Annotated in this window: 55 protein-coding genes (1 of these 55 running past the window's edge); 30 read left to right on the plus strand and 25 right to left on the minus strand. The window is 70.1% G+C overall.

Annotation, left to right across the window (positions count from 1 at the left end; translation table 11 throughout):
• A protein-coding gene (locus AB0H78_RS33115) for a hypothetical protein (RefSeq protein ID WP_363238434.1) crosses the window boundary here: on the plus strand, positions 1-501 show its 3' portion. 156 nt of this gene lie to the left of the window's left edge; only the last 501 of its 657 coding nucleotides appear in the window; its start codon lies off the left edge, out of view; its stop codon occupies positions 499-501.
• A gap of 85 nt (positions 502-586) precedes the next feature.
• Here the strand turns inward: AB0H78_RS33115 and AB0H78_RS33120 are convergent, their stop codons facing one another.
• From AB0H78_RS33120 to AB0H78_RS33145, 6 genes are all read right to left on the minus strand, one after another.
• The gene (locus AB0H78_RS33120) at positions 587-1,342 is read right to left on the minus strand and encodes an SDR family oxidoreductase (RefSeq protein WP_363238435.1); all 756 of its coding nucleotides are present in this window, start codon (positions 1,340-1,342) and stop codon (positions 587-589) included.
• A gap of 4 nt (positions 1,343-1,346) precedes the next feature.
• A complete protein-coding gene (locus AB0H78_RS33125) occupies positions 1,347-3,137 on the minus strand; it encodes a glycoside hydrolase family 15 protein (protein WP_363238436.1) in 1,791 nt (596 codons plus the stop codon).
• 40 nt (positions 3,138-3,177) lie between these two features.
• Positions 3,178-3,966, minus strand: coding sequence for an SURF1 family protein (locus tag AB0H78_RS33130; RefSeq protein WP_363238438.1), 789 nt, complete (start codon positions 3,964-3,966; stop codon positions 3,178-3,180).
• Between the two features lie 75 nt (positions 3,967-4,041).
• Positions 4,042-4,275, minus strand: coding sequence for a hypothetical protein (locus tag AB0H78_RS33135; RefSeq protein WP_329115261.1), 234 nt, complete (start codon positions 4,273-4,275; stop codon positions 4,042-4,044).
• A gap of 54 nt (positions 4,276-4,329) precedes the next feature.
• Positions 4,330-5,316 carry a DEDDh family exonuclease gene (locus AB0H78_RS33140; RefSeq protein WP_363238439.1) on the minus strand — a complete coding sequence of 329 codons (987 nt, stop codon included), beginning with the start codon at positions 5,314-5,316 and terminating at the stop codon, positions 4,330-4,332.
• A gap of 45 nt (positions 5,317-5,361) precedes the next feature.
• On the minus strand, positions 5,362-5,979 hold the full coding sequence (locus tag AB0H78_RS33145; protein WP_363238440.1) for a TetR/AcrR family transcriptional regulator: 618 nt from the start codon (positions 5,977-5,979) through the stop codon (positions 5,362-5,364).
• Between the two features lie 114 nt (positions 5,980-6,093).
• Here AB0H78_RS33145 and AB0H78_RS33150 point away from each other — a divergent pair, with 114 nt between their 5' ends.
• From AB0H78_RS33150 to AB0H78_RS33185, 8 genes are read left to right on the plus strand one after another with little or no spacing between them, the layout of a single operon-like run.
• A complete protein-coding gene (locus tag AB0H78_RS33150; protein WP_363238441.1) occupies positions 6,094-6,891 on the plus strand; it encodes an acetoacetate decarboxylase family protein in 798 nt (265 codons plus the stop codon).
• On the plus strand, positions 6,891-7,775 hold the full coding sequence (locus AB0H78_RS33155; protein ID WP_363238442.1) for an SDR family NAD(P)-dependent oxidoreductase: 885 nt from the start codon (positions 6,891-6,893) through the stop codon (positions 7,773-7,775). The genes AB0H78_RS33150 and AB0H78_RS33155 overlap by 1 nt, the downstream gene beginning before the upstream one ends.
• Before the next feature lie 12 nt (positions 7,776-7,787).
• Positions 7,788-9,080 (plus strand): amidohydrolase family protein, encoded by a 1,293-nt coding sequence (locus AB0H78_RS33160; protein WP_363238443.1) that lies wholly within the window; start codon positions 7,788-7,790, stop codon positions 9,078-9,080.
• Entirely contained in the window at positions 9,080-10,303 is a 1,224-nt protein-coding gene (locus AB0H78_RS33165; protein ID WP_363238445.1) for an amidohydrolase family protein, read from the plus strand. Before AB0H78_RS33160 ends, AB0H78_RS33165 begins: the two co-directional genes overlap by 1 nt.
• Before the next feature lie 24 nt (positions 10,304-10,327).
• Positions 10,328-11,038 carry a VIT family protein gene (locus AB0H78_RS33170; protein WP_363238446.1) on the plus strand — a complete coding sequence of 237 codons (711 nt, stop codon included), beginning with the start codon at positions 10,328-10,330 and terminating at the stop codon, positions 11,036-11,038.
• Between the two features lie 60 nt (positions 11,039-11,098).
• Positions 11,099-11,977: a sterol desaturase family protein gene (locus AB0H78_RS33175; protein WP_363238447.1), complete on the plus strand. Its 879-nt coding sequence runs from the start codon at positions 11,099-11,101 to the stop codon at positions 11,975-11,977.
• Positions 11,974-12,612, plus strand: a complete 639-nt coding sequence (locus AB0H78_RS33180) for a lysoplasmalogenase (RefSeq protein WP_363238448.1) — start codon at positions 11,974-11,976, stop codon at positions 12,610-12,612. Before AB0H78_RS33175 ends, AB0H78_RS33180 begins: the two co-directional genes overlap by 4 nt.
• A gap of 18 nt (positions 12,613-12,630) precedes the next feature.
• Positions 12,631-13,674 carry a zinc-dependent alcohol dehydrogenase family protein gene (locus AB0H78_RS33185; RefSeq protein ID WP_363238449.1) on the plus strand — a complete coding sequence of 348 codons (1,044 nt, stop codon included), beginning with the start codon at positions 12,631-12,633 and terminating at the stop codon, positions 13,672-13,674.
• Here AB0H78_RS33185 and AB0H78_RS33190 read toward each other — a convergent pair.
• Genes AB0H78_RS33190 through AB0H78_RS33200 form a run of 3 tightly spaced genes read right to left on the minus strand, consistent with a single transcriptional unit; the run spans position 13,664 to position 18,095 of the window.
• Complete coding sequence (locus AB0H78_RS33190) at positions 13,664-14,914, minus strand: CoA transferase (RefSeq protein WP_363238450.1); 1,251 nt, start codon at positions 14,912-14,914, stop codon at positions 13,664-13,666. The genes AB0H78_RS33185 and AB0H78_RS33190 overlap by 11 nt on opposite strands.
• A gap of 60 nt (positions 14,915-14,974) precedes the next feature.
• Complete coding sequence (locus tag AB0H78_RS33195) at positions 14,975-16,513, minus strand: S8 family serine peptidase (RefSeq protein ID WP_363238451.1); 1,539 nt, start codon at positions 16,511-16,513, stop codon at positions 14,975-14,977.
• A gap of 49 nt (positions 16,514-16,562) precedes the next feature.
• A complete protein-coding gene (locus tag AB0H78_RS33200; protein ID WP_363238452.1) occupies positions 16,563-18,095 on the minus strand; it encodes a S8 family serine peptidase in 1,533 nt (510 codons plus the stop codon).
• A 241-nt stretch (positions 18,096-18,336) separates the two neighbouring features.
• Between AB0H78_RS33200 and AB0H78_RS33205 the strand changes: the two genes are divergently transcribed.
• From AB0H78_RS33205 to moaA, 3 genes are all read left to right on the plus strand, one after another.
• Positions 18,337-18,702, plus strand: coding sequence for a DUF485 domain-containing protein (locus AB0H78_RS33205; RefSeq protein WP_363238453.1), 366 nt, complete (start codon positions 18,337-18,339; stop codon positions 18,700-18,702).
• Entirely contained in the window at positions 18,699-20,342 is a 1,644-nt protein-coding gene (locus tag AB0H78_RS33210) for a cation acetate symporter (RefSeq protein WP_363238454.1), read from the plus strand. The genes AB0H78_RS33205 and AB0H78_RS33210 overlap by 4 nt, the downstream gene beginning before the upstream one ends.
• 156 nt (positions 20,343-20,498) lie before the next feature.
• Complete coding sequence (gene moaA, locus AB0H78_RS33215; protein ID WP_363238455.1) at positions 20,499-21,488, plus strand: GTP 3',8-cyclase MoaA; 990 nt, start codon at positions 20,499-20,501, stop codon at positions 21,486-21,488.
• Position 21,489: 1 nt separating this feature from the next.
• On the opposite strand, the gene AB0H78_RS33220 is transcribed toward moaA, so the two are convergent.
• Both AB0H78_RS33220 and AB0H78_RS33225 read right to left on the minus strand, forming a co-directional pair.
• Positions 21,490-21,714 (minus strand): hypothetical protein, encoded by a 225-nt coding sequence (locus AB0H78_RS33220; protein ID WP_363238456.1) that lies wholly within the window; start codon positions 21,712-21,714, stop codon positions 21,490-21,492.
• 187 nt (positions 21,715-21,901) lie between these two features.
• Positions 21,902-22,276, minus strand: a complete 375-nt coding sequence (locus AB0H78_RS33225) for a DUF3099 domain-containing protein (protein WP_363238457.1) — start codon at positions 22,274-22,276, stop codon at positions 21,902-21,904.
• Between the two features lie 214 nt (positions 22,277-22,490).
• Between AB0H78_RS33225 and AB0H78_RS33230 the strand changes: the two genes are divergently transcribed.
• On the plus strand, positions 22,491-22,766 hold the full coding sequence (locus AB0H78_RS33230) for a GlsB/YeaQ/YmgE family stress response membrane protein (RefSeq protein ID WP_363238458.1): 276 nt from the start codon (positions 22,491-22,493) through the stop codon (positions 22,764-22,766).
• A gap of 71 nt (positions 22,767-22,837) precedes the next feature.
• On the opposite strand, the gene tyrS is transcribed toward AB0H78_RS33230, so the two are convergent.
• The 3 genes from tyrS to AB0H78_RS33245 all read right to left on the minus strand — a co-directional run bounded on the left by tyrS (position 22,838) and on the right by AB0H78_RS33245 (position 27,182).
• Entirely contained in the window at positions 22,838-24,106 is a 1,269-nt protein-coding gene (gene tyrS, locus AB0H78_RS33235; protein ID WP_363238459.1) for a tyrosine--tRNA ligase, read from the minus strand.
• Between the two features lie 45 nt (positions 24,107-24,151).
• The gene (locus AB0H78_RS33240) at positions 24,152-25,543 is read right to left on the minus strand and encodes a metallopeptidase TldD-related protein (RefSeq protein ID WP_363238460.1); all 1,392 of its coding nucleotides are present in this window, start codon (positions 25,541-25,543) and stop codon (positions 24,152-24,154) included.
• Positions 25,544-25,658: 115 nt separating this feature from the next.
• A complete protein-coding gene (locus tag AB0H78_RS33245) occupies positions 25,659-27,182 on the minus strand; it encodes a TldD/PmbA family protein (protein ID WP_363238461.1) in 1,524 nt (507 codons plus the stop codon).
• A gap of 185 nt (positions 27,183-27,367) precedes the next feature.
• On the opposite strand from AB0H78_RS33245, the gene fabG reads away from it, so the two are divergent.
• The 3 genes from fabG to AB0H78_RS33260 all read left to right on the plus strand — a co-directional run bounded on the left by fabG (position 27,368) and on the right by AB0H78_RS33260 (position 29,385).
• Positions 27,368-28,087 (plus strand): 3-oxoacyl-[acyl-carrier-protein] reductase, encoded by a 720-nt coding sequence (gene fabG / locus AB0H78_RS33250; protein WP_363238462.1) that lies wholly within the window; start codon positions 27,368-27,370, stop codon positions 28,085-28,087.
• Between the two features lie 5 nt (positions 28,088-28,092).
• Positions 28,093-28,869, plus strand: coding sequence for an enoyl-ACP reductase FabI (gene fabI / locus AB0H78_RS33255; protein ID WP_363238463.1), 777 nt, complete (start codon positions 28,093-28,095; stop codon positions 28,867-28,869).
• Between the two features lie 231 nt (positions 28,870-29,100).
• Positions 29,101-29,385: a hypothetical protein gene (locus AB0H78_RS33260; RefSeq protein WP_363238495.1), complete on the plus strand. Its 285-nt coding sequence runs from the start codon at positions 29,101-29,103 to the stop codon at positions 29,383-29,385.
• Here the strand turns inward: AB0H78_RS33260 and AB0H78_RS33265 are convergent.
• Entirely contained in the window at positions 29,366-30,034 is a 669-nt protein-coding gene (locus AB0H78_RS33265) for a FadR/GntR family transcriptional regulator (protein WP_363238464.1), read from the minus strand. The two genes, AB0H78_RS33260 and AB0H78_RS33265, sit on opposite strands and share 20 nt — an antisense overlap.
• Positions 30,035-30,101: 67 nt before the next feature.
• Here AB0H78_RS33265 and AB0H78_RS33270 point away from each other — a divergent pair, with 67 nt between their 5' ends.
• From AB0H78_RS33270 to AB0H78_RS33285, 4 genes are all read left to right on the plus strand, one after another.
• Positions 30,102-31,397, plus strand: coding sequence for an MFS transporter (locus AB0H78_RS33270; protein ID WP_363238465.1), 1,296 nt, complete (start codon positions 30,102-30,104; stop codon positions 31,395-31,397).
• 4 nt (positions 31,398-31,401) lie between these two features.
• Positions 31,402-31,518 (plus strand): SGM_5486 family transporter-associated protein, encoded by a 117-nt coding sequence (locus AB0H78_RS33275; protein WP_277990027.1) that lies wholly within the window; start codon positions 31,402-31,404, stop codon positions 31,516-31,518.
• Positions 31,519-31,679: 161 nt separating this feature from the next.
• Positions 31,680-31,886, plus strand: a complete 207-nt coding sequence (locus AB0H78_RS33280) for a hypothetical protein (protein WP_363238466.1) — start codon at positions 31,680-31,682, stop codon at positions 31,884-31,886.
• Positions 31,887-31,960: 74 nt separating this feature from the next.
• Positions 31,961-32,512, plus strand: coding sequence for a histidine phosphatase family protein (locus AB0H78_RS33285; protein WP_363238467.1), 552 nt, complete (start codon positions 31,961-31,963; stop codon positions 32,510-32,512).
• Between the two features lie 73 nt (positions 32,513-32,585).
• On the opposite strand, the gene serB is transcribed toward AB0H78_RS33285, so the two are convergent.
• Together serB and AB0H78_RS33295 are read right to left on the minus strand one after the other, a co-directional pair.
• Positions 32,586-33,800 (minus strand): phosphoserine phosphatase SerB, encoded by a 1,215-nt coding sequence (gene serB, locus AB0H78_RS33290; protein ID WP_363238469.1) that lies wholly within the window; start codon positions 33,798-33,800, stop codon positions 32,586-32,588.
• A gap of 88 nt (positions 33,801-33,888) precedes the next feature.
• On the minus strand, positions 33,889-34,317 hold the full coding sequence (locus AB0H78_RS33295) for a DUF6086 family protein (protein WP_363238471.1): 429 nt from the start codon (positions 34,315-34,317) through the stop codon (positions 33,889-33,891).
• 166 nt (positions 34,318-34,483) lie between these two features.
• Here AB0H78_RS33295 and AB0H78_RS33300 point away from each other — a divergent pair, with 166 nt between their 5' ends.
• Positions 34,484-36,265, plus strand: coding sequence for an FUSC family protein (locus tag AB0H78_RS33300; RefSeq protein ID WP_363238472.1), 1,782 nt, complete (start codon positions 34,484-34,486; stop codon positions 36,263-36,265).
• Between the two features lie 10 nt (positions 36,266-36,275).
• On the opposite strand, the gene AB0H78_RS33305 is transcribed toward AB0H78_RS33300, so the two are convergent.
• On the minus strand, positions 36,276-37,928 hold the full coding sequence (locus tag AB0H78_RS33305; protein ID WP_363238473.1) for a streptophobe family protein: 1,653 nt from the start codon (positions 37,926-37,928) through the stop codon (positions 36,276-36,278).
• Positions 37,929-38,172: 244 nt separating this feature from the next.
• On the opposite strand from AB0H78_RS33305, the gene AB0H78_RS33310 reads away from it, so the two are divergent.
• Positions 38,173-40,707 (plus strand): FHA domain-containing protein, encoded by a 2,535-nt coding sequence (locus AB0H78_RS33310; protein WP_363238474.1) that lies wholly within the window; start codon positions 38,173-38,175, stop codon positions 40,705-40,707.
• A 98-nt stretch (positions 40,708-40,805) separates the two neighbouring features.
• Here AB0H78_RS33310 and AB0H78_RS33315 read toward each other — a convergent pair whose 3' ends face one another.
• The 3 genes from AB0H78_RS33315 to AB0H78_RS33325 all read right to left on the minus strand — a co-directional run bounded on the left by AB0H78_RS33315 (position 40,806) and on the right by AB0H78_RS33325 (position 43,639).
• Positions 40,806-41,561, minus strand: a complete 756-nt coding sequence (locus AB0H78_RS33315) for a transglycosylase SLT domain-containing protein (protein ID WP_363238475.1) — start codon at positions 41,559-41,561, stop codon at positions 40,806-40,808.
• 264 nt (positions 41,562-41,825) lie between these two features.
• A complete protein-coding gene (locus AB0H78_RS33320) occupies positions 41,826-42,932 on the minus strand; it encodes an S-adenosylmethionine:tRNA ribosyltransferase-isomerase (RefSeq protein WP_363238496.1) in 1,107 nt (368 codons plus the stop codon).
• An 8-nt stretch (positions 42,933-42,940) separates the two neighbouring features.
• Positions 42,941-43,639 carry an SDR family NAD(P)-dependent oxidoreductase gene (locus AB0H78_RS33325; RefSeq protein WP_363238476.1) on the minus strand — a complete coding sequence of 233 codons (699 nt, stop codon included), beginning with the start codon at positions 43,637-43,639 and terminating at the stop codon, positions 42,941-42,943.
• 169 nt (positions 43,640-43,808) lie between these two features.
• Between AB0H78_RS33325 and AB0H78_RS33330 the strand changes: the two genes are divergently transcribed.
• The 4 genes from AB0H78_RS33330 to AB0H78_RS33345 all read left to right on the plus strand — a co-directional run bounded on the left by AB0H78_RS33330 (position 43,809) and on the right by AB0H78_RS33345 (position 46,462).
• Entirely contained in the window at positions 43,809-44,954 is a 1,146-nt protein-coding gene (locus AB0H78_RS33330; protein ID WP_363238477.1) for a GAF domain-containing sensor histidine kinase, read from the plus strand.
• Positions 44,955-44,958: 4 nt separating this feature from the next.
• Positions 44,959-45,609, plus strand: coding sequence for a response regulator transcription factor (locus AB0H78_RS33335; RefSeq protein ID WP_363238497.1), 651 nt, complete (start codon positions 44,959-44,961; stop codon positions 45,607-45,609).
• A 148-nt stretch (positions 45,610-45,757) separates the two neighbouring features.
• Entirely contained in the window at positions 45,758-46,003 is a 246-nt protein-coding gene (locus tag AB0H78_RS33340) for a chaplin (RefSeq protein ID WP_363238478.1), read from the plus strand.
• Positions 46,004-46,222: 219 nt separating this feature from the next.
• The gene (locus AB0H78_RS33345) at positions 46,223-46,462 is read left to right on the plus strand and encodes a chaplin (protein WP_363238479.1); all 240 of its coding nucleotides are present in this window, start codon (positions 46,223-46,225) and stop codon (positions 46,460-46,462) included.
• A 57-nt stretch (positions 46,463-46,519) separates the two neighbouring features.
• On the opposite strand, the gene AB0H78_RS33350 is transcribed toward AB0H78_RS33345, so the two are convergent.
• Positions 46,520-47,305 (minus strand): hypothetical protein, encoded by a 786-nt coding sequence (locus tag AB0H78_RS33350; protein ID WP_363238480.1) that lies wholly within the window; start codon positions 47,303-47,305, stop codon positions 46,520-46,522.
• A gap of 109 nt (positions 47,306-47,414) precedes the next feature.
• Between AB0H78_RS33350 and AB0H78_RS33355 the strand changes: the two genes are divergently transcribed.
• The 3 genes from AB0H78_RS33355 to AB0H78_RS33365 all read left to right on the plus strand — a co-directional run bounded on the left by AB0H78_RS33355 (position 47,415) and on the right by AB0H78_RS33365 (position 49,704).
• Entirely contained in the window at positions 47,415-48,212 is a 798-nt protein-coding gene (locus AB0H78_RS33355) for an ABC transporter ATP-binding protein (protein WP_363238481.1), read from the plus strand.
• 50 nt (positions 48,213-48,262) lie between these two features.
• On the plus strand, positions 48,263-48,691 hold the full coding sequence (locus AB0H78_RS33360; RefSeq protein WP_363238482.1) for an NfeD family protein: 429 nt from the start codon (positions 48,263-48,265) through the stop codon (positions 48,689-48,691).
• 86 nt (positions 48,692-48,777) lie between these two features.
• Positions 48,778-49,704: an SPFH domain-containing protein gene (locus AB0H78_RS33365; protein WP_363238483.1), complete on the plus strand. Its 927-nt coding sequence runs from the start codon at positions 48,778-48,780 to the stop codon at positions 49,702-49,704.
• A 64-nt stretch (positions 49,705-49,768) separates the two neighbouring features.
• On the opposite strand, the gene AB0H78_RS33370 is transcribed toward AB0H78_RS33365, so the two are convergent.
• The 3 genes from AB0H78_RS33370 to AB0H78_RS33380 form a co-directional block, all read right to left on the minus strand.
• Positions 49,769-50,272: an HNH endonuclease gene (locus AB0H78_RS33370; RefSeq protein WP_363238484.1), complete on the minus strand. Its 504-nt coding sequence runs from the start codon at positions 50,270-50,272 to the stop codon at positions 49,769-49,771.
• A gap of 145 nt (positions 50,273-50,417) precedes the next feature.
• Positions 50,418-50,954: a YbhB/YbcL family Raf kinase inhibitor-like protein gene (locus AB0H78_RS33375; RefSeq protein WP_363238485.1), complete on the minus strand. Its 537-nt coding sequence runs from the start codon at positions 50,952-50,954 to the stop codon at positions 50,418-50,420.
• Positions 50,955-50,997: 43 nt separating this feature from the next.
• Complete coding sequence (locus tag AB0H78_RS33380) at positions 50,998-51,780, minus strand: sporulation protein (RefSeq protein ID WP_363238486.1); 783 nt, start codon at positions 51,778-51,780, stop codon at positions 50,998-51,000.
• A 74-nt stretch (positions 51,781-51,854) separates the two neighbouring features.
• Between AB0H78_RS33380 and AB0H78_RS33385 the strand changes: the two genes are divergently transcribed.
• A complete protein-coding gene (locus tag AB0H78_RS33385) occupies positions 51,855-52,496 on the plus strand; it encodes a DNA-3-methyladenine glycosylase (protein WP_363238488.1) in 642 nt (213 codons plus the stop codon).
• Positions 52,497-52,903: the final 407 nt, after the last annotated feature.

A 52,903-nucleotide genomic window follows, 5' to 3' on the forward strand; every position in this document is an offset into this window, starting at 1 on the left:
GTGATGCGCCTCGCCCTCGACGCACCGGACGCGGCGGAGCCCCCGCAGGTCCCGGCGCCGCCGAGCGCGCTTCCTGTGGGGCCGCTGCGGATCGAGGCGGAGGTGTCCGTACTGGTGGGTGAAGAACTTCCGGTGCTGATGGGCCATTTGCGTGACGCGCTGCACGGGGCTGCGGCGCAGCGGCTGGGGCTCACGGTGGCCGCGGTGGATGTGCGGGTGAGCGCGCTCCTCGACGAGGCGCCCGACCCCGGGGCGGCGCCCCGGCCGCCGCGTCGCGCGGAGGGGTCGGGGACGGTGATCGAGGCGGCGGAGGCGGTGCCGGGGGTCGCGTACCTGACCGCGGTGCTGGGGGCGCCGGTGCATACGGCCGCTGATCACGTCCGGGTGGAGATCGCGGTGGGCGGTGGGCACCGGGCGCTCGACGTGGCGCGTGCCGTACGGGTCGCCGTGGGCGGCGAGCTCCCGGTGGGCGTGCTGGTCACCGCGGTGGACCTCCCCTGACCCCGGTCCTCAATCGCCGGAGCGGCTCACCTTGAGCCCGTCCGGCGATCGAGGTCTCGCGGCCGCAGGTCGCGTGCCGGGGGCATCAGAATCCGTGGCGCGCTCCGCCGTCGACCGGGAGCATCAGCCCCGTCAGGTACGACGCCGCCGGGGACAGCAGGAAGGCCGCCGTCCGGCCGAACTCCTCCGGGCGGCCGTAGCGGCGCAGCGGGATACGCGCCTCGTTCGCGGCCCGCGCGGCGTCCGCGTCGCCGCCCAGCGCGTCCAGCTGCCGCACCCGGTCCGTGTCGACCCGGGACGGGAGGAGGCCGATCACCCGGATGCCGCGCGGGCCCAGCTCGTTGGCGAGGGACTTGGCGAAGCCGGCCAGGCCGGGGCGCAGGCCGTTGGAGATGGTCAGGCCGCCGATCGGCTCGTGGACCGAGCCGGAGAGCACGAAGCCGATGACGCCGCCGTCGGAGAGCTCCGCGGCTGCCGTGCGCGCGAGGCGTACCGCACCCAGGAAGACCGACTCGAAGGCCGACTGCCACTGCTCGTCGGTGTTGTCCGCGGCGGAGCCGGCCGCCGGCCCCCCGACGCTGATGAGGATGCCGTCGAAGCGGCCGAAGTGCTCGCGGGCGAGGGCGATCAGGCGCTGCGCCGCCGCCGGGTCGGCATTGTCCGCGGCCACACCCAGCGCGTTCGGGCCGAGAGCGGCTGCGGCGTCGGCCGCCGTCTTCTCGTCGCGCCCGGTGATGATCACCTTCGCGCCGTCCGCGGCGAGTTCACGCGCCGAGGCGTGGCCCAGGCCCCGGGTCGCTCCGGTGACGACGTACACACGGTCCTTCAGTCCAAGATCCATGGGTCTATCCTGCCTCCTCGCCTTCCGCGGCCAGTGCCAGGGCCGTGTTGACCAGACCGATGTGGCTGAAGGCCTGCGGGAAGTTGCCGAGCTGGCGGCCGGCCACCGGGTCGTACTCCTCGGCGAGCAGGCCCACGTCGTTGCGCAGGGAGAGGAGGTGCTCGAAGAGTTCCCTGGCCTCCTTGTCCCGGCCGGTCAGGCGCAGCGCGTCCGCCAGCCAGAACGAGCAGACCAGGAAGGTCCCCTCGTCGCCCGGCAGTCCGTCCACCGCGGGTCCCGCCGCCGCGCTGTAGCGCCGCACCAGACCGCCGTGGCCGAGTTCGTCCCGTACGGCGTCGACCGTGCCGATCACCCGGGGGTCGTCCGGCGGGAGGAAGCCGACCTGGGGGATGAGGAGGGTGGCGGCGTCGAGTTCGGTCGAGCCGTAGGACTGGGTGAAGGTGTTGCGCTCCGGGTCGTAGCCCTTGTCGCAGACCTCCCGGTGCACCTCGTCGCGCATCCGCCGCCAGCGCTCCGCGTCGCCGCGCAGCTTCGGGTCGGCCTCCAGGGTGCGTACGGCGCGGTCGGCGGCGACCCAGGCCATCACCTTGGAGTGGACGAAGTGGCGGCGCGGGCCGCGTACTTCCCACAGGCCCTCGTCCGGCTCGCGCCAGCGCGACTCCAGGAAGCCGAGCACGCTCAGCTGCAGCGACCAGGCGTGGGCGGTGGACTGCAGACCCGAACTGCGCGCCAGATGAAGGGAGTCGATGACCTCGCCGTAGACGTCGAGCTGCAGCTGGTCGACGGCTCCGTTGCCGCTGCGGACGGGTGCGGAGGACTCGTAGCCGCTCAGCCAGGCCAGTTCCGTCTCGGGCAGGCGCCGCTCGCCGGAGAGCCCGTACATGATCTGCAGATCGGCGGGGTTCCCGGCGACCGCGCGCAGCAGCCAGTCGCGCCAGGCGGCGGCCTCCTCCTGGTACCCGCAGGCGAGGAGGGCGTTGAGGGTGAGCGTGGAGTCGCGCAGCCAGCAGTAGCGGTAGTCCCAGTTGCGTACGCCGCCGATCTCCTCGGGGAGGGACGTGGTGGGAGCGGCGACGATCCCGCCGGTCGGCCGGTAGGTGAGCGCTTTGAGGGTGATCAGGGAGCGGATCACGGCCTCGCGGTACGGACCCTCGTAACGGCAGCGGGACGACCACTCCTCCCAGTCCTCCAGGGACTGCTCCAGTGCCTCGTACGGGTCGACGAGTTTGGGCCGCGGCTCGTGCGAGGGGTGCCAGGTCAGGACGAACGCCACCCGCTCGCCCTCGGAGACGGTGAAGGAGGAGCACGTGGAGAACTGCTGGCCCCAGGTCTTGACCTCGGGGACGCTGCGCAGCCACACGGAGTCGGGGCCCGCGACCGCCACCCGGTGGCCGTCGGAGCGGCGCACCCAGGGCACCACGGAGCCGTAGTCGAAACGCAGGCGCAGGGTGCTGCTCATGGCGACCTCGCCGCTCACGCCCTCCACGATGCGGATGACGTCGGGCGCCTGGTCGCGCTGCGGCATGAAGTCGAGGACCCGCACCGTGCCCGTCCGGGTCTCCCAGAGCGACTCCAGAACGAGGGAGTCCCCGCGATAGCGGCGGGAGGTGCAGGCGGTCGCGTCGGTGGGGGCGATCCGCCAGTGGCCGTTGTCCTCGTCGCCGAGCAGGGCCGCGAAACAGGCGGCCGAGTCGAAGCGGGGCAGGCACAGCCAGTCGATCGAGCCGTTCCTGCCGACCAGGGCGGCCGTCTGCAGATCACCGATGAGGGCGTAGTCCTCGATGCGTAGCGTCACGCATTGGCCTGTTCCCGCAAGGTCGGCCGGCTAAGCCGGGCTAAGCGGTCGCGGGTGCGGGTTCCGGTGTGGTTTTCGCCTCGGTGGCGGCTTTTTCGCGCCTTTCGCGGCGTACGAGAATCACCCAGCCGATGGGTACCCCCGCGGTGAACAGCCACCACTGGACGGCGTACGCCATGTGCGGGCCGATGTCGGAGTGCTCGGGCTCGGGGATCAGCTCGGGGGTGTCGCCCTTGGAGGCGGGGGAGGTCTGCTCGATGTATCCGCCGAGCAGCGGCTCGTCCAGGACCTGCGACATCTGCTTGCTGTTGATCAGCATGACCTGGCGGTCCGGCAGGCCCTTGAGGTCCTTGATCCCGCTGGCCGCGGTCGTCTGGTCGGCCATCAGCCGCCCGGTGACGGTGATTTGGCCCTTGGGGGCGGGCGGGACCTTGGGGAACTTGATCTGGCTGCCGTTGTCGGGGATCCAGCCACGGTTGATCAGGACGGTCTTGCCGTCGTTCAGATCGAAGGGCGTCAGGACGTGATAGCCGACGGTGCCGTCGGAGGAGGTCCTGCGGCGTACGACGACCTCGTGCGCGGAGTCGTACGTCCCCTTCGCCGTCACGCTGCGCCAGTACTGGTCGTACGGGATGGTGTGCCCCGGCGAGGTCAGCCGGTCGACCGGGACCGGTGCCGCCTTGAGGTTTTCCGCGATGAGGGCGTTCTGCGCGACCTTGTGCTGGTGGCGGTGCAGCTGCCAGAAACCCAGCCGGACCATCGTCGGCATGAGCAGCAGGCCGATGAGGGTGACGATCACCCATTGCCGGGTCAGCAGGAAGCGGTACACGTCTTTGAAGGTACCTGGGCATGAAATGGCCCCCGATCGGGGGGTCCCGTCGGGGGCTTCGGGGGATGCGCGGCGTCAGACCTTGTCGACGATGCCCACCTTCCCCTCCGCGCGGGCGCAGTGCCCGCCGCAGTACCAGTGGCCCTCGACCTCGACGCCCTGGCCGATGACGCGGACCCGGCAGTGCTCACAGATGGGCGCCATGCGGTGGATGGCGCAGGAGAAGCAGTCGAAGACGTGCACAGCGCCCTGCGCGTGCACCTCGAAGGACATGCCGTAGTCGTTTCCGCAAACCTCGCAACGTGCCATGCGGCACAGCGTGCAGCTTGTCGCACCGCAGTGGTGTGCACCGCGCCAGGCGGCTCACCCGTCTGCAGGTGCGACGTCCCTCAGCAGGTGGCTGTACGCGGCCTCGTCCACGACCGGGGTGCCGTACGACTTGGCCTTGACCGTCTTGGAGGTGGCCGAGTCCGGGTCGTTGGTGACCAGGAGGCTGGTCAGCCGGGAGACGCTGGAGGCGACGTGCAGTCCGGCCTCGGTCGTGCGGTCCTCCAGGAGCTCGCGGTCGACGGAGGTGTCGCCGGAGAACGCGATCCGCATGCCCTGCTTCAGCGGCCGGTCCCGGTCGTAGCGCCCCGGGTTCGGGTGCGGGCAGGCGGGCCGCTTCTTCGACTGGCGCCAGGTCCCGCCGCCGCTGCTGCCGTACGAGGACTGATAGCCGACCCGGGGTGTGGCGGGGGAGTCCGACCACTCGGTGAGCGGCAGGCATTCGAGGAGGGGGAGGCGGGCCCCGCGCTGCGCGGCCGCGTGCAGGGACGGGCGGAACGCCTCGGCCAGGACGCGGGCGTCGTCGAGGGCGTTGTGCGCGTTTCGCTGTACGACACCGAAGTGCGCGGCGAGGGACTCCAGCTTGTGGTTGGGCAGCGGGAGCGCCAGTTCCTTGGAGAGCGCGATGGTGCACAGCCGCTGGCGCACGGGGGCGGTGACCGCGGCGCGTGCGTACTCCCGGGAGATCATCGACCAGTCGAAGATCGCGTTGTGCGCGACCAGGACCCGGCCGTCCAGGCGCGCGGAGAACTCGGCGGCGATCTCCGGGAAGAGCGGGGCGCTCCGCAGCATGTCGCTGGTGAGCCCGTGGATCCAGACGGGTCCGGGGTCACGCTCGGGGTTGATCAGCGTGTACCAGTGGTCCTCGACGTCGCCCTGGGCGTCCAGGCGGTAGACGGCGGCAGAGATTATCCGGTCGTCCCGTGCGAGTCCGGTGGTCTCCACGTCGACCACCGCGTACCCCTGCGGGTAGGCGGGCGGCCACGCTGTCGCTGCGGTCTGGCGGTCGTCGAGCATGGTCACAGAGGATACGGGCCAAGACTGACAACTCCTGAATCGTGGTGGCCCTCAGCCGGTGAGCAGGCTCTCCACCAGGGCCTTCACGGAGACGGAGAAGAGGCGTTCGGGGTCGGCGGGACGGGTGAGCGCGCGGGCCAGTGCCGGGTCGTCCTCGGTGCCGGCGGCCGTCCAGAGGTCGCCCTCGCCGGGGGACTGGACGGGGGCGCGGTCGCGGTTGCGCTCCACCAGTACGTACCCGACGACCAGGAACTGCACGGCCCGCACCGCCTCGGCGGCGCGCGCCCCGCGCAGTCCCGCCGCGTGCACCTCGTGGACCAGGGCCTGCTGGGCGGGGAGGAACATCCGCTCGGTCAGGCCGCGTTCATGGACCATCGCGATCAGATGCGGGCGCGCGCGCAGCTCGCGGCGGAGCGTGCGGGCGACCGAGACGATGCGCTCGGCGGGGGCCGGGCCGTGCGGGACGATCGCGCCCAGCTCCTCGACCGTGCGCTCGACCAGTGCGTCCAGGAGCTGCTCGCGGTTGCCCACGTGCCAGTAGATCGAGGTGACCGCCGTGCCGAGCTCGGCGGCCAGCTTGCGCATGGACAGGCCGCTCGGGCCGTGCTGCTTCACCAGGTCCGCGGCAGCGTCCAGGACTTCCTCGCGGGTCAGTGATGTGCGGGGCATGGGTCCGTCCTCAACTCCTCAACTTCCGTCCGTGCACGGCTCTTTACCCTTCATCGCGCTCGGTGTAACCCTGTTACAGACCCCCGGACATCCGTAAACGAAGGGCGGTACGACATGGCACGCGTACGGTACGGAGCGCGCACCGAGGCCGAGATCGCGGCGACGCGCACAGCAGGCTCCAAGCTCCCCGACATCTGGTCCACCGGAGTGGTGGCCGTCTGGGAGAGCGACCCCGATGCGGTCGCGGCCGTTCTGCCGCCGCCGCTGAAGCCCGCGGAGCGGCCCCTGGTGCGGGCCAACATCAGCAAGGTCGACCTGCCTGGATATCCGCTCGGCGCCGGGTCGGTGGCCGTCGCCGCCGTCCACGACGGGCAGGAGGGCTGGTATCCGCTCGTCATGCCGATGACGCACGAGCGGGCGCTGATCGGCGGGCGCGAGGTCTTCGGGGAGCCGAAGAAGCTGGGCGAGGTGACGGTCGAGCGCGACGGTCTGGTCGTACGGGCGGCGCTCGCCCGGCACGGCATCGCCTTCGTGGAGGTGCGCGGGGCCGTCGAGGGGCCGCTGCCGCTGCCCGAGCCGAAGCAGAAGATCGACTTCTACTTCAAGTTCCTTCCCGCGGTGGACGGTTCGGGTTTCGACGCCGATCCGGTCCTGGTGTACTGCACCCGCAACGAGAAGGTCAGGAAGCTGGAGAAGATCACGGGCGACGTGGTGCTGCGCGAGTCGATGTACGACCCGGTGGCCGACCTTCCCGTACGCAGGATCGTCGACATCACCATCGGCGAGAAGACCACCGACCAGCAGGGCAAGGTCGTCGAGCGGGTCAGCGCGCAGGCCCTGCTGCCGTACATCCACCAGCGCTACGACGACCCGCAGCAGATCCTCGACGGACCGCCCGAGGGGAGCGTCTGATGCGGCTCGAGGCAGGGCAGGTCGCCGTCGTCACGGGTGCGGCGAGCGGGATCGGGCTCGCGATGGCCCGGAACTTCGCGGCGCAGGGGCTGAAGGTCGTCCTCGCCGACGTCGAGGAGGGCGCGCTGGAGAAGGCCGCGGCAGGGCTGCGGGAGGACGGCGCGCAGGTGCTCGCGCAGGTCGTCGACGTCAGCGAGCGCGACTCCGTGGTGGGCCTCGCGGATGCCGCGTACGACGCCTTCGGCGCGGTCCACGTCCTGTGCAACAACGCGGGCGTCGGCTCCGGAGCCGAGGGCCGGATGTGGGAGCACGAGCCCAACGACTGGAAGTGGGCCTTCGCGGTCAATGTGTGGGGGGTCTTCCACGGGATCCAGGCCTTCGTCCCGCGCATGATCGCGGGCGGCGAGCCCGGCCATGTCGTCAACACCTCGTCGGGGGACGGCGGGATCGCACCGCTGCCGACCGCATCCGTGTACGCGGTGACCAAGGCGGCCGTCGTCACGATGACCGAGTCGCTGTACGCGCACCTGAAGGCGGAGGGCGTCCAGGTGGGCGCGTCCGTGCTCTTCCCCGGGCCGCACATGCTCCGTACCGGACTGTGGGAGTCGCACAGGAACCGTCCCGAGCGGTACGCGAAGGAACGCCCGCGCAAGACCCCGTACCGCAGCCTCGACAAGTGGGAGGCGGCGATGAAGGCGGCAGGGAACGAAGTCGAGTTCACACCCGTCGAGCAGGTCGCCGAGCTGGTCTCCGAGGGGATCGGGGCGGACCGCTTCTGGCTGCTGCCCGAGAGCGAGCGCAGCGACGGGCAGATCAGGGCGAGGTCGCAGTCGATGCTGGACCGCGCCAACCCGTCGTACCTCGAGAACTTCATCCTGGACTGAGGGGACGCAGCGATGACGAACGGCAGGACCCCGACCGACCCGTACCTGATCATCTCCTCCGACTGCCACGCCGGTCTGCCGACCGAGCAGTACCGGCCCTATCTGGACGCCAGGTTCCACCGGGACTTCGACGAATTCCTCGCGGGGCGCGAGCGCCGGCGCGAGGAGATGACCCGGCTCGGCGTACGCAACGAAGCCTTCGCCAGCAAGTGGTTCGCGGACAACGAGGAAGGCCTGAAGGGTGGTTGGGACGCCGCCCAGCGCCTCAAGGAGCTCGACGGCGACGGCGTGGCGGCCGAGGTCGTCTTCCCCGACGCGGACGCCGTCGACAGCCAGACCGCCGCACCCTTCGGGGTCGGCCTCGGGCTCTCCGGGGACCAGGACCCGGACCTCGGCATGGCGGGCGCGCAGGCGCACAACCGCTGGCTCGCCGAGTTCGTGGGCCAGAACCCCGAACGGCACTGCGGTGTCGCCCTGTTGCCCATCACCGGCGAGGTGGACCGTGTCGTCGCCGAGGTCCACCGGGCCAAGGAGTCCGGGCTCGGCGCGCTGATGATCCCCTCGATGTGGGTGGACAAGGCCCCGTACCACGACCGGCGTTACGACCCGGTGTGGGCGGCAGCCGCCGAGACCGGGATGCCGGTCGTGACGCACTCGGGCGCGGCCCCGCGCCACGAATACGGCGACCACCTGGGCATCTACGTCAGCGAGGTCACCTGGTGGCCGGCCCGCCCCCTCTGGTTCCTGCTCTGGTCCGGAGTCTTCGAGCGCCACCCCGGCCTGAAGTTCGGCGTCGCCGAGTCCGGCTGCTGGTGGCTCCCGAACCAGCTGTGGTTCATGGACCGGCTCTATCTGGGCGCGCACGGCGGAAAGAAACTCTCGCCGTTCGCCGAGCTGAAGCGCCCGCCGAGCGAGTACCTCGACCGGCAGGTCTTCATCTGCGCCACCAACACCAAGCGCCGCGAGCTCGCCCAGCGCTACGAGATCGGCGTCGACAACATCCTCTGGGGCAGCGACTTCCCGCACCCCGAGGGCACCTGGCCCAAGACCAGGGAGTGGCTGAAGAACACCTTCCACGACATCCCGGTCGACGAGACCCGCCGCATGCTCGGCCTGGCGGCCGCCGACGTCTTCGGCTTCGACACGGCCGCGCTCGCCCCCATCGCCCAACGCATCGGTCCGACGCCCGCCGATCTGGGCCAGCCGGACGACCAGGCGGCGGTGACGGCTTCCTGGGCCAAGTCCCGCGAGGTGGGCCGCCATTGGCTGACCGACCACGACTTCCCGCAGATGGGAGTCCTGTGATGGACCGCTATACGGTCATCTCCGCCGACTGTCACGCCGGCGCCGATCTCCTCGACTACAAGCCCTATCTGGAGAAGCGCCACCACGACGACTTCGACGCGTGGGCGGCCACCTACGTCAACCCGTACGCGGACCTCCTCGCCGACACCGCCGACCGCAACTGGAACTCCGAGCGCCGCATCGCCGAACTCGAAGAGGACGGCATCGTCGCCGAGGTCGTCTTCCCCAACACCATCCCGCCGTTCTTCCCCACTGCGTCCCTGATGGCCCCGGCACCCTCGCCGCAGGAGTACGAGCAGCGCTGGGCCGGCCTGCGCGCCCACAACCGCTGGCTCGCGGACTTCTGCGCCCGGGCCCCCGGCCGTCGCGCGGGCGTCGCGCAGATCCTGCTCAACGACGTGGAGGAGGCGGTACGGGAAGTACGCCGCGTCCACGCCGCAGGGCTCACCGGGGGCATCCTGCTGCCGGGCGCGCCGCCCGGCTCAGGAATCCCCGAGCTCTACTCGGCGGCGTACGACCCCCTCTGGGCGGTCTGCGCCGAGCTCGGCGTCCCGGTCAACCACCACGGCGGCTCCGCATCCCCGCCGCTCGGCGACGAACCGGCGGCCCGCGCGGTCTTCATGGTCGAGACGACGTGGTTCTCCCACCGGGCGCTGTGGCACCTCATCTTCGGCGGGGCCTTCCGCCGGAATCCGGAGCTGAAACTGGTCCTCACCGAGCAGGGTTCGGGCTGGATCCCGCGAGTCCTGGACATGCTGGACTACTACCACGGACGCCTGGTCGCGGCGGCCACCCGGGCGTCCACGGCGGAGTCCAAGTTCGGTGCGGGGCTTGCCGATTCGATGGGGAAGGGCCCGAGCGAGGTCTGGCGCGACAACTGCTACGTGGGCGCCAGCTTCATGCGCCCGCACGAGGTGCCGCTCCGTGAGGCGATCGGCCTCGACAAGATCATGTGGGGCAGCGACTACCCGCACGACGAGGGCACGCACCCGTACACCCGCGAGGGCCTGCGCATCGCGTACGCCGGACTCCCGCGCGAGGAGGTCGCCGCGATGGTCGGGGGCAACACGGCCCGGGTGTACGGATTCGACCTTGATCTCCTCGACCCGATCGCGGCGAAGGTCGGACCCACCGTCGAGGAGATCGCCGAGCCGCTGACGGAGATCCCGGCGGACGCGACCAGCCCCGCCTTCGCCCGCGGAGGGTCGGTGCGCGTCTGGTGAGCGGGCGGGTGAGACCCTCCCGGGGTGACTGAATCCACCCACGACGAAGCCCACAACGGCGGCCTCGGAGCCCGGCTCAACTGGCTCCGGGCAGCCGTGCTCGGCGCCAACGACGGCATCGTCTCCACGGCGGGCCTCGTCGTGGGCGTCGCCGGAGCCACCGACTCGCGCGGCGCGCTGCTGACGGCCGGGCTCTCCGGACTGCTGGCCGGATCGATGTCGATGGCGGCGGGGGAGTACGTCTCGGTCTCCACCCAGCGCGACTCCGAGAAGGCCGCCCTGGCCCAGGAACGGCGCGAGCTGCGCGAGACCCCGGACGCCGAACTCGACGAGCTGACCGGCCTGTTGGAGGGCAAGGGGCTGAGCGCGGACCTCGCCCGCGAGGCGGCGGTGCAGCTCACCGAACGCGACGCGCTGCGCGCTCACGCGGAGGTCGAGCTGGGCATCGACCCCGACGACCTCACCAACCCCTGGCACGCCGCGGGCGCCAGCTTCCTCGCCTTCACGGTGGGCGCGCTGCTGCCGCTCCTGGCGATCGTGCTGCCGCCCGCTTCCGTACGCCTGTATGTGACGGTCCTGTCCGTGCTCGTGGCGCTGGCCCTCGCGGGATGGGGGAGTGCGCGGATGGGGGCGGCCCCGGTGCGGCCCGCGATCCTGCGCAACGTGTGCGGCGGGGCGCTGGCCATGGCGGTCACGTACGCGGCGGGCGCACTGCTCGGAGCGGCAGGCGTCTGACGAATACTAGTCGGTAACAACATCTAGCCCTGGCGGCTGACCTGGCCCTACGGTGCTCGCATGGAGCCGAACCTGCCCGATGTCGTGCTGTGGTCGATCCCCGCCTTCGTCCTGCTCACCGTGGTGGAAATGGTGAGCGTCCGCTTCCACCCGGACGAGGACGCGGCGGGGTACGAGAAGAAAGACGCCGCCACGAGCGTCGGCATGGGACTGGGCAGCCTGGTCTTCGACTTCGTATGGAAGATCCCGATCGTCGCGATCTACACCGCGGTGTACGAGCTGACGCCCCTGCGCATACCCGTGCTGTGGTGGACGGTCCCGCTGATGCTGCTCGGCCAGGACTTCTTCTACTACTGGTCGCACCGCGGCCACCACGTGATCCGGATCCTGTGGGCCTGCCACGTGGTGCACCACTCCAGCCGCAGCTTCAACCTGACGACAGCACTGCGCCAGCCGTGGACGTCGCTCACGGTCTGGCCCTTCTACGTCCCGCTGATCGCCCTGGGAGTGCACCCGGCGGCGCTGGCCTTCTGCTCGTCGGCCAACCTCGTCTACCAGTTCTGGGTGCACACGGAGCGCATCGACAAACTGCCCCGCCCCTTCGAGTACGTACTGAACACGCCGTCCCACCACCGGGTCCACCACGCCTCCCAAGGGGGCTATCTGGACCGGAACTTCGGCGGGATCCTGATCCTCTGGGACCGGCTCTTCCGGTCCTGGGTGGGCGAGACCGAGCGGCCCGTCTTCGGGCTCACCAAGAACATCGCGACCTTCAACCCGCTGCGGGTCGCGACCCATGAGTACGCCGCGATCGCCCGTGACGTACGGGCCGCACAGAGCTGGAGCGAGCGGCTGGGGCGGGTGTTCCGCGGACCCGGCTGGCAGCCGGCGGTACGCCGCCCGGAGCCCGCGGCCCCCGTCGCCGAGCCCGCCGCATGAGCCTTCCCGGCGCCCGGCCGCTGCTCATCGCCTTCGGGGCGGCTGCGACGGTCGATCTGGTCTCTCTCCTCGCCGGGTGGCACACCGGGCATCTCGTCGCCAAGCCGCTGCTGATGCCGCTGCTCGCCGCGTACACCCATCGGCGGGGCGGTCCGCCCCTGCTCGTCGCCGCGCTGCTCCTCGGGTGGGGCGGCGACGTCCTGCTGCTGTCCGGGGCCGACGCGGCGTTTCTCGCCGGGATGGGGTGCTTCGCCGCCGGGCACGTCTGCTATCTGGTGCTGTCCGGGCGCGGGAGTGCGGCCCGGGGCCGCCGGGCCGCGTACGGCATCGGGGTCCTGTACGGCGTCGCGCTCCTGGGGACCGTCGCCGCGCTCTGGGGTGATCTGCCGGCCGATATGCGCGTTCCCGTCGCCGCCTACTCCCTGCTGCTCACCGCGATGGCCTGGCGGTCAGGACGCCGGGGTCTGTGCGCCGGGCTCGGCGGGGCGCTGTTCCTGCTCTCGGACACGCTCATCGCCACCGGTGTCGCCGACTGGCCGCAGCTGCCCAGGCCCGACTTCTGGATCATGCTGACCTATCTCGGCGCGCAGACACTGCTGGCGCGGGCGTACCGTGAGAGCCGTACATCCGTCTGACCAGCAAGGACTCGCACCATGCGCGCCACCACCATCCACGCCCCCCTCGACATGCGGATCGAGGAGGTGCCGGACCCCGTCGTCCAGCAGCCCACCGACGCCGTCGTCCGCGTCCTGCGCGCCTGCATCTGCGGCAGCGACCTGTGGGCGTACCGGGGCGTGGCCGCCCGGCAGCCCGGCCAGCGGATCGGGCACGAGTTCCTGGGCATCGTCGAGGAGGCGGGCTCCGGCGTGAGCGGCTTCGCCGCCGGTGACCTCGTCGTCGCGCCGTTCGTCTGGTCCGACGGCACCTGCGACTTCTGTACGGAAGGCCTCACCACGTCCTGCCCGCAGGGCGGGTTCTGGGGCTCGCCCGGTTCCGACGGCGGTCAGGGCGAAGCGGTCCGCATCCCCTTCGCCGACGGCACGCTCGTCAAACTGCCCGCCGACGCCGCGTCCGACGACCACATGCTCACCGCGCTGCTCGCGCTCTCCGACGTCATGGGCACCGGCCACCATGCCGCGCTCGGCGCGGGCGTCGTCAAGGGCGCCACGGTCGCGGTCGTCGGCGACGGCGCGGTCGGGCTCTGCGGCGTGCTGGCCGCCAAGCGGCTCGGCGCCGAGCGCATCATCGCGATGGGCCGGCACACGGACCGCACGGACATCGCCAAGCTCTTCGGCGCCACCGATGTCGTCGCGGCGCGCGGAGACGAAGCGGTCGCCGCCGTACGGGAGTTGACCCGCGGCCAGGGCGCCCACTCCGTCATCGAGGCCGTCGGCACCGAGCAGTCGATGCGCACCGCGGTCGCGATCACCCGCGACGGCGGCGCCGTCGGCTATGTCGGCGTCCCGCACGGCAGCGGCACCGGCCTGGACCTGAGCGACATGTTCAACCGCAACGTCGCCCTGCGCGGCGGGGTCGCACCCGTCCGTACGTACATCCCCGAGCTGCTCCCCGACGTGCTCGACGGCACGATCGATCCCTCGCCGGTCTTCGACCTCACGGTCGGGCTCAACGGGGTCCCCGAGGGCTACAAGGCGATGGACGAGCGCACGGCGCTGAAGGTCCTCGTCAAGCCGTGAGCCACTGAGGGGAGTCGGATCCCCACGGGCCCGGTGGACGCGACCAGTCCGCCGGGCCGCCTTCATAGGCGACAGGCGTCGGGGCGTATTGCAATCGCCCCAACGGGCTGTCGGTCTCGGTCAGTCGGGGGATGTACGCATCCGCCGGCACCCCCGGCCCCGGCGCCATCCCGCGCAGCCAGTGGGCGGTGCGGGCCAGCGAAAGCCGCAGTCGCCGGGTGCCGCCGTGCGCGTCCTGCTCGGTCAGCGCGCGCAGCACGGCTGCGGCGAGCAGATACCCCGTCCCGTGGTCCAGCGCCTGCGCGGGCAGCGCGCCAGGCCTGCCCTCCGCACCCTCCGTACCCTCCAACAGGGCGATGCCCGTGGCGACTTGGACCAGGCTGTCGAAGCCGCGCCGCTCGCGCCAGGGCCCGTGGTCGCCCCACGCGCTCAGCTGCGCGATGACGAGACCAGGCCGCCGGAGGTCGTACACGTCCAGCGCTCCGGGCCGGTACCCGGTGACCAGGACGTCCGCCGCGTCGAGCAGCTCGCCGAAGGTGCGCCGGTCCGCGTGCCGCCGCAGATCCAGCGTCGCCGACCGCTTCCCGAAGCCGGTGTCCGCGTGCTGGTCGGGGAGTTCGGGCATCCAGGGGGCGTCGATCCGCAGGACGTCCGCGCCCAGCAGGCCCAGGGTCCGCGTGGCGACAGGGCCGGCGATGACCCGGGTCAGATCGAGGACCTTCAGCCGCCCGCCGCGCGGCTTCGGCGGCGCTTCGTCGAGCAACTCCTGTACGACCAGAGGCCGTTCGGCCACGGCGGCGTACACCGTCTCCTCCACCTCGAGGGACCGCCGACCGGCCAGCTCCGACTCCACCTTCTCCTCGCGGACGCCCAGCGCGGCGAGCAGCGCGGCCTTGTGGTGCGGATAGTTGGCATGGGTGCGGACCCAGCCGTCGGCCGTACGCCAGAAACGGGACAACGGCGCGAAGTTCACCGGCGCCCGGCCGTCCACCAGCAGATGCCGCTCGCTGGTGAAGGCGGTGGCGACCGCGCCGTCGTCCACCCGTACGCGAGGGGACCCGGCCCGCTCGGCGGCGGCCAGCGTGCACACCGCCACCGTGGACCTGGCCAGCTCCATGACGGGGAGCCGTGAGGGCAGGAGGCCGGCGGGGCCGCCGTACTCGATCCGCGGGAGCAGCGCGGGGTCGCCGCCGACGGCCGCCCAGGCCTGTTCCGTGCCGGAGTGGGGTGCGTGCGTCATGCGGGCAGCGTAAAGGGGCCCCAGGGGAGTTCGTCCCCTGGGGCCCCTTCGTCGTACGCGCTACTTGGTGACCGCGTTCAGGGCGTTGACCAGACCCGCCCCGTAGAAGCCGTTGTAGAGCTTGCCGCCCTTGCAGACCGCGTCCGCCGTGCCATCGCCGTCGATGTCGTACGGCGCCGGGCAGGCCAGGCCGTCGGCCTCCACCTTCAGCAGTGCCTTGACCAGCGCCGCCGAGGCGTGCGGATGTGTGGACTTGATCAGCGCCGCGACGCCCGCGACATGCGGGGACGCCATCGAGGTGCCGGCCATGTACGCCCAGCCGCCGCCCGGGACCGGGCCCAGGATCAGACCGCTGGTCGCCGGGGCGTCCGGGGTCTGGTACTTGGTGGAGTCGCCGCCGGGGGCCGCGACGTCGATGATCCCGAGGCCGTAGTTGGAGAACGACGACTTCAGGTTCTTCGCGCCCGTCGCGGCGACCGTGACGACACCCGGCAACTGGGTCGGAATGTCATAGCACTTGGAGGGGTCGACCGTCCGGTTGCCCGGGGTGGTGTCGTTCGGGCTGGAGGGGTCGGTGATCGAGTCCGCGGCGAAGTCGTAGTTCTCGTTGCCCGCCGCCGCGACGTTGACCGTGCCCTTCTTCTCCGCGTACGAGGATGCCCGGGTGATGGCCTCGACCAGCGCCTTCTGGTCCGGGTCGTCCTTGCAGTTGAAGTACCAGGGGTCGGTGTAATAGCTGTTGTTGGTCACGTCCACACCGTGGTCGGCGGCCCACATGAAGCCGCAGACCACCGACTCCGTGTAGAAGAAGCTGCCGCCCTGGGTGGAGACCTTGATGCCGGCGACCTTCACGCCCGGCGCGACACCGGTGATCCCGACGCCGTTCTTCGCCCCGGCGATCTCACCCGCCACATGCGTACCGTGCGGAGAGCCGCCGGTCGCCCACGGCCGCCACGCGCCGTCCGTGGTGTCGGCCTTGCCGGTGACACAACTGGCCGAGGCCGCCCGGTCGAAGTTCGGCGCGATGTCCGGGTGGGTGTCGTCGACGCCCGTGTCGATCACGGCGACCGTGACATCACGGCTGCCGAGCGTCTTCTCGTGCGCCTTGTCGGCCTTGATGGCCTTCAGGTCCCACTGCAGTGGCTCCAGCGGGTCCGCCCCGGCAGCGGCGTCGGCCGTCGCGGCCTTCAGCTGCTCCGCGGTGAGGGCCTTGGGGGTGCCGACGTCCGTCGTCGACTGGGCGGGCAGCGGCGCGGTGCGGGTGGCACCGGCCGACTCCACGCCCCGTACGGTACGCACGGTCTTGGCGAAGTCCGGGTTCGAGGAGTGGACGACGATCACGCCGATCTTGTCGTACGTCTCCACGATGGACCCGCCGGCGGCCTTCACGGCCCGCTCGACCTGGTGCGTCTGGCCGTACCCCTTGCGGACGTTGACCACATAGCTGAGCGAAGGCCCGTCCGTCGCGGCCGCCTTCACCGTGCTGTCGGCCGTACTGGCCGAGGCGGTCGACGGCAGGAAGGCGAGGGCCGAGATCACAGCCATGCCGACCGGGACCGCGAGGGCGCGACGGCGGGTGCGCGTGATGCGCAGCGTCATGGAAGCTCCACTTTCGTTGGCAGTTGCGGGCAGGTGACCTTTCGGTCGGCTACTTCTTGACCGCGTCCAGCGCGTCCACGATCCCGAAGCCGTTGTACCCGTTCACGCGCTGGCCGCCCTTGCAGGTGGTCGCGTCGATCAGCTGACCGGTCGAGTCGTAGACCTTGTCCGGGCAGCCCGGGTTGTCGGCCTCGGCCTTCAGCAGCGCCTGGAGCGCCAGCGGACCCGCCCACGGGTGGGCCGACTTCAGCAGTGCGGCGACACCGGCGACGTGCGGGCTGGCCATCGAGGTGCCCTGCAGGTAGCCGTAGGTGTTGCCCGGGAGCGTGGCGAGGATCCGGCCGTTCTTGTCCGGGGTGTCGGGGATCTGGAACTTGTCACCGCCCGGAGCTGCGACGTCGATGACACCCTTGCCGTAGCTTGAGTAGTACGACTTCACGTTCTGCACGCCGACCGCGGCGACCGTCACGACACCCGGCAGCTGGGTGGGAACGTCGAAGCACTTGTGCGGGTCGACGGTCCGCGTCACCGCGGTCGAGTCGTCGGGGCTGGAGGCGTCGGTCAGCGCGTTCGAGTCGAGGTCGTCGTTGGAGTTGCCCGCCGATGCGACATTGAGCGTGCCCTTGGACTGGGCGTACAGCGAGGCGCGGTTGAGCGCGTCGTAGATCGCCTTCTGGTCCGGGTCGCTCAGGCAGTTGTAGAGCCACGGGTCGACGTAGTAGCTGTTGTTGGTGACCTCGATGCCCTTGTCCGCCGCGAAGACGAAGGCGCAGACCACGTTCTCCGGGTAGAAGAGGCCGTTGACCGGGTCGCTGACCTTGATGGCCGCGACCTTCACGCCCGGCGCCACACCGGCCACGCCGATGCCGTTGCGCGCGGCGGCGATCTCGCCCGCCACATGCGTGCCGTGGTAGTCCTCGGCCGGGTTGTACGGACGCCAGGCGCCCGGGGTGGTGTCGGCGACGCCGCCGACACAGTTCGCGGACTGCGAGGCGGAGAAGTTGGCCGCCAGGTCCGGGTGCGTGTCGTCGACACCCGTGTCGATCACACCGACGGTCACCTTGGAGCTGCCCGGGTTGATCTTCGCGGCCTTGTCGGCGCCGATCGCCCTGAGGTCCCACTGGTTGGCCTCGAGCGGCTCGACACCCGAGGCCGTGCTCGTGGTGGCCGCGGCCCGTGCGGCCGATATGTACTCGGGGGAGCCCTCGTCGGTCGTCGCCGCCGCGTTGAGCGGGGTGGTGCGGGTGGCACCGGCCGACTGCACGCCCCGTACCGCGCGGATCTGCTTGCCGAACTCCGGGTTGGCCGAGTGGACGACGATCACGCCGATCTTCTCGTACGCGATGACCACCGTCCCACCGGCCCGGGATATCTCCCGCTTCACCGACGCGATGGTGCGGTGGTCGGCGCTCGTGTTCACCACGTACGCCAGATTCGGGCCGTCGGTGGCCACCTGTGGCGCCGCGGAGACCTGGGGCGCGGCCGAGGCCGAAGCGCCGGGCAGGATGCCGAGCGAAGCCGTGAGGGCCAGTCCGGCGGGCAGTGCGAGTGCACGCAGCCGTCTGGAGCGCAGATGAGCCATGGGTTCTCCACATCATCCGTGTCAACCGCTCATCCGCAGGTCGCGGTTGAGCTTGTACATGACGTGTGAAGTTATCGCTGATCATCAGCGTCGGGCAATGAATTCATAAAGAAAAATGACCCGCCGTGAACCGCGTCGCCGCGCTCTCCGTGCCGTTGTCAGGGGGATCCGCACCACCGATCCCCTCTGTGAGGCCCCGTTGACCCGTCGCACCCCCGCCCCCGCGCAGCAAGGAGAATCCGTGGCTACCGAAGTTCCGCCGCCCCGAGGCGGGCCGGAGACCGGCCCGGCACAGCCCACGACAGAGCAGTTCCTCGTCGAGCAGGAGAGCGCGGAGTTCGGCGAACTGCGCCGCGCGCACCGCTCGTTCGCCTTCCCCCTGACCATCGGCTTCATCGCCTGGTATCTCCTGTACGTCCTGCTGTCGAACTACGCCGGCGACTTCATGAGCCACCGGCTCTTCGGCAACATCAACGTGGCCCTCGTCTTCGGCCTCGCGCAGTTCCTCACCACCTTCCTCATCGCCTGGTTCTACTCGCGCCACGCCACCACCAAGCTCGACCCGATGGGCGAGGCGATCAAGTCCCGTATGGAGGCCGACGTATGAGCCCCGCCGTCCACCACCCGGCTGTGCAGTTCCTCGCCGCTTCGGCCACCGAGAAGCACCGGCCGCTGATCATTTCGCTCTTCGCGGTCTTCGTCGTCGCGACGCTCGTCATCACCGTCTGGGCCGGCCGCCAGACCAAGAGCGCCTCGGACTTCTACGCGGGCGGGCGGCAGTTCACCGCCTTCCAGAACGGCCTCGCGGTCTCCGGCGACTACATGTCCGCCGCGTCCTTCCTTGGTATCGCGGGCTCCATCGCGATCTTCGGCTACGACGGTTTCCTCTACTCCATCGGCTTCCTGGTCGCCTGGCTGGTCGCCCTGCTCCTCGTCGCCGAACCGCTCCGCAACTCCGGCCGGTACACGATGGGCGACGTCCTCGCGTACCGCATGAAGCAGCGCCCGGTCCGCACCGCCGCGGGCGCCTCGACGATCGTCGTCTCGATCTTCTACCTGCTGGCGCAGATGGCGGGCGCGGGCGTCCTCGTCTCGCTGCTGCTCGGCATCACCACCGACGCCGGCAAGATCCTGATCGTCGCCCTCGTCGGCGTACTGATGATCCTTTACGTGACCATCGGCGGGATGAAGGGCACCACCTGGGTCCAGATGGTCAAGGCGGTGCTGTTGATCGCGGGCACCATCCTCATCACCTTCCTGATCCTGCTGAAGTTCAACTTCAACATCTCCGACCTGCTGGGCACGGCCGCCAAGAACAGCGGCAAGGGCAGCGCCTTCCTCGACCCCGGCCTCAAGTACGGCAAGACCGGCACCACCAAGCTGGACTTCATCTCGCTCGGCATCGCCTTGGTGCTCGGCACCGCGGGACTGCCGCACATCCTGATCCGCTTCTACACGGTGCCGACCGCCAAGGCCGCCCGTAAGTCGGTGAACTGGGCGATCGGCATCATCGGCGCCTTCTACCTGATGACCATCGTGCTCGGCTTCGGCGCAGCGGCCATCCTCAAGCCCGAGGACATCATCAAGTCCAATCCGGCGGGCAACACGGCGGCGCCACTGGCCGCCCTGGAGATCGGCGGAGGCGCCGACTCGACAGGCGGCGCGATCCTCCTCGCGGTGATCTCCGCGGTCGCCTTCGCCACCATCCTCGCGGTGGTCGCGGGCCTCACCCTCGCCTCGTCCTCGTCGTTCGCGCACGACATCTACGCCAACGTCATCCGCAAGGGCAAGGCCACGGAGAAGGAGGAGATGCGCGCGGCCCGCTGGTCGACCGTCGCCATCGGCGCGGTCGCCATCGTCCTCGGCGCGTTCGCCCGCGACCTGAACGTCGCCGGCCTGGTCGCCCTGGCCTTCGCGGTCGCCGCGTCCGCCAACCTTCCGACGATCCTCTACAGCCTCTTCTGGAAGCGGTTCACCACCCAGGGAGCGCTCTGGTCGATCTACGGCGGTCTCGTCTCCTCCGTGGTCCTGGTGCTCTTCTCCCCGGTGGTCTCGGGCAACCCGAAGACCTCCATGTTCAAGGGGGTCGACTTTCACTGGTTCCCGCTGGAGAACCCCGGCCTGATCTCGATCCCGCTGGGCTTCCTGCTCGGCATCATCGGCTCGTATCTCTCCAAGGAGGAGCCGGACAAGGGCAAGTACGCCGAGCTGGAGGTCAAGTCCCTCACCGGTGTGGGAGCCCACTAGCAGGCACCGTCCGCACGGAACCACGCAGAGGCCGCGTCGTAGGACCCTACGACGCGGCCTCGCCGCTCCTCGTGGCAATCTGCCCCCCTCAATGTCGGTCCTCTGGCGTAGGCTCGCTGTGTATACACAATCCAGCGATGGGGGAGGGGACCCAAAGTGCTGATCGACACCTACGGTCGGGTCGCCACCGACCTGCGCGTTTCCCTGACGGACCGCTGCAATCTGCGGTGCACGTACTGCATGCCCGAAGAGGGACTGCAGTGGCTCGCGAAGCCCGATCTGCTCACGGACGACGAGATCGTGCGGCTCGTACGGATCGCGGTCACGGACCTGGGCATCACCGAAGTCCGCTTCACCGGCGGCGAACCTCTGCTCCGTCCCGGCCTGGTCGGGATCGTCGAGCAGTGCGCCCAGCTCACCCCCCGCCCCCGGATGTCGCTGACCACGAACGGCATCGGCCTCAAGCGCACCGCCGCGGCGCTCAAATCGGCGGGCCTGGACCGGGTCAATGTCTCGCTCGACACCCTGCGCCCCGACGTGTTCAAGACACTCACCCGCCGCGACCGCCACCGCGACGTCCTCGAAGGACTCGAAGCGGCGCGGGACGCGGGCCTCACCCCGGTGAAGGTCAACACCGTGCTGATGCCGGGGCTCAATGCCGACGAGGCCCCCGACCTCCTCGCCTGGGCCGTGGAGAACGAGTACGAGCTGCGCTTCATCGAGCAGATGCCGCTCGACGCCCAGCACGGCTGGAAGCGCGACGGCATGATCACCGCCGGTGACATCCTGGAGTCCCTGCGCACCCGCTTCACGCTCACCGAAGAGGGCGACGACGAGCGCGGCTCCGCACCCGCCGAGCGCTGGGTCGTGGACGGCGGCCCGCACCGGGTCGGCGTCATCGCCTCCGTCACGCGCCCGTTCTGCGGGGCCTGCGACCGCACCCGGCTCACCGCCGACGGCCAGGTGCGCACCTGCCTCTTCGCCCGCGAGGAGTCGGATCTGCGCGCCGCCCTGCGCTCCGGGGCACCCGACGAGGAGATCGCCCGCCTGTGGAAGGTGGCGATGTGGGGCAAGAAGGCCGGCTCGGGCCTCGACGACCCCTCGTTCCTGCAGCCCGACCGCCCGATGTCCGCGATCGGCGGCTGAACTAGCTCTCCGGGGCCGAGTCCCTCTCCCACTCCTCGAGCGTCACGACGTCCTTCAGGAAGCCGCGTACGCCCAGGAACTGGGAGAGGTGTTCCCGGTGCTCCTCACACGCGAGCCAGGTCTTGCGACGCTCAGGCGTGTGCAGTTTCGGGTTGTTCCACGCCAGCACCCAGACGGCGTCGGTGCGGCAGCCCTTGGCGGAACAGACGGGCGTTTCGTCACTCACGTTCACAAAAACTGGTCCAAACAAAGGCGACGCCGAGCAGCCACGGGGGGAGCTGCCCGGCGTCGGTCCGTCGCTCCGACGGGGGATGCGGAGCGCTTTTGAAGTATGTCATGGGGGACCGGCGCCACGGCACCGGAACAGCATGATTGATCTGAGCTTTTCTTGAGCTTTGCGGACCGGTTGACGATCAACTCTGTTCGTGAGGATGCTCGCCGGGCCGCTCGGCCGTACCTTCCGCCGGCGGTTCCGCGGCGCCTCCTGCCGTACCGGCGCCCAACGCGGGACGGGATGGTGCGGGGATGAAGGTCGAGGGCAGCGAAGGCACGTTCTCGCGGCCCGCGTTGGCGATCACCACGGCGACGTACGGAAGAAGCGCACCGAGGACCAGCGTCGCGATCGCGACCGGCCGCTCGATGTTCCACAGGATCACGGTCAGGACCACGGACAGGGTCCTGATCGACATGGAGATCACATAGCGGCGCTGCCTGCCGCGCACATCGTCGGCGAGGCTCTGCCTGGCCCCGGTGATCCGGAAGACCTCAGTGCTGCTCTGCTTCCGCATCACGTTCCACCACCCGATTCTGCGCCGGACACTCCCCGGTCCTGACCGCTTCCAAGGTACGCCGCCCCTGCGCCGTCTTCGAGACCGGGGCGCGCTCCAGCTGGGCGGATGCCACCACGGCGTACCGCGTATGGCGTCCTCCGACATGCGCCGTACGGCCTACGGACGGAGACTGATCGCACATGCGCACACAGAAGCCGCATGAGGAGGCGACATGAGTTGGTTGTGGGCAATCATCGTGGGACTGGTGCTCGGACTGATCGCCAAAGCGATCATCCCGGGCAAGCAGCAGATCCCCCTCTGGCTGACGGCGGTGTTCGGCATCCTCGGCAGTGTGCTGGGCAACTGGGCCGCCACCGGCATGGGAGTCAACGACACCGGCGGCATCGACTGGACCAGGCATCTGCTCCAGTTGGTGGGCGCGGTGATCGTCGTCGCTCTGGGTGACGCCGCATGGTCGATGGTCAGAGGCAAGAAACAGACAGGCTGAGTACAGAGAAGGAGGGGCGGCCGGGATCATCTCCCGGCCGCCCCTCCTTCTCTGTTCCCGTACGCCCGGGACTACGCGCCCGCGACCTCGACCGCCGCCAGGCTCTTCTTGCCCCGGCGCACCACCAGCCAGCGTCCGTGCAGCAGCTCACCGGCCGCCGGCACGGCATCCTCACCGGCCACCTTCACGTTGTTCACGTACGCCCCGCCCTCCTTGACGGCGCGGCGGGCCGCCGACTTGCTGGCCACCAGACCCGTCTCGACGAGCAGATCCACGACCGGCAGCAGCCCCTCGACCTTGGCGTGCGGCAGCTCCGAGAGCGCGGCGGCCAGCGTCGCCTCGTCGAGGTCCGTCAGCTCGCCCTGGCCGAACAGCGCCTTCGACGCGGCGGTGACAGCGGCACACTGCTCGGCGCCGTGCACCATCGTCGTCAGCTCCTCGGCCAGCGCCCGCTGGGCGGCACGCGCCTGCGGACGCTCCTCGGTCAGCTTCTCCAGCTCCTCGATCTCCTCGCGGGACTTGAAGCTGAAGATGCGCAGGAACTTGGCGATGTCGCGGTCGTCCGCGTTCAGCCAGAACTGGAAGAAGGCGTACGGAGTGGTCCGCTCGGCGTCCAGCCAGATCGTGCCGGACTCCGTCTTGCCGAACTTCGTGCCGTCCGCCTTGGTGATCAGCGGCGTCGCCAGGGCGTGCACCTCGGCCTCGGGCTCCACCCGGTGGATCAGGTCGGTGCCCGCGGTCAGATTGCCCCACTGGTCGCTGCCGCCGGTCTGCAGTGTGCAGCCGTAGCGCCGGTTCAGCTCCATGAAGTCCATGCCCTGCAGGATCTGGTAGCTGAACTCCGTGTAGCTGATGCCCGCGTCGGAGTTGAGCCGTCGTGCGACGGCCTCCTTCGCGATCATCTTGTTGACCCGGAAGTACTTGCCGATGTCCCGCAGGAAGCTGATGGCCGACAGACCCGACGTCCAGTCCAGGTTGTTGACCATGGTCGCGGCGTGCGGGCCTTCGAAGTCCAGGAAGCGCTCGATCTGCCCGCGCAGCCGGTCCACCCAGGCGGCGACGATCTCGGGGTCGTTGAGCGTGCGCTCCGAATTCGGCTTCGGGTCGCCGATGAGGCCCGTGGCGCCCCCGACCAGACCCAGCGGGCGGTTGCCCGCCAGCTGGATCCGGCGCATGGTCAGGATCTGGACCAGATTCCCGAGGTGCAGGCTCGATGCGGTCGGGTCGAAGCCGCAATAGAACGTGACGGGACCGTCCGCGAACGCCTTGCGCAGTGCGTCCTCGTCAGTGGAGAGGGCGATCAGCCCGCGCCACTGCAGTTCGTCGACGATGTCCGTCACGGTTCTCTTGTCTCCTCGGGGTGATGCCTACAGACTCCCCCGAGGTTATACGCCCTGGCTGACGGAACTCATATTGAAATCCGGGACCCTCAGCGCGGGCATCGCGGCACGGGTGAACCAGTCGCCCCACTCGCGCGGCAGCGTCTGCTCCGTACGACCCGCTTCGGTGGCCCGTGACAGCAGGTCGACGGGGGACTCGTTGAAGCGGAAGTTGTTCACCTCGCCCACGACCTCGCCGTTCTCGACGAGATAGACGCCGTCCCGGGTCAGCCCGGTGAGCAGCAGGGTCGCCGGGTCCACCTCGCGGATGTACCAGAGGCAGGTGAGCAGCAGCCCGCGCTCCGTGCCCGCCACCATCTCCTCCAGGGACTTGGTCCCGCCCCCGTCCAGGATCAGATTGGAGATCGTGGGCGCCACGGGCAGCGCGGTCAGCCCTGCGCTGTGCCGGGTGGTGATCAGACGCTCCAGCGTCCCCTCCCGTACCCAGTCGGTCGCGTTCAGCGGCAGCCCGTTGTCGAAGACCGAGGCGTCGTCGCCCGAGGAGTGGGTGAGCACGAAGGGTGCGGATTCGAGCCCCGGCTCGTTCGGATCGCTGCGCAGGGTCAGCGGCAGCGGCGAGAGCCGCTCGCCCAGGCGCGTGCCACCGCCCGGCTTGGAGAACACGGTCCGGCCCTCGGCGGCGTCCCGGGCGGCCGACGACCAGAGCTGGTAGATCAGCAGGTCGGCCACGGCGGTCGGCGGCAGCAGGGTCTCGTACCGCCCCGCGGGCAGGTCGATACGGCGCTCGGCCCACCCGAGCCGTTGCGCGAGCTCCGCGTCCATCGCCGCGGGGTCCACGTCCTTGAAGTCCCGGGTCGCCTGCCCCGCCCATGCCGAGCGCTTGCGGTCCGGGGACTTGGCGTTGAGCTCCAGGGTGCCGTTGGGCTGGTCGTGGCGCAGGCGCAGGCCCGTGGACGTACCGAGATAGCTGGAGGTCATCTCGTGGTTCGCGAACCCGTAGAGCTCGCGTCCGCCGGCCCTGGCGCGGGCGAAGGATTCGCCGAGCGCGGGCGCGAAGTCGGTGAAGACGGCGGAGGACGTCTCGGCGGGCGCGTCGGTGAAGTCGGGGGAGACGGGCACCCCGGTGATCAGCGGCTGGGCGTCCTCGGCGGGGCCGCCGCCGCGGGCCGCGGCCTCGGCCGCACGTACCAGCGGCTCCAGGTCGTCGGCGGTGACCGCGGACCGCGAGACGACACCGGAGGCGGTGCCCTCCTTGCCGTCGACGGTCGCGATGACGGTCAGGGTGCGGCCACGGGTGACGCCGTTGGTGGTCAGGGCGTTGCCCGCCCAGCGCAGGTTGGCGCTGGACTGCTCGTCGGCGATGACGACGCAGCCGTCGGCGGTGGACAGGGAGAGCGCGCGCTCGACGATCTCGTACGGCTTGGTGCTACGGCTCATCGGCCCGCCTCCTGCGTGGTGTTGAGACTGTGCTGTCCCGGGGGACACTGCGCCTGACTGCGGCTTCGCCGCGGGCCGGACCCCCGGCCGGGGGTTGTCGCGGCGTGTCCGTGCTTCATCGGCCCGCCTCCTGCGTGGTGTTGAGGATGTTGACGCCGCGGAACAGGGCCGAGGGGCAGCCGTGCGAGACCGCGGCCACCTGGCCGGGCTGGGCCTTGCCGCAGTTGAAGGCGCCGCCGAGGACATACGTGCTCGGGCCGCCGACCTTCTCCATCGAGCCCCAGAAGTCGGTGGTCGTCGCCTGGTAGGCGACGTCGCGCAGCTGGCCGGCGAGCCTGCCGTTCTCGATACGGAAGAAGCGCTGGCCGGTGAACTGGAAGTTGTAGCGCTGCATGTCGATCGACCACGAGCGGTCGCCGACCACGTAGATGCCGCGCTCGACACCGCCGATCAGATCCTCCGTGGAGAGCCCGCCGGGGTCCGGCTGCAGCGACACGTTGGCCATGCGCTGGACGGGGACGTGCTCGGGGGAGTCCGCGTACGCGCACCCGTTGGAGCGCTCGAAGCCCGTCAACTTGGCGATCCTGCGGTCGAGTTGATAGCCGACCAGGGTCCCGTCCTTCACCAGGTCCCAGGACTGCGCGGCCACACCCTCGTCGTCGTACCCGATGGTCGCAAGGCCGTGCTCGGCCGTGCGGTCGCCGGTCACGTTCATCACGGACGACCCGTACGCCAGCTTGCCCAGCTGGTCGAAGGTGGCGAAGGAGGTGCCCGCGTACGCGGCCTCGTACCCCAGGGCCCGGTCGAGCTCCGTGGCATGACCGATCGACTCATGGATGGTCAGCCAGAGGTTCGACGGGTCGACGACCAGGTCGTACGTCCCCGCCTCCACGCTAGGCGCCCGCATCTTCTCCGCGAGCAGCTCCGGAATCCGCTCCAGCTCGGAGTCCCAGTCCCAGCCGGTCCCCTTCAGGTACTCCCAGCCCCGCCCGACCGGCGGCGCGATCGTCCGCATCGAGTCGAACTCGCCGGTGGTCTCGTCGACCGCCACGGCTGTCAGCTGGGGATGCAGCCGTACGCGCTGCTGCGTGGTGACCGTGCCGGAGGTGTCCGCGTAGAACTTGTTCTCCAGGACCGTCATCAGCGAAGCGTCCACGTGCGCGACACCGTCGGCCGCGAGCAGCCGCGCCGACCACTCGGCGAGGAGCCCGGTCTTCTCCTCGTCGGGCACCTCGAACGGGTCGATCTCGTACGACGAGACCCAGGTCTTCTCCGCGTGCACCGGCTCCGCGGCCAGCTCCACCCGCTCGTCGGAACCCGCGGCCTTGATCACCTTCGCGGAGAGCTTCGCCATGGCGACGGCCTGCCCCGCCACCCGGGCGGCAGCATCCATCGAAAGGTCGACACCCGAGGCGAAACCCCAGCTGCCGCCGTGCACCACCCGGACCGCGTACCCGAGATCGGTACCGTCCGATGAACCCGCTGTTCTGGCGTCGCGCAGCCGCCACGACGCGCTGCGCACCCGCTCGAATCGGAAGTCGGCATGATCGGCACCGAGCGCGCGGGCCCGGGCGAGCGCCGCGTCGGCGAGGGCCCGCAGCGGCAGTGCCGTAAAGGCTGCGTCGATGGAATGGGGCACGGATGTCTCCTGTTCGTCACGACCGTCGACCGCATCATGTCCTGCCATGGGGCCCATTGCCCAGGGCCCTTATGTAGGGACCCGACAGGGACCGTGCCGAGGCGCTGTCGGAGGCCGATTCCCCGTAAGAGGGACGAGACCGATAGTTTGCGTGAGTACCAGACCGCTATCGAAAGGGTGATCCGTTGAGCCGCTCGGTTCTCGTCACCGGAGGAAACCGGGGCATCGGCCTCGCCATCGCCCGCACTTTCCTGGACCAGGGCGACAAGGTGGCCTTCACCTTCCGCTCCGGTGAGCCCCCCAAGGAGCTCATCGACGCCGGCGCCCTCGCCGTCCAGTGCGACATCACGGACTCCGCCCAGGTCGACGCGGCCTACAAGGAGATCGAGGAGAAGCACGGCAACGTGGAGGTGCTGGTGGCCAACGCCGGCGTCACCAAGGACCAGCTCCTCATGCGGATGTCCGAAGAGGACTTCACCGCCGTACTCGACACGAACCTCACCGGCACCTTCCGGGTCGTCAAGCGCGCCAACCGCGGCATGCTGCGCGCCAAGAAGGGCCGTGTCGTCCTCATCTCCTCGGTGGTCGGACTCCTCGGTTCGGCGGGCCAGGCGAACTACGCCGCGTCCAAGGCCGGTCTGGTCGGTTTCGCCCGCTCGCTCGCCCGCGAGCTGGGCTCCCGCAACATCACCTTCAACGTCGTGGCGCCCGGCTTCGTCGACACCGACATGACGAAGGTTCTCACCGACGACCAGCGCAAGGGCATCGTCGCCCAGGTGCCGCTGGGCCGTTATGCGCAGCCGGAGGAGATCGCGGCCGCAGTGCGGTTCCTCTCCTCCGACGACGCCTCGTACATCACTGGAGCCGTCATCCCGGTTGACGGCGGACTGGGAATGGGTCACTGAACACCATGGCTGGAATCCTCGAGGGCAAGAAGATCCTCATCACCGGTGTGCTGACGGAAGCCTCCATCGCCTTCCACACCGCGAAGCTGGCCCAGGAGCAGGGCGCGGAGATCATCCTCACCGCCTGGCCGCGTCCGTCGCTCACCGAGCGCATCGCCAAGAAGCTGCCGCAGCCCGACAAGGTCAAGGTCCTGGAGCTCGACGTCTCCAACGACGAGCACCTCGCCCGCCTCGAGGGCCAGGTCCGCGAGGAGCTCGGCGGCCGCCTCGACGGCATCGTGCACTCCATCGGCTTCGCGCCGCAGGACGCGCTCGGCGGCAACTTCCTCAACACGCCCTTCGAGTCCGTGGCCACCGCCATGCACGTCTCGGCGTTCTCCCTGAAGTCGCTGACCATGGCGCTGCTGCCGCTGATGAACGAGGGCGGCTCCGTCGTCGGCCTCACCTTCGACGCGCAGTTCGCCTGGCCGAAGTACGACTGGATGGGCCCGGCGAAGGCCGCCCTGGAAGCCACCAGCCGCTACATGGCGCGCGACCTCGGTGACAAGGACATCCGCTGCAACCTGATCTCGGCGGGCCCGCTCGGCTCCATGGCCGCGAAGTCGATCCCCGGCTTCAGCGACCTGGCCGCGGTGTGGGACAGCCGTTCCCCGCTGAAGTGGGAGCTCTCGGACCCCGAGCCGGCGGGCCGCGGCATTGTCGCGCTCCTGTCGGACTGGTTCCCGAAGACGACGGGCGAGATCATCCACGTGGATGGCGGTCTGCACGCGATCGGCGCCTGACCCTCCGCCGCACAGCACATCGGCCGCGCACCCGCCTCCTCTCGGTGGCGGGTGCGCGGCCGTCGTGCGCGATGGGCGCATCCCCCGCAGACTGGGCGGACCGGGACCTGTCCCCGGAACCCCTGGGGAGGAGGAACCGATGTGCATCGCCTACGTCCGCGTCGCCGGAGCCCGGCCCTCCTGACGGCCGCCGTCGCCCTGGCCGCACTCACCGCGGCCCCCACGGTCACCCTGACCCACGCCGCCGCCCCCACCGCGCGCCCCGCCGCCGTCGAGGAACCCGAGCCCTTCGGCGCCGACTGCCGTACGACGGTCACCGGCTCGCACGTCGTCGCGTACTGCCACAACCCCTACCCGGACAGCGACAAGGTCGAGCTCCACATCGAGTGCGCCCGCTGGTGGGACATAGACAGCGACGCCCGTCCGGTCGAGGCCGGCCCCGCGCAGACCGTGCGGCTCACCGGCCGCTGCTGGAAAGAGATCCGCTCGGCCTGGATCACGCACGCACGCAGTTGAAGGCATAGCTTGCGGCCTCGGCCGCCGCCGTGTCCGTGTCGCCCGCCCGGATCGCCTCGATCAGCCGGGCATGGTCCATATAGCCCTCGGGGCGCAGCTCGCGCCCCACGTCGTCGCGGAGCCAGTCGCGCAGCAGATCGCCCAGGTCGGCGTAGAGCTCGGTCAGTACGTCGTTGTGCGAGGCGGCCACGATCGCCAGGTGCAGTGTCGCGTCGGCGGCGACGAAAGCCTCCGCATCGCCCGATTCCCACATCTTCTCGCGGTGCTCCAGCAGCGCGTCGAGCTGCTTCAGGTCCTTCTCCGTGCGCCGCTCGGCGGCCAGCCGCGCCGCCGAGGACTCCAGTGTGGAGCGCAGCTCGGCGATGTGCCGGGGGTCGGCGGAGGCGAAGCGGCGGTGCATCACGCCGGCCAGCTCGCTGGTGGCGATGACATACGTACCCGAGCCCTGCCGGATGTCGAGCAGCCCGTTGTGCGCGAGCGCGCGCACCGCCTCGCGGACGGTGTTGCGGGCCACCCCCAGCTGCTCGACCAGCTCGGGTTCGGTCGGGATGCGCGAGCCGACCGGCCACTCGCCCGAGGTGATCTGGTTCCGCAGTTCGGTGATCACCTGGTCGGAGAGGGCCGACCGCCGGGGTGAGTTCAGCGTCATTGGGCTCCTTCAGCGCATTCGGCGAACGATTGGACAACCAATCATCCCATGATTCTATGATGGCTCCATGCCCGACGACGAGACACAGATCCTGAGCCACGGCACCGAGCCGCGCACCGCCGCAGATTTTCCCACCCCGACGCAGTCGCCGGCGGGATGGACCATCAAGCTGGTCATGGTCGGCATCGTCCTCGCGGCGCTCAACCTCCGCCCCGCCATCACCAGCCTGGGCCCGCTCCTCGAAGAGGTGCAGCAGTCGCTCGGCATGAGCGACAGCGTCGCCGGTCTGCTCACGTCCGTCCCCTCGCTCTGTTTCGCGGTTTTCGGGATCCTCGCGCCCCGCCTCGCCCGCCGCTTCGGCCCGGGCGCGATCGTCTGCGCGGGCATGGTGGCCATCGCCGCCGGCCTGCTGATCCGCCCGTTCGCCGGCGGCACGGTGGGCTTCCTCGCCGCCAGCGCGCTCGCGCTCATGGGCATCGCCGTCTCCAACGTGCTGATGCCGGTGATCGTCAAGCGGTACTTCCCCGACCGCGTCGGCTCCATGACCGGCCTCTACTCCATGGCCCTGGCGCTCGGCACCTCCCTCGCCGCGGCCGTCACCGTGCCGCTGACCCACTCCATGGGCGACAACTGGCACTGGGGGCTGGGGGTTTGGGCGGCGCTGGCCGTCGTGGCGGTGGTGCCCTGGGTCGCTCTCGTACGGGACCGAAGCGCGACGGCGGCGCAGGAGGCGCAGGCATCGCGGACCTCCGCGCAGCCGGCTCCGCCCGCGATCCGGATCACCCGGTCCCGTACCGCCTGGGCGCTCGCCTGCTTCTTCGGACTCCAGGCGACGGCCGCGTACATCACCATGGGCTGGATGCCGCAGATCTTCCGCGACGCCGGGGTCTCGGCCTCGACGGCCGGGGTGCTGCTCGCGGTGACGATGGCGATGGGCGTACCGCTCGCCTTCGTCATCCCGCGTCTCGCGACCCGGATGAAGAACCAGGGCCCGATCGTCGCGGTGCTCGGCGCCTGCGGACTCGTCGGCTACGCGGGCCTGTTCCTGGCCCCGGCCGGCGGCGCCTGGGCCTGGGCGCTGCTGCTCGGCATCGCCAACTGCTCGTTCCCGCTGGCGCTCACGATGATCGGCATGCGGTCGCGTACGGGAGCCGGCGTCGTACGCCTCTCCGCCTTCGCCCAGTCGACCGGCTACCTGCTCTCCATCCCCGGACCGCTGCTCGTCGGCGTCCTGTACGAGCACAGCGGCAGCTGGGGGCTGCCGATCGCGCTGATGGCGGGCCTCATGGTGCCCCAGATCGCGGTCGGGATCCTGGCGGGACGGGACCGGACGATTGAGGACGAATGCGGGATGCGAGACTGAGCGCATGCCCGTACTCGAACCGAATCCCCCCAACGGCCAGAAGAAGCTGCTGCTCGTGCTCGGCGCGATGTTCGCCGTGACGATCGTCGTCGCGATCATCGCGACGCTCGCCTCCCCGTGACGAGCTGAGCGGGGCCCGGGGTGGTGCTAGCACCACCATCCCCTAGGGGGCCAGGGTCAGGGGGAAGTGGGTAGTTCACCGGATGGGACCGGCCGCCCGTACTGCGTAAGTTCATGTTCATCAGCAACGGCGAACCCACGCAGCTAGCTACGGAGGCGGCCATGTCGGCCCACATCCCCACCAGGTCCCACACCGCAGCCCCGGGTCGTGTCGACATCAAGCTGCCCTGGTGGGCCGTCGTCCTGCCCGCGATCGCCTTCGCGGTCCTCCTTCTCCTCATCACCGCGCCGGGCCAGGCCCAGGCGGCGACCGGCGACCCGGCCATCACCCACCTGCTGGAGCGGGTGCAGGAGACGCTCTCCCGCTGAGGGGGGTCACCCATGACGGTGGAGCGTTTCAACTCCCTGCGCCCCACGGCATGATTCGTGCGAAGCTGGACTGCATGAGCGTCGCTTCGTCGTCCGAGGGGACCACCCCCGGACCCACCGAATCCCGCAGGATCGTCCTCCTACGCCATGCGAAGGCGGACTGGCCCCAGGTGTCCGACCACGACCGACCGCTCGCCGAGCGGGGCCGCGCGGACGCCCCCGTCGCAGGCCGCCGGCTGGCCGCCCTGGACGTGACCTTCGATCTGGCACTGTGCTCCACCGCGGCCCGGACCCGGGAGACCTGGAAACTGGCCGTAGCAGAGCTGCCGACCCGCCCCAGGACCGTGTACGAGGAGAGGCTGTACGAGGCTTCCCTCGGCGAACTCATCGCCGTCCTCAACGAGACCCCCGACGACGTGAAGGACCTCCTTCTCATCGGCCACAACCCCGGAGTGCACGCCCTTGCGGACGCGCTGGCGGGGAAGGCGCAGGGCGATGCGCTCGCCCGGATGAACAGGGGCGGCTTCCCGACGGCGGCGATCGCGGTGGTGTCCTTCACCGGATCGTGGAAGTCGGTGGAACACGGAGTGGGAAGCCTGGACGACTTCTGGGCCCCGCACGAGTAACGAGCCTGTCCCGTAAGCCAGAAGACCCCGGTACGCAGGACGCGTACCGGGGTCGATTCCTGTTTTCTGCCGCTCAGCTGTTCTCGGCCTCGACAAGTCCATCAGCGGCTTCGACCTCTTCGCGGGTGATGCCGAGGAGATAGAGCACGGTGTCGAGGAAGGGCACGTTCACGGCGGTGTCGGCGGCCTTGCGGACGACGGGCTTGGCGTTGAAGGCGACGCCGAGTCCGGCGGCGTTCAGCATGTCGAGATCGTTGGCGCCGTCGCCGATGGCGACGGTCTGGGAGAGCGGCACACCGGCCTCGGCGGCGAACCGCCGCAGCAGCCGGGCCTTGCCGGCGCGGTCGACGATCTCTCCCGTGACCTTGCCGGTGAGCTTCCCGTCGACGATCTCCAGCGTATTGGCGGAGGCGAAGTCGAGCCCGAGCCGCTCCTGCAGATCATCGGTGACCTGGGTGAACCCACCGGACACGACGCCCACTTGATACCCGAGCCGCTTCAGCGTCCGGATAAGCGTGCGAGCCCCGGGGGTGAGCCGCACCTCGGCGCGGACCTTCTCCACGACGGACGCGTCCAGCCCCGCCAGGAGCGCCACGCGCGCATGCAGCGACTGCTCGAAATCGAGCTCCCCGCGCATGGCCCGCGAGGTCACTTCGGCCACCTCGTCCTCGCACCCGGCGTGGGCGGCGAAGAGCTCGATGACCTCGTCCTGGATGACGGTCGAGTCCACATCCATGACGACAAGACGCCGCGCGCGCCGGTGCAGCCCGGCGGAGACGACGGCGACATCGACCCCCAGAGCGGCCGCCTCGGTCGCAAGGGCGGTACGCAGCGGCTCGGTCTCCGTACCGGAAACCGCGAACTCCACAGCCGTGACCGGATACTTCGCAAGCCGGAAAATACGGTCGATATTGCCGCCGGTCGAGGTGATGGCGGCCGCTATGGCGGCGGTGGACTCGGCGGTGAGCGGATGCCCGAGCACGGTCACATGCGAGCGCCCGCTGCCACGCGGCCGGTTGTCACCGATACCGGAGATGATCTCGGCCTGCAGCCTGAGCGACTCGGCCCAGCTGTGCACGGTCGCCCTGAGCTCACCCTCGGTGGTCCCGCCCGCGGTAGGCGAGGTGACCAGGGCGCACAGCACGATGCGCCCCCGGGTGACGACCTGCTCGATGTCCACGACATCGACGGAATAGGCGGCAAGGGTGTCGAAGAGCCCGGCGGTGATCCCGGGCCGGTCCTTCCCGAAGATCTTGACGAGAAGGGTGGGAGTCTGAGAAGCGCTCATGGTGATCCCCACCGTATAGGTCGGGGCGCGCCCCTCCACCACCCTGTCCGCTCCCCGGACAGGGGCGGTCGGCCGTCCCGCGCCTGGCTCAAGCCGGCATGAAGCGGCCCAGGTCGCGTGACTTCTGCCGGAGGGCGGCTGCCCAGGCGTCCTCGGAGCGATGCGGGGACCTCGGGACCTGAACCTCCGCGAGGCCGGCGCCCTCCGGCAGGACCGTCGGCGGCCACTGCGGCTCGATGCCCGCCCTGTCCGCCAGGACCAGCACCGTAGCGACGAAACCCTCGGACAGGGCAGCAGTGACGGCGTGACTCGTTCGCCGGTGCCACGCGAGAAGAGCGTCGATGAAAACCTTGAACACGAGGGGGTCGATCTGGCACTCGTCGGACTGCATCGGGCCAATGCCGGACGGCAGGCCCAATTCCGCTTGCCAGAAACTCACCTGGCTTATGAACAGTCGGGAGGCTCCGTTGGACGGGTTCCACAAGGTCCGGTCGCCCATGTCGTAGTACTGGCTCAATGCGGACTCTTCCTGCTGGTATCGGGGCGGACTTCACATTGAGGAAACGCGCCCGTTTCCTCCCCTCCAATAACACCGCCTACGGTGGATCTCACCGACCCGCCCAGGCCGACGTCGTCCCAAGGCACCCGCCCAGCGCCACCGCACCGACGGGACGACCAGCCCCATGCGCCACCTTCCTCCCTGGCTCCGCCACGCCCTCCGTTCCCAGCGCGGGCCCATCCCCTGGAGCGCCGTCGTGCGCGGGGCCCTCGCCGCCGCGCCTCTCCTCGGGGTCGCGCTCGCTGCCGGGCAGGCCTCCGCCGGTGTTCTCGCCTCCCTCGGTGCCATGCTCGCCGGCGTCAACGACCGTGCCGGCAGCCGTCGTTCCTCCCTCAGGCGCCTCGGCGTGCCTGCCCTCGCCGGGGCCTGTGGCCTCGTCCTCGGCACCGCGCTGAGTGGCGGAGGCGTGATGCTCGTCGCCGTCTTTGGTGTTCTCGGGCTGCTCGGTGGCGCCCTGTGTGCCGTCGGGCCCGTCTCCTCCGCCTGCGGGACGCAGCTCCTCGTCGCCACCGCCATCGGCGCCGGCATGCCGCTGCCCGAAGCGGGGTGGGTGCGCGGTGTGCTCTTCGCCGGGGGTGCCGGGTGGCTTCTCGTGCTGCGGCTTCTTCTGCCGTCGGCGTCCGGTGTCGGACGGCGCGGGCAGTACGAGCGTCAGTCCGTCTCCCAGGTGTACGCAGCCGTCGCCGACCTCCTCGACGCCACCGGCACTCCCGCCGCCCCCGCTCGCCGCGCCGCACTCACCGCCGCCCTCGACCACGCCCAGGACGCCGTCCCTGCCCGGCTCGCGCGGCCCCGCGCCCAGTACCTTGCCGCGCTTCCCCTCGCCGAGGCTGCCACCGCCCTCGCCTGGAGCGGCCTGCCCCTGCCCGACCGCGCCTCCGAAGGTCCCCGCCGCCTCGCCGACGCCGCCCGCACCGGCGCGCCCTGCGGTGCGCTCCCCGCGCCCGCCCGTGACGGCGCCGCCCTGCGCGCCCTCGACTCCGCTCTTCTCGCCGCCGCCGAAGCCTTCGACGGGGGCCGACCCTTCGACGGGGGCCGACCCTTCGACGGGGGCCGACCCTTCGACGGGGGCCGACCCTTCGACGTACCGAAGCCATCGTCAACTCCCGCGCTGCGCAAGGTGATCGGGCCCGTGGGGCAGGAGTACGGGTTCCGCGTCGCCCTCGCCTTCGGAGGTGCCGCGGCCGTCGCGCAGAGCCTTCCCCACAGCCCGCACTGGTACTGGCTCCCCGCCACCGCCGTCTTCCTCGTCAAGCCCGACCTCGGGCCGCTCGCCTCGCGCGTGATCTGCCGGGCCCTCGGCACCCTCATCGGCGCCGCCGTCTTCGCCGCACTCGCCGCTCTCCTCCCGCAGCCCGCAGGGCTCGTCGCGACGGTCGCCGTCTGCGGTGCGCTGATCCCCGTCGCCACCCGCCACTTCGCCGCGCAGACCGCCGTCATCACCGTCTTCGTGCTCGCACTCGTCATGTCCGGCGGCGAACCCCAGGCCGCCGGCAGCCGCATCGGCGAAACGCTCCTCGCCTGCGGCATCGTCCTCGCCGTCGGGCACATCCCCTGGCCGGGACGGCGCGGCGGCGGAGTGCGCGCCCGCGTCGGGGCCGCCGATCAGGCCGCGCAGGCCTACGTCCACCACGTACTCAGCGCCAACAGCGACCGCCCCGGCCGCTGGGCCCTGCGCCGCGCCGCCTATCGCGCCCTCGCCGAAGCCCGTACGGCCATCGACCTAGCCGCCGCCGAACTCCCTTCCCTGGCACGGCACATCGCGCCCTCCGACGTCGTCGCCCTGCGCCTGGAACACCTCGTCGACACCACCACCGCCTGCGCCGTCCACCTCGACGACACAGGCCGCGTCCCGCGACAGCACGCCGAGCGCATCGGTGCGCTGCTGGCCGAACTGGCCGCGTAGGGGCGGTGGTTCAGCGGCGTCCCCGCGGCGGCGGAGGAGGCGACGGCGGGGGAGGGCCCTCGCCCCTGGGGCGCTTGCGGAGCGGCGGCGGGGGAGGCGGCGCCTGCGGGTCCAGGGGGCCGATCATCGTCGGCGCCCCGTGCATCTCGCCACCGCCCCCGCCACTGCCCCCGCTCTCGCCCGGGCGCAGATACGGGTTCGTGTCGTCGTGCGAGGGGCGGTACGGCGCCGACGGCGTGTAGGGCCCCGGTTCGTACGCCAGATCCGGATACGTACGGTCCCCGCCGTGCCCCCCTTCGCCCCGCGCGAGCTCCGCGGCCCGCCGCCCCGCCGCCCCCGACGCGTACGCCAGGAGCGCACCCGCACCGCCCGCCCCGGCCCCCCACGCCAGCCCGAGCAGCAGCGCCATGCCCAGCTGCCCGTGCAGTTCGATGCCCGCCCCGAAGGCGTCGAAGCCGATCACCGACAGCGAGGCGTTCGCCGAGATGTCGGTCAGCCAGACCAGCAGCGGCAGCGCGGCCCCCGTCACCACCGGCAGGCGCAGCGCGCACCGGCCGGCGAAACCGAGCGCCGACGTGGCCGGTCCCACCGGGGTACGGGCCGCCGCGAGCACCCCCGCGTACAGCATCATCACCGCGGTCGCGGCCGCCAACAGCCAGACACGGCCGTCCAGTTCGGCGATCCGGCTCAGCGTCACCGGCTGATCCGAGGAGACGTTCAGCAGATCGTCGATGGGGTTCGGGAGCAGCTTGCCCAGCGCACCCGTCGCATGCCCGTCCCAGGGCACGAAGAGCCCCAGCGGTATCCCCAGCCACACCCCGTTCGGCGCCCCGACCAGCGCGGCACCCGCGATCCGCTTCGGATGGTCGTCGCCGATCATCGCGTACGCAGCTGCCGCGACCCCTGCCGCGACCGCGACCAGCAACACCGTGACCAGCGCGGATGCGGCCGGCCTGACGACCCGGTGCACCGCGCCCCAGCCCGGCGGCAGCGGCGTACGCCGCGAGGCCAGCAGCGCGATCACCATCACGGCCAGCACCCAACAGGCCCCGCCCGCCAGCGACTCACCGGTGTTGACCGTGAACCCCACCGAGGCCTTCGCCTTGGCCAGATCCCCGATCTTCCCCGGCAGCAGCCCGCCGATGCCGCCCAGACCGTCCGGCAGCTTGTCGCCGATCCCGCCCGCGCCCGGGATGTCATCGAGCCCCAGCTTGCTCCCGTCGATGGTGATGACGTCGTGGCCCGCCCAGGCGAGCCCGCCGATCACCGCGACGAAGAGCACCGCCAACGACACCATCCGCGCGGCGAGTTCGGAGCCGGGGATCGTCCGTCCCGCCGCCCACAGCGAGCGCAGGAAGAAGAAGGAGAGCAGCAGCGCACCCACCAGGGCCACGCCCAGCGGTGTCACGTTCAGTGCTGTCTTCGCCTCCGCCCCCGTGAGGCCGAAAGCCGACACATTGCCGGAGGGGCTGACCGAACCCCCCACCGCCATGACGACCACCGCTGCGGTCATCGGCCCGAGTCTGGCCGACTGATCGGCCCCCAGCAGATGCAGCCCGAGCGCCGCGGTGCCCGCCATCCCGACCAACGCCCAGCTCACCGCCGCGATCGAGGCGAGAACCACATCGCCCCATCGCGTACCCGTACTTCCGCCCTTGTCCATCAGGCCCCCCCGATCTGCGGTGAGTTGCCCCATTCGCGCATGATCCGTACGCACTCATGGGCGCTTACCACTGTCCGGGGGTGTTTCCACCGCGTCAACGGGCAGAGGGACTCCACGCGCACGGGCTCTTCACCGAGCCCGGCTTTCCGATACGTTACTGAGCCTGAAATAGTTCCTCACGATGTTCACCATCCCTAGACTCCCAGTGACGGGGGTACCTCGGGGGACGATAAGTGGGGCTGGAGTGCCGGAACTCGTACTGGAATTGAATGGCAGGACCTGGACGCTCGATTCGTCCAGGTCATACACCCTTGGGCGTGATCCGCAGGGAGATCTGGCGGTCAACGACGCCCGGGTCTCGTGGCGGCACGCCACCATCAGCTGGGGCGGGCGAAGCTGGGTGATCGAGGATCACGGCTCGACCAACGGAACGTTCGTACAGGGACAGCGTGTCCACCAAATGGAGATCGGTCCGGGATCGGCCGTGCACCTCGGCAACGCGACCGACGGCCCGCGGCTGAATCTCTCCGGAGGAGCTGCCGCAGTGGCTCCGGTGCAATCGCACCAGCCGACCGCGCACGCCCAGCAGCAGGGGGCGCCCGGCTGGGCCGCTTCCCAGCAGCAGGCGCAGCAGCAGGCGCCGGCGCGTGCGGAGGAGCGGCCCAACTGGCAGCAGCAGGCGCACGTTCCGCAGCAGCAGGGCGGTGCGGGACCTGGAGCCGGAGGCTTCCCCGGCGGCGTCGCGGGGGCGCCGCCGGTCTACGGAGACCGCTCGCCGACCACCTTCCACCAGCTCGCCCTCGGTCGCGTCATGCGCATCGGCCGTGCGCTGGAGAACGAGCTGGTCGTCTCCGACCTGCAGGTCTCGCGCCACCACGCCGAGTTCGTGGCCACGCCCGACGGCCGCTACGAGCTCCATGACCTGGGCTCGCACAACGGTACGTACATCAACGGCCAGCCGATGCAGAAGTCCGGCACGGCCCTCATCGGGCCCAACGACATCGTCGGCGTCGGCCACTCCACCTTCCGGCTGGTCGGGGACCGCCTGGAGCAGTTCGACGACACCGGTGAAGTCTCCTTCTCCGCACGCCACTTGACGGTGACGGTCGACGGCGGGAAGGACATCCTCAAGGACGTCTCCTTCGGCGTCCCCGAGAAGTCCCTGATCGCGGTCATCGGCCCCTCGGGCTCCGGCAAGTCGACCCTGCTCAAGGCGCTGACCGGCTACCGGCCGGCCAACCAGGGCGACGTCCTCTACGACAACCGTAATCTCTACAAGCAGTTCGCCGAGCTCCGCCAGCGCATCGGACTCGTCCCGCAGGACGACATCCTGCACAAGGAACTGACGGTCCGTAAGGCACTGAAGTACGCCGCCAAGCTGCGCTTCCCCGCCGACACCACCGATGCCGAGCGGTCCCAGCGCATCGACGAGGTCCTGCGCGAACTCAAGCTGGACATCCACAAGGAGAAGAAGATCACTTCGCTCTCCGGTGGCCAGCGCAAGCGCGTCTCGGTCGCCCTGGAGCTGCTCACCAAGCCGTCGCTGATCTTCCTCGACGAGCCGACCTCGGGCCTCGACCCGGGGATGGACCGCGATGTCATGCAGCTGCTGCGCGGACTCGCCGACGACGGTCGCACCGTCCTCGTCGTCACCCACTCGGTGGCCGAACTCGCCATCTGCGACAAGCTCCTCGTGATGGCGCCCGGCGGAGCGGTCGCGTACTTCGGACCGCCGGAGGAGGCACTGAACTTCTTCGGCTACGGCACCTGGGCCGATGTCTTCTCCGCCTTCGAGAACTACCGCGACTACGACTGGGCGGGACGCTGGAAGGGCTCGCAGCACTACCAGATGTACGCCGCCGACATCGACGCCGTCGCCGCCCAGCCGGTCCACATGCCGCCGCCGCAGGCCATGAAGCCGCCCAAGCCGCAGGGCTGGGCCTCACAGCTGATCACCCTGATCCGCCGCTATGTGTCGGTGATCGCCTCCGACCGGGGCTTCCTGCTGCTGTCCGTACTGCTGCCCGCGGTCCTTGGCTCGGTCGGCGCGCTGATCCCCGCCGACTACGGACTCGGCTTCGGCCCGAAGTCGACGCAGCTCAGCAACGGCGACGGGGCCACGGTCCTGCTGATCATGGCCGTGGGCGCCTGCTTCTCGGGCGCCGCCAACTCCGTACGTGAGCTGATCAAGGAACGGGTGATCTACGAACGCGAACGGGCCACCGGCCTGTCACGTTCCGCGTATCTGATGTCCAAGGTGATCGTGCTCGGACTGATCACCATGGTGCAGGGCGCGATCATCGGCGGCATCGGCTTCGGCTTCAAGAAGCCCCCGGCCGAGGGCGTCCTGCTCTCCAGCTCCGTACGGCTCGAACTCACGCTGCCGATCATGGCGCTGGGCTTCACCTCGATGATGATCGGCCTGATCATCTCCGCACTCGTGAAGACCGCCGAGAAGACGATGCCGCTGCTCGTGATGTTCGCGATCATCCAGGTCGTCTTCACCGGCTGCCTCTTCACGCTGAACGGCTCGGAAGGCGTCAACCAGTTCTCGTTCCTCATGCCGTCCCGGTGGGCCGTCGCCGCCGCGGGAGCCACCGCGTCGCTGAACGTCCTGCTGCCCGACAAGAAGAACCCGGGTGTGACGGATCCGCTCTGGGACCACACGCTCGGCACCTGGATCATGGACATGGGGATCCTGATCGGCATCGGCGTGCTCTGCGCCTTCTTCGTGGCGCGCCTGCTGCGCCGCCACGAGCCCGAGGTCATGCGCAAGTAACGGCACCTCGCACACAGCACGCCGAAGGGCGGCACCCGCGCGATGCGGGTGCCGCCCTTCGGCGTGCTGTGCTGTGACGTCTTCGGTGGGCCTGCGGCTCAGTAGGCGCCGTTGACGTTGTCGATCGAACCGTACGTCGCGGCCGCGTAGTTGGCGGCGGCGGTGATGTTGGCGACCGGGTCGTACAGGTCGTTCGCCGTGCCGGCGACGTGGTACGTGTCGAACGTCGGCTGGATGACCTGGAGCAGGCCGATCGACGGGGTGCCGTTCTGGGCGTTGATGTCGTAGTTGTTGATCGCGCTCGGGTTGCCGCCCGACTCGCGGATGATGTTGCGGTACAGGCCGTCGTAGGAGCCGGGGATGCCCTTCTCCTTCATGATGGCCAGCGCGTGGTTGATCCAGCCGTCCAGGTTGTTGGCGTAGACGGGCTGGCGGGCGGCGGCGCGGCTGGCGGCGGCCTCGGCCGAGCGCTTCTTCGCGGCGGCGGCAGCGTCGGCCTTGGCCTTCGCGGCGGCGTCCGCCTTCGCCTTGGCCGCGGCGTCGGACTTGGCCTTCGCGTCGGCCTTCGCCTTGGCGGCCTTGGCGTCCTTCGCCTTGGCGGCGGCGACCTGGGCCGCCTCCTTGGCGGCCTTGTCCGCGTCTTCCTGCTGCTGCTGGACGCTGGCGGCCAGGACCTTGGTCTGGGTCGACAGGGCCGCGTTCGAGGCGTCGAGGGTCTTGGAGGACTCCGCGGAAGCGTTTCCGGGCACAAGGGAGAACGCGAGGGCGGCGGCGCCAACGGCGGCCACACCGGCGATCGAGAACTTGTGGGTCTTGGTCAGCCGACTCTGGCCCTCAGTGCTGGTCTCGGTCATTGCAGACGTACCTTTTCGAATAGCTGGAGTCGCTCATGCCGGGGACGGCGATGCGCCCTGGAGGCGGCGACGGGAGCCATTGTTAGCGGCCGCAAAAACCTGTGGCAAAGGTGTGACGTACGATCCTGCTTAGTGGATCAGGGGCTGGCAAGGAGAGGCGGGCGCCCGCGCCTACCCGGCTCACATGGCCCTTATGCGTCCACTAGGGATGTTCGTAAGTGACGTGCGTCCTATGCGCGGGCTCACATCGAACACGTAACATTCTCACCAATAGTTGCTGGAGCAATGCGGAGTGTGACCGTCCTCATCCGGAAGGATGAGGTGGACATCCCCGAACTCATGCCAGAGGTAGAGCTCCCGCAGCGCTTCGGTGTTGCTGCGGCTCATCGCCTCGCGCCCGGCGATCGCCTCGAGCATCAGCAGATGCGAGGCCTCCGGCTCGTGCAGCCCGGTCAGCAGCCCGTCCACGGCCCGCACCCCGCGCTCCGGCGTGACCACGAGATCCGTCCACCCCGCGAGGGCCCGCACCACCCCGTCGGGTCCCGTGGCGGTCTCCAGCGCCCGTACGGCGGTCGTCCCGACCGCCACGATGCGCCCCCCGCCCGCGCGAGCCGCGTTCACCAGCCGGGCACTCGCCTCGGACACCTCGAACCGTTCCGGGTACGGCGTCTCATGCGCCTCCGTGGACGCCACCCCGGTGTGCAGGACGATCGGCGCGAACTGCACACCCCTGCTCACCAGCTCCGCGACCAGCGCCGCCGTGAAGGGCCGCCCGGCGCTCGGCATCTCCGCGGACCCCGTCCCGTCGGGCGAGGGCAGCGCGAAGACCGTCTGATGCGCGGCGAGCGGCTGGTCGCGCAGGGTGTACGGATACCGGATGGGCCGCCCGTACCGCCGGAGCACCCGGACCACGTCGTCCACCGAGGGCCGCGCCCACCAGAGCCGCTGCTCGCCGTCCCGCAAGGGCCGCTCCAGGACGAGCCGTACGCCCCCCGGCAGCCGCACCACGGCACCGGCGGGCCCTCCGTGCCGCCGTCGCGTACTCCCGCCGGCCAGCGGATGCCGCAGCTCCACGACCCACCGGCCGTCGTCGCCCCGGGTGGAGAAGTGCACGACCACCCGCTCGGCCGTTCCTGACGCCGGACTCCGTCCGACGACCTGTTCCAGCTCACCGTCGATCGCCGCAGGCAGCGTCTGCGACGTATTGACGACCAGCACGTCCCCGGCCCGCAGCTGCAGCGGCAGCTCCCGAAAGGAATGGTGCGAGACCGCGGACCCCCTCGACACCATCAGCCGTACGTCGTCCCGCCCGCTGCCCCGCTCCTCGGCGGGCACCGAGGCCAGCAGCTCCTCAGGCACCTTCAGTGCCATAGGCGCGTTCACCGGACCTCCTCCACCAGCGCCGGAGCCGCATACCGCCCGCTCGCAGGCCGCTCGTCCAGCAGCCGCAGGAAGGCGGGGACCACGCGTACCGGATCAGGCCGCGCGTCCTCGTCACCCGGAACCGCCGCCGCGTACAGATCCGTCCCCATGTCCCCCGGATCCACCGCCCACACCCGCAACCCCGGCTCCTCCGCCGCCAGCACCGCCGCCAGGTGGTCCAGCGCCGCCTTCGACGCCCCGTAGCCGCCCCAGGTCTCGTACGCCTCCACCGCCGCATCCGAGCTGAGCGCGATCACCGCACCCCGCCCGCTCGCCCGCAACAGCTCGAGCGACTCCTGTACGAGGCCGAGCGCGGCCACCACATTCGTCTCCAGCGCCGCCCGCAACCCGTCCAGGCCCAGCGACTCCAGCCGCACCAGCGGCTCCGCACCCAGGGCGCTCGCATTGCTCACCAGCAGATCGAGCCCGCCCAGCCCCCGGGCCGCTGCCACCAGCTCCGCCCGGTGCGCGGTGTCCGTGACGTCCCCGGCCACCGCCACCACCCGCGAGCCGTACTTCTCCAGCTCCCGGGCGCTCTCCTCCAATACGCCGGCCGTCCTGGCATCCAGCACCAGATCCCAGCCCCGCTCCGCGAGCCCCGCCGCGAGCGCGCGGCCCAGCCCCTTCGAAGCCCCAGTGATGATCGCTACCGACATGACACGGTCCCCTCTTCGCTGTGTGCCTCCAACGTAGGAACGGGCCCCCGCCCACCGCGTCGGCCGCAGGCCGGACCCCCGCCACCCCGATCGACCTAGGCCCAGAGCCCTAATCAACTGCCGCCCACAGCCCCATTCGCACGGTCATCACCGCCGGTACGGTGAGCCCATGTCCCACGTCCCACGATCCGGTCTGTCCGCGGTGAGCACCGCGCTGCTCGCCATGAGCCGGCACATGGAGGTGCGCGACGTCCTCAAGACGATCGTCACCTCGGCCCGCGAACTCCTCGACGCCGAGTACGCGGCACTCGGCGTCCCCGACGACCACGGCGGCTTCGCCCAGTTCGTCGTCGACGGCATGAGCGACGCCCAGTGGAAGGCGATCGGCCCGCTGCCCCGCCAGCACGGGATCCTCGCCGCGATGCTCAGCGAAGCGAAGACCGAGCGGCTGGCCGACGTACGCAAGGACTCCCGCTTCGAGGGCTGGCCCTCCGCGCACCCCGACATGTCCGACTTCCTGGGGATGCCGATCCGCGACGGCGACGAAGTGATCGGCGCACTCTTCCTCGCCAACAAGAAGTGCCCCCGGCCCACGGCCTCCTGCGGCTTCACCGCCGACGACGAGGAGCTCCTGACGATCCTCGCCCAGCACGCCGCGATCGCCCTGACCAACGCCCGTCTCTACGAGCGCAGCCGCGAGCTCACCATCGCGGAGGAACGTTCCCGCCTGGCCCACGAGCTCCACGACGCGGTCAGCCAGAAGCTCTTCTCGCTCCGCCTCACCGCCCAGGCCGCGGCCACCCTGGTCGACCGCGACCCGGCCCGCGCCAAGGAAGAGCTGCACCAGGTGGCGGCCCTCGCGGCCGAAGCGGCGGACGAACTGCGCGCCGCCGTCGTCGAGTTGCGCCCCGCAGGCCTCGACGAGGACGGCCTCGCCGCCACCCTCCGCACCCAGATCCAGGTCCTGGACCGCGCCCACGAGGCTCGTGTCACCTTCGACAGCTGTCAGGTACGGGCACTGCCCGCGGCCCAGGAGGAGGCGCTGCTCAGGGTCGCCCAGGAGGCCTTGCACAACGCCCTGCGCCACTCCGGCGCGGACCGCGTCGACGTCGTACTCGACCAGAGCGGCCGCAGGACCGTCCTGCGCGTCAGGGACGACGGCTCGGGCTTCGAGCCCCGATCGGTCCGCAGCGCCGGCCGCCACCTCGGCCTGGTCTCGATGCGCGACCGGGCGAGCGGCGTCGGCGGGCAGCTGACCGTGGAGTCGGCACCCGGCAAGGGAACGACAATCGAGATGGAGGTCCCCGGTGGCTGACGCTGTGTCGGATTCAAAGGCGGCGATCCGTGTACTCCTGGTCGACGACCACCAGGTGGTCCGCCGCGGCCTGCGCACCTTCCTGGAGATCCAGGACGACATCGAGGTGGTCGGCGAGGCGTCCGACGGCGCCGAGGGCATCGCCCGCGCCGAGGAGCTTCGCCCCGACGTCGTCCTGATGGACGTCAAGATGCCGGGCATGGACGGCATCGAGGCGCTGCGCAAACTCCGCGAACTCGCCAACCCCGCAAAGGTGTTGGTGGTCACCAGCTTCACCGAGAAGCGCACCGTGGTCCCCGCCCTGCGTGCGGGCGCCTCCGGCTACGTCTACAAGGACGTCGATCCCGAGGCACTGGCGGGCGCCATCCGCTCCGTGTACGCGGGCCACGTGCTGCTCCAGCCCGAGGTGGCGGGCGCGCTCCTCTCCCAGGACGAGCACGGCAGCGGGCAGGGGAGGGGCACCACGCTCACCGAGCGCGAGCGCGAGGTCCTCACCCTGATCGCGGACGGCCGCTCCAACCGGGAGATCGCCCGCGCCCTCGTCCTCTCCGAGAAGACCGTCAAGACGCACGTCTCGAACATTCTGATGAAGCTCGATCTCGCGGACCGCACCCAAGCGGCCCTCTGGGCCGTGCGACACGGTGTGACCGGCTGAAATACAGCAGAGCGGACTGTCGCCTTCCGGTCCGAGATTCATACCGTCGGGTGTATGTCGTCCATCCGGCGCATCCAGATCGGTGTGCGGCCGTTCTCCATGGCGTGCTGCGGCGGCTGGCCGCAGCAATTGCTAGGAGGATCCTGAAGTGAACAGCATGAAGAAGGCCACTGCCATCGCCCTCATCGCCGGTGGCGTCGTCGCCGCGGGTGCCGGTGTCGCCTCCGCCACCGATGGCGCGCACGCCAACGGCAAGGCCGTCAAGTCCCCGGGCGTCGTCTCGGGCAACCTTGTCCAGGCCCCCGTGCACGTCCCGGTGAACGCCGTCGGCAACACCGTCAACGTGATCGGCGCCCTCAACCCGACCTTCGGGAACGACGGCTTCAACGGCTGATCCAGCTGAACCAACGGCTGACCGACCCCCGCGGTCGAGCAGTGCCCACCGGCCCTCAGGCATCCCTGGGGGCCGGTCCGGTTTTTGCGGGAGTGACCATGATTGCTCCAAATGGGCGCATCGTGCATCCACCCCGTGTCATCCGGACGGCCCAAGCGTTTTCAGCGTGCGACCCCGCGGCTGGGGTCGAAACGCACATAAGCAGGAGGAACACTTTTCATGAACATCGCCAAGAAGGCCGCCCTGGTCATCGCCGTCGCCGGTATCGCCGCTGGTGCTTCCGCGGGCGCTGCGCTCGCCGACGCCAAGGCGGACGGCAAGGCCGAGATGAACCCGGGCGTCGCCTCGGGCAACCAGGCTCAGGTCCCGGTCCACGTGCCGGTCAACCTCACGGGCAACACCGGCACCGTCATCGGTGGCCTGAACCCCACGTTCCACAACGAGTCCTCGAACCGCTGACTCCACGTGTGAAGAGAGCCCCGCGGACCATCCGGTCCGCGGGGCTCTCCCCTTTCCTCAGCCCCGCTCCCGCTCCTCCACGAACGCGTTGAAGGCCGCCACCTGCGCCCGCCGCGCGACCCTCTCCACCGGCCTCAGCGCCTCACCGCGGGCCGCCATCTCCGAGGCGCTCACCGCACCGCCATGACCGCTCTCGTACGCGACCGAGACCAGCAGCCCCACCCGCTGCGCCAGCTCCAGCACCCGTACCGCACGCGGCGGATACCCCGGAGCCAGCACCTCCCCGCCGGACCCCTCCGACCGTGCCCGGTACGCGTCGATCGCGGCCGCCGCGACCGGCCCCGACCCCGCCACGTCGAGCTTCGAGAGCACGGCCGTCGCATCCCGCAGCGCCTCCGCCAGCTCCCGCTCCGCCTCACCGAGCGAAGGCACGTCCGCCGGCGGCGCCTCGCGCACCGCCAGACAGTGCCAGAGGACCTCCACATGCAGGTCGCCGGCCGTCCCCGCCTCGCGTATCTCCGGTACGAGTCCGTACGGAGCCCCGAAACCGACCACTCCCTCCTCGGCCTCCAGCGCCCGCGCATTGAACTCCGGCGGGCCGCTGAGCCCCAGCGGATGCCCCGGCGCGGGCAGCGCCACGCGGAACCCGGTCACCCCGAGCGTCCGCAGCCGGCCCAGCGCCAGCGTGAGCCCGACCGGGCCCGCCTCGCCGGGCAGTCCGTCGACCCTGTGCACCGCATCACTCCCGACGATCGCGAGTGCCGCGTCATCGGGTGAAACATTCCCGGCCAAAAGGGCATTTCCCCATGCGGCCAGCCGTCCTGAGCGTGGTTCCGAGAGCATGGGGACAGCCTAGGGACTGGACCACTTCACCGGTGGCGTAGGTTTTCCCTGGGAGCTGCGCACGCAGGCGCACGCGCGAACCGAGACTGCATGGGGAGACAACGCGCTCATGAGCGATGTACTGGAGCTGCTGGACGTATCGGTGGTCCGCGACGGACGTGCTCTGGTGGACGACGTCTCCTGGGCGGTGAAGGAAGGCGAGCGCTGGGTCATCCTCGGCCCCAACGGCGCAGGCAAGACCACCCTCCTCAACATCGCCTCCAGCTACCTCTTCCCGACCACAGGGACCGCCTCGATCCTCGGCGAGAAGCTCGGCAGGCCCGGCACCGACGTCTTCGAACTGCGCCCCCGCATCGGTATGGCCGGCGCGGCCATGGCCGAGAAGATGCCCAAGCGCCAGACCGTCCTGCAGACGGTGCTCACCGCCGCGTACGGCATGACCGCCACCTGGCACGAGAACTACGACGAGGTCGACGAGCAGCGCGCCCGCGCCTTCCTCGACCGCCTCGGCATGACCGAGTACCTGGACCGCAAGTTCGGCACGCTCTCCGAGGGCGAGCGCAAGCGCACGCTGATCGCCCGCGCCATGATGACCGACCCCGAACTGCTGCTCCTGGACGAGCCCGCCGCGGGCCTCGACCTCGGCGGCCGCGAAGACCTGGTCCGGCGCCTCGGCCGCCTCGCCCAGGACCCGTACGCCCCCTCCATGGTCATGGTCACCCACCATGTCGAGGAGATCGCCCCCGGCTTCACCCACGTCCTGATGATCCGCCAGGGCAAGGTACTCGCCGCGGGCCCCATGGAGACCGAACTGACCTCCAGGAACCTCTCCCTCTGCTTCGGCCTCCCGCTCGTCGTCGAGCAGCGCGGCAACCGCTGGTCGGCCCAGGGCCTCCCGCTCGGCTGACCAATCGTGCGCCCTGTCCCGAGGCCGGTGCCTGGACCTACCATGGTCCTGTGGACATCGAGGCGTGGGTGTGGTGGCTGATCGGCGCGGTCGGACTGGGAATTCCGCTCGTGATCACCGCGATGCCGGAATTCGGAATGTTCGCCGTCGGAGCGGGTGCCGCGGCAGTCGTGGCAGGTCTCGGCGGGGGCATCGTCAGCCAGTTCCTCGTCTTTGTGATCGTCTCCGTGGCGCTCATCGCGGTCGTACGCCCGATCGCCAACCGGCACCGCGCCCAGCAGCCCCAGCTGGCCACCGGTATAGATGCACTCAAGGGCCGCCAAGCCGTCGTACTCGAACGGGTCGACGGCAGCGGCGGCCGGATCAAGCTGGCCGGTGAGATCTGGTCCGCCCGCACACTCGACGCGGGCCAGAGCTTCGACGCGGGCCAGCAGGTCGATGTCGTGGAGATCGAGGGAGCCACTGCCATCGTCATGTGACCTCGCCAAACGTCCGACACGGCAGACCGCGGTCTGCGAAACTCGATCACCGAGATCCGCCGGCAATCGAAGGGCACGGGAGCACGATGCCATCCGTCATCATCGTCCTGATCATTCTGGTGGTGCTGGTCTTCATCGCCCTGGTCAAGACGATTCAGGTCATCCCGCAGGCCAGCGCCGCCATCGTGGAGCGCTTCGGCCGCTACACCCGCACGCTCAACGCGGGGCTGAACATCGTCGTCCCGTTCATCGACTCGATCCGCAACCGCATCGATCTCCGTGAACAGGTCGTCCCGTTCCCGCCGCAGCCGGTGATCACCCAGGACAACCTGGTCGTCAACATCGACACGGTCATCTACTACCAGGTGACCGACGCCCGGGCCGCGACGTACGAGGTGGCCAGCTACATCCAGGCCATCGAGCAGCTCACCGTCACCACCCTCCGCAACATCATCGGCGGCATGGACCTCGAACGGACCCTGACCTCCCGCGAGGAGATCAACGCCGCCCTGCGCGGAGTCCTCGACGAAGCCACCGGCAAGTGGGGCATCCGCGTCAACCGCGTCGAGCTCAAGGCCATCGAGCCGCCGACCTCCATCCAGGACTCGATGGAGAAGCAGATGCGCGCCGACCGTGACAAGCGCGCCGCGATTCTGCAGGCCGAAGGTGTACGCCAGTCCGAGATCCTGCGCGCCGAGGGCGAGAAGCAGTCCTCGATCCTGCGCGCCGAGGGTGACGCGAAGGCCGCGGCCCTGCGCGCAGAGGGCGAAGCCCAGGCGATCCGTACGGTCTTCGAGTCGATCCACGCGGGCGACGCGGACCAGAAACTCCTCGCCTACCAGTACCTCCAGATGCTCCCGAAGATCGCCGAAGGCGACGCGAACAAGCTCTGGATCGTCCCCAGCGAGATCGGCGACGCCCTCAAGGGCCTCAGCGGCGCCTTCGGAAACGTGGCCGGGGGAATGCCCGGCTTCGACACGGGCAAGGAGAGCAAGACCCCGCCGACCGACTGACGCACACGGACAGCAACAGGGTCCGTCCTCCGCTACGGGGGACGGACCCTGCTGTGTGCAGCACCTACGCGGTCAACGGCAGCCAGTCAGGCAGCGCATCGCGCTCACCGGTCCTGAGCGCGAGCAGCATGGCATCGGCAGGCGTCGGCACGAACGGCCGGCGCAGCAGCGGCATCCCCGCCTGCTCCGGCGTACGCGCGGCCTTGCGGTGGTTGTCCTCGGCGCACGAGGCCACCGTGTTCAGCCAGGTGTCCTGACCGCCCTGGGCCCGAGGCACCACGTGGTCCACGGTGCTCGCCCGCTTTCCGCAGTACGCGCACCGGTGCTGGTCCCGTATCAGCACGCCCCGCCTCGACCACGGTGCGTGTCTTCGGAAGGGCACCCGTACGTACCGGCAGAGCCTGATCACCCTTGGCACCGGTATGTCCACCGCGGCAGCACGCACACGGAGTCCGGGATGGGCCTGCTCGACGACGGCCTTGTCCTGCAGCACCAGCACCACCGCGCGGTTGAGCGTCACCGTCGACAGCGGCTCGAAGCTCGCGTTAAGAACCAGCGTGTCCCGCATCGTGCCCACCTCCGTAGCGCCGGCCCACCCCCTGGTGGACTGGGATCAACTCTGGCCGGGCACGCCGCAATGGACAACGCAATAAAAAAAGGCCCTGCCCTGATCTCTCCAAGACCAGGGCAGGGCAAACAAAACTGACAGACGGTCAACTACCGGCAGGAGCGGTGTACTCGGCGACAAGCTGAGCACGTCCGACCGTATGGAACCGAAGATTGAAACCGACGGCCGCAGGCGAAGTGTCGCCATCGGTCCCCAGCTTCTCGGTGTCCACCGCATAGACCGTGAAGACATAGCGGTGCGTCTCCCCGGCAGGCGGGGCAGCGCCCCCGAAGTCCTTGGACCCGTAGTCGTTACGAGCCTGCACCGCGATCTCCGGCAGCCCGGCGAAGGCGCCGCTGCCGGCCCCCACGGGCAGCTCGGTGACGGTGACCGGGATGTCGACGACCGACCAGTGCCAGAACCCGCTGCCCGTGGGCGCATCCGGGTCGAAGCACGTCACGGCAAAACTCCTGGTCTCCGCGGGGAAGCCCTCCCACCGCAGGTGCGGCGAGAGGTTCCCCACCGCGTAGACCTGATCGTCCTTGAGCACCGCACCCGGCTCGATGTCATCGCTCACCACGGTGAACGAGGGGACGGGCGGGTGGAAGGCGTGGGGGAGGGGCGCCCTGTCTTGCCCAGTCACGTGAGTACCTCCAGGATCGGCAGTTCTCTGTCCGCTTCCGACCCTAGAGCCAGTTGCGGCGGCCGCCGACCTGAGCGAGCCACTCATTGAGATACGCGGCCCAGTCGGTCCCCTGGAAGTCGTTCAGCCCGACCTGGAACGCCCGGTAGGAGTCGCTGCCCTCGCTGAACAGTCCCGGCTTCTTGTCCATCTCCAGGATCACGTCCATCTCGCGGTCGTCCGCGACGAAGGTCAGCTCCACCTGGTTGATCCCCCGGTACTGCGACGGCGCCTGGAACTCGATCTCCTGGTAGAAGGGCAGCCGCTGACGTGTACCGCGGATGTGACCGCGCTCCATGTCCGCGCTCTTGAAGCGGAACCCGAGCCGAATGAAGGCGTCGAGGATCGCCTGCTGCGCCGGCAGCGGGTGCACGCTGATCGGGTCCAGGTCACCGGAGTCCACGGCGCGGGCGATTTCCAGCTCGGTCGTCACCCCGATGTTCATCCCGCGCAGCTGCTGCCCGTCGACGCTCGTGACCGGCGTCTCCCACGGAATCTCGAGCCCGAACGGCACCACGTGCACGGCCCCGGCCTTGACCTCGAAGGCCCCACCGATCCGCACCTTGGTGAACTCGATGTCCTGCTTGACCTCCTGGTCACCGCCTTCGACCTCGACGCGCGCCTGCAGTCCGACGGAGAGCCCCTCGATCTGCTGGTCGACCGATCCGCCCTGGATCCGCACCTCGCCCTGGACGACACCACCGGGCACGACGTTCGCCTCGAACAGCTCGGTCTCGACCGAGGCACCGCCCGCACCCAAGCTGGCGAGCAGCTTCTTGAACCCCATATCCACTCCTCCTAGATCCTGACCCCTACATACGCGCAACGACCGCGTTCGGTTCCCCACTACGCTGGTACGCCATGATCGCGAGCACCGACCGTACGCCGCTGCCAAGGGAGTTCTTCGACCGCCCCGTTCTGGAGGTCGCCCCGGATCTGCTGGGCCGCACCCTGGTCCGAAGGACACCCGAAGGCACCATTGAACTCCGTCTCACAGAGGTCGAGGCCTACGCGGGCGCAATCGACCCCGGTTCGCACGCGTACAGGGGTCCCACCCCGCGCAACGAAGTGATGTTCGGCCCGCCCGGACACGCGTACGTCTACTTCACCTACGGCATGTGGCACTGCCTCAACCTGGTCTGCGGCCCGGAGGGCTTCGCGAGCGGCGTCCTGCTGCGCGCGGGCGAGATCCGGGTGGGCGCCGATCTGGCCCGCAAACGTCGAATCTCGGCCCGCCATGACCGAGAACTGGCCAAAGGCCCGGCCCGCCTGGCGACAGCCCTGGACGTCGACCGCACGCTGAACGGCACCGACGTCTGCTCCGGCCCACAGCCGGCCCTGTCGGTACTGACAGGGACCCCACCCCACCCCGACCAGGTACGCAACGGTCCAAGGACGGGAGTAGGGGGCGGCGGCGCCACCCAGCCCTGGCGCTTCTGGACCGACAACGACCCCACGGTCAGCCCTTATCGGGCCCATACCCCCCGAGGCAGGCGAACTTGACCCGGCTCCGGGGAGCGCCTAACGTAGTCCGAGCCGCTTGAAACGGGTACTGCTATCGGAACGGTCTTCAGGACCCGACCTGAGCATCCCGAAGCGGCCAACCACTACTACGACCAACCCCCACGGGTTTTGTTTTCGGCATGCCGAAATTAAGACTCAAATGCTCAATTATGAGCTGCCGGGGGAATCGGCTAAAGTAGTGAACACGCCGAAAGGGAAACGCGAAAGCGAAGAACTCAAAGCGGTCCCGCCGACCGGGAATCAGGCCCGAAAGGATCTGATAGAGTCGGAAACGCAAGACCGAAGGGAAGTGCCCGGAGGAAAGCCCGAGAGGGTGAGTACAAAGGAAGCGTCCGTTCCTTGAGAACTCAACAGCGTGCCAAAAGTCAACGCCAGATATGTTGATA

The sequence above is a fragment of the Streptomyces sp. NPDC050738 genome, from assembly GCF_040654175.1.
Taxonomy (GTDB): domain Bacteria; phylum Actinomycetota; class Actinomycetes; order Streptomycetales; family Streptomycetaceae; genus Streptomyces.

What these genes read in the sequence shown, in the direction of transcription:
- AB0H78_RS33120 (WP_363238435.1), bottom strand. Translation starts at nt 1,342, where the DNA reads ATGGATCTTGGACTGAAGGACCGTGTGTACGTCGTCACCGGAGCGACC.
- AB0H78_RS33135 (WP_329115261.1), bottom strand. Translation starts at nt 4,275, where the DNA reads ATGGCACGTTGCGAGGTTTGCGGAAACGACTACGGCATGTCCTTCGAG.
- AB0H78_RS33145 (WP_363238440.1), bottom strand. Translation starts at nt 5,979, where the DNA reads ATGCCCCGCACATCACTGACCCGCGAGGAAGTCCTGGACGCTGCCGCG.
- AB0H78_RS33150 (WP_363238441.1), top strand. Translation starts at nt 6,094, where the DNA reads ATGGCACGCGTACGGTACGGAGCGCGCACCGAGGCCGAGATCGCGGCG.
- AB0H78_RS33155 (WP_363238442.1), top strand. Translation starts at nt 6,891, where the DNA reads ATGCGGCTCGAGGCAGGGCAGGTCGCCGTCGTCACGGGTGCGGCGAGC.
- AB0H78_RS33160 (WP_363238443.1), top strand. Translation starts at nt 7,788, where the DNA reads ATGACGAACGGCAGGACCCCGACCGACCCGTACCTGATCATCTCCTCC.
- AB0H78_RS33165 (WP_363238445.1), top strand. Translation starts at nt 9,080, where the DNA reads ATGGACCGCTATACGGTCATCTCCGCCGACTGTCACGCCGGCGCCGAT.
- AB0H78_RS33175 (WP_363238447.1), top strand. Translation starts at nt 11,099, where the DNA reads ATGGAGCCGAACCTGCCCGATGTCGTGCTGTGGTCGATCCCCGCCTTC.
- AB0H78_RS33180 (WP_363238448.1), top strand. Translation starts at nt 11,974, where the DNA reads ATGAGCCTTCCCGGCGCCCGGCCGCTGCTCATCGCCTTCGGGGCGGCT.
- AB0H78_RS33185 (WP_363238449.1), top strand. Translation starts at nt 12,631, where the DNA reads ATGCGCGCCACCACCATCCACGCCCCCCTCGACATGCGGATCGAGGAG.
- AB0H78_RS33190 (WP_363238450.1), bottom strand. Translation starts at nt 14,914, where the DNA reads ATGACGCACGCACCCCACTCCGGCACGGAACAGGCCTGGGCGGCCGTC.
- AB0H78_RS33195 (WP_363238451.1), bottom strand. Translation starts at nt 16,513, where the DNA reads ATGACGCTGCGCATCACGCGCACCCGCCGTCGCGCCCTCGCGGTCCCG.
- AB0H78_RS33200 (WP_363238452.1), bottom strand. Translation starts at nt 18,095, where the DNA reads ATGGCTCATCTGCGCTCCAGACGGCTGCGTGCACTCGCACTGCCCGCC.
- AB0H78_RS33210 (WP_363238454.1), top strand. Translation starts at nt 18,699, where the DNA reads ATGAGCCCCGCCGTCCACCACCCGGCTGTGCAGTTCCTCGCCGCTTCG.
- AB0H78_RS33225 (WP_363238457.1), bottom strand. Translation starts at nt 22,276, where the DNA reads ATGCGGAAGCAGAGCAGCACTGAGGTCTTCCGGATCACCGGGGCCAGG.
- AB0H78_RS33230 (WP_363238458.1), top strand. Translation starts at nt 22,491, where the DNA reads ATGAGTTGGTTGTGGGCAATCATCGTGGGACTGGTGCTCGGACTGATC.
- AB0H78_RS33240 (WP_363238460.1), bottom strand. Translation starts at nt 25,543, where the DNA reads ATGAGCCGTAGCACCAAGCCGTACGAGATCGTCGAGCGCGCGCTCTCC.
- fabI (WP_363238463.1), top strand. Translation starts at nt 28,093, where the DNA reads ATGGCTGGAATCCTCGAGGGCAAGAAGATCCTCATCACCGGTGTGCTG.
- AB0H78_RS33265 (WP_363238464.1), bottom strand. Translation starts at nt 30,034, where the DNA reads ATGACGCTGAACTCACCCCGGCGGTCGGCCCTCTCCGACCAGGTGATC.
- AB0H78_RS33270 (WP_363238465.1), top strand. Translation starts at nt 30,102, where the DNA reads ATGCCCGACGACGAGACACAGATCCTGAGCCACGGCACCGAGCCGCGC.
- AB0H78_RS33275 (WP_277990027.1), top strand. Translation starts at nt 31,402, where the DNA reads ATGCCCGTACTCGAACCGAATCCCCCCAACGGCCAGAAGAAGCTGCTG.
- AB0H78_RS33280 (WP_363238466.1), top strand. Translation starts at nt 31,680, where the DNA reads ATGTCGGCCCACATCCCCACCAGGTCCCACACCGCAGCCCCGGGTCGT.
- AB0H78_RS33285 (WP_363238467.1), top strand. Translation starts at nt 31,961, where the DNA reads ATGAGCGTCGCTTCGTCGTCCGAGGGGACCACCCCCGGACCCACCGAA.
- serB (WP_363238469.1), bottom strand. Translation starts at nt 33,800, where the DNA reads ATGAGCGCTTCTCAGACTCCCACCCTTCTCGTCAAGATCTTCGGGAAG.
- AB0H78_RS33300 (WP_363238472.1), top strand. Translation starts at nt 34,484, where the DNA reads ATGCGCCACCTTCCTCCCTGGCTCCGCCACGCCCTCCGTTCCCAGCGC.
- AB0H78_RS33305 (WP_363238473.1), bottom strand. Translation starts at nt 37,928, where the DNA reads ATGGACAAGGGCGGAAGTACGGGTACGCGATGGGGCGATGTGGTTCTC.
- AB0H78_RS33315 (WP_363238475.1), bottom strand. Translation starts at nt 41,561, where the DNA reads ATGACCGAGACCAGCACTGAGGGCCAGAGTCGGCTGACCAAGACCCAC.
- AB0H78_RS33320 (WP_363238496.1), bottom strand. Translation starts at nt 42,932, where the DNA reads ATGGCACTGAAGGTGCCTGAGGAGCTGCTGGCCTCGGTGCCCGCCGAG.
- AB0H78_RS33325 (WP_363238476.1), bottom strand. Translation starts at nt 43,639, where the DNA reads ATGTCGGTAGCGATCATCACTGGGGCTTCGAAGGGGCTGGGCCGCGCG.
- AB0H78_RS33330 (WP_363238477.1), top strand. Translation starts at nt 43,809, where the DNA reads ATGTCCCACGTCCCACGATCCGGTCTGTCCGCGGTGAGCACCGCGCTG.
- AB0H78_RS33345 (WP_363238479.1), top strand. Translation starts at nt 46,223, where the DNA reads ATGAACATCGCCAAGAAGGCCGCCCTGGTCATCGCCGTCGCCGGTATC.
- AB0H78_RS33350 (WP_363238480.1), bottom strand. Translation starts at nt 47,305, where the DNA reads ATGCTCTCGGAACCACGCTCAGGACGGCTGGCCGCATGGGGAAATGCC.
- AB0H78_RS33355 (WP_363238481.1), top strand. Translation starts at nt 47,415, where the DNA reads ATGAGCGATGTACTGGAGCTGCTGGACGTATCGGTGGTCCGCGACGGA.
- AB0H78_RS33365 (WP_363238483.1), top strand. Translation starts at nt 48,778, where the DNA reads ATGCCATCCGTCATCATCGTCCTGATCATTCTGGTGGTGCTGGTCTTC.
- AB0H78_RS33370 (WP_363238484.1), bottom strand. Translation starts at nt 50,272, where the DNA reads ATGCGGGACACGCTGGTTCTTAACGCGAGCTTCGAGCCGCTGTCGACG.
- AB0H78_RS33380 (WP_363238486.1), bottom strand. Translation starts at nt 51,780, where the DNA reads ATGGGGTTCAAGAAGCTGCTCGCCAGCTTGGGTGCGGGCGGTGCCTCG.
- AB0H78_RS33385 (WP_363238488.1), top strand. Translation starts at nt 51,855, where the DNA reads ATGATCGCGAGCACCGACCGTACGCCGCTGCCAAGGGAGTTCTTCGAC.